This window comes from Ruminococcus albus AD2013, from assembly GCF_000526775.1.
Lineage (GTDB): Bacteria > Bacillota > Clostridia > Oscillospirales > Ruminococcaceae > Hominimerdicola > Hominimerdicola alba_A.
The window spans coordinates 2,016,776-2,074,446 of sequence record NZ_JAGS01000001.1 but is presented as its reverse complement, the minus strand read 5'-3'; the positions used below and the strand labels follow the sequence as shown (position 1 = coordinate 2,074,446).

The window sequence follows — 57,671 nt, the reverse complement described above, 5'->3', positions numbered from 1 at the left end:
TGCGGAGGTGAGTGATATGCTCAGAAAAACAGAGCTTGACCGTCCACCCGTGATAAGGCTGGGCGATGCGCCCCGCGGTGATTTCTTCACAGGCGGACTTGAATACAATCCACCTGCAAGGGGTGTATGGAACATAGTCCATACAGGTATGCTGATACCCGAAGCACATGAGATATTCGCCTGTGCTCAGGGCTGTCTCCGCGGTGTTATCCTCACGGCGGCTGAAATGAATGCCCTTGACCGCATGAGCTGGATATCCGTTTCCGAGCAGGATATGTTCGATGGTACGCTGGAAAGCGATGTGGTTGACGGCGTGTGTGAAATAATCGAAGGTCTGCCTTACAGACCCCGCGCTGTGCTTTTGTATCTCAGCTGTATACACCTTTTTGCAGGTTGCGATTTCGATATCATAATACGGGACCTTTCAGAAAAATTTCCCGATATAGATTTTTCGGACTGCTATATGACACCCACCATGCGCAAGACCATCTCTCCCGATGCAAAGATGAGGGCGCAGCTTTACAATGCGCTGAAGCCCCTGCCCGTAGATGAACGCTCGGTGAATATCATCGGCAACGACCGTGCTACCGATGAAAACAGCGAGCTTGTCCGCATAATAAGGGATAATGGCTTTACTCTTAGGGATATAACCTCATGCAAGACCTACGATGAATATCTTGATATGGCAAAGGCGGCGGTGAATATCGCTTATCTGCCTACGGCGGCTATGGGCTGCGATGAACTTTCCGAGCGGCTTGGGACTAAGTCGCTTTATCTGCCCAACAGTTTTGATGCGGCAGAGATAAGGGCGAATATCGCGAAACTGTGCGAAACTCTCGGAGTTGAATGTCCCGACCTTACGCGTGAAGAAAAGCAGGCAGAGGACGCACTTTTCTCCGCAAAAAAAGCTTTGGGCGATATTCCCGTAGCTATCGACTTCACAGCGGTAACACAGCCTTTCTCTCTGGCGAAACTCCTTTGCGAAAAAGGCTTCAATGTGAAGTATATCATAAATGATGTTCTGGGTGAGGACGGCGCCGCATTCGATGGGCTGAAAACTCTCGCACCAGATATTGAGATATACTCGGCGGTTAATGTGAATATGCTGCATTTCCCCGAGGAAGACCATGAAAAGGTCATAGCCGTGGGTCAGAAAGCCGCACATTATTTCAACACCGACTATTTCGTAAATATAGTCCAGAACGGCGGATATTACGGCTTTACAGGCATAGCTGAGATAGCACGCCTGATAGAAGAAGCGGCAAACGCACCAAAGGACAGGCGGACTCTTATATCACACAAGGGTATCGGCTGTGAGAGCTGTTTATAATTCATAATTCATAATTATTGGCATTGGCGATACAGTGTCAATGATCATGAAAAAGAGGTTTACTATGAAAAATGTCAGTAAGATAATACCATGCTATGCGGCGGATACTTCGGGCGTATGTTCGGCGCTGTATGAGTTTGGCGGCATGATAGTCGTGCATGATGCATCGGGCTGCAATTCCACTTATTCAACCCACGATGAACCCCGCTGGTACGATATGCGCTCGGATATCTATATATCCGCGCTTACCGAGACCGATGCTATCCTCGGCAACGATGAAAAGCTTATCGAAGATATAGTCTCAGCCGCTAAAGACCGTCAGCCCGCATTTATAGCGCTGTGCGGTTCACCCATGCCCATGATGACAGGTTTTGACTACGAAGCAGTGGCGAGGGATATTCAGGGACGGACTGGTATACCGACTTTCGGTCTGGCAACCAATGGTACACGTTCGTATATCAGCGGTGCCGGTATGGCGCTTGAAGCTATTGTCCGTGAGTTCGTACATGATATGCCCAAGGAAGATTTCGATGGCATCGCCATAAATATCATAGGTGCGACCCCCCTTGATTTCGGTCTTACGGGGGCGGTTGAAAGCATGAAGAAGCTTTACAGCAGACCTAAGATGAAAGTCATATCCTCCATAGGCATGGGCGGCACTCTCGATGAGATACGCAAAGCAGCCTCTGCAAATGTGAATCTCGTGGTATCCTACTGCGGGCTTCCTGCAGCGCGGTATATGGAAAAGGAATTCGGTATACCCTATATCTGCGGCGTGCCCCTGGGCGATGTCGATATGATACAGGCAGGTGCTCTCAGCAGTTTTATGTATGAAACTGCCCATGACGGTATAAGCAGAATGATGGCAGCAATGTGCCGCGGCAGATGTACCGACGAAAAAGCCGAGCGCCTTGTCATAGGCGAGGCTGTGCTTGCAGGGTCGATAGCCTTTGAATGGTCTGTAATGACCCGCCATGCGGTAGATGTTATATGTCCCCCGGATATAGATGCAGACCTATCTCCCGATAAAAAGGATATGCCCCTATATGCCGAGGAAGACATCAAGGCATATATCAAAGACCGCGGCATTAAGGAAGTCGTGGCAGACCCCCTGTACAAATACATCATACCCGAGGGATGCAGGCTTATCGAACTGCCCCACTTCGCTTTCTCGGGCAGATGCTTTGCAAAGGATATGAAAGATCCTACGTGTAATGACTTTCTGGATGATCTTGTACTCGCAATAAATAAGAAAAATAAATGAGGAGTTTTTTGAATGATAAAACTGGCGATATACGGCAAGGGCGGCATAGGAAAATCCACCTGTACCGCGAACCTCGCGGCGGCTTTCGCATCTCTCGGAAAAAGGGTGATACAGATAGGCTGTGACCCCAAGGCGGATTCTACCATAAATCTGCTGGGCGGAACACCTGTAACCCCTGTTATGGACTATATGCGCGACCGTGACGAAGAACCGACTTCCATCGAGGAGATATCTCAGATAGGTTTCGGCGGTATACTCTGTATCGAAACAGGCGGACCCACCCCGGGTCTCGGCTGTGCGGGCAGAGGTATCATCACCACATTCTCCCTGTTGGAAGAACTTGAACTTTTTGAGAAGTTCAAGCCCGATGTGGTTCTCTACGATGTCCTCGGCGACGTGGTATGCGGAGGATTTGCCGCCCCTATAAGAGAGGGCTACGCCGACAAGGTGCTGATAGTTACCTCGGGCGAAAAGATGGCGCTGTATGCCGCTAATAATATCAACAAAGCGGTGAAGAATTTCGAGGACAGAAGCTATGCCAAAGTACGCGGTATAATCATGAACCGCCGCGCCGTTGAAAACGAGGAAGAAAAAGTCCGCGCTTTTGCAGAGTCAGCAGGTCTTGACGTTGCGGCTGATATCCCGCGTTCGGCTGATATAATAAAGTACGAGGATATGGGCAAGACCGTCATCGAGGGCGACCCCGAATGTGAAACTTCAAAGCGCTTCTTCGACCTCGCCAAAAAACTCATAGCGGAGGAAGAACAGGATGACTGACGCATACTACATCACCGCCGCCGATCTCGCCGCAAAGGGCTTTGAAAATACCCCCGACGAACTCATGAGCCACAAGCATATGATATATTCGTCCCCCGCAACACTGGATTTCAATTCTCCCGGTGCAAAGGGATTCGGCGTAAAAAGAGCGGGTCTTGCCATACCCGGTTCTGTGATGCTTCTGGTAGCCCCCGGCTGCTGCGGAAGAAATACCGCACTTCTCAACGAACTGGGATATAACGAAAGATTTTTCTATCTGCTTCTCGATGATACCGATATCGTCACAGGCAGACATCTCACAAAGATACCAAAGGCGTGCAGAGAAGTCTGCGAAAGCCTTGACTATACACCCACAGCAGTGATGATATGCATTACCTGTGTTGACGCACTTCTTGGTACGGATATGGAACGTGTATGCCGCAAGTGCGAGGACGAAACAGGCGTACCGACTGTCCCCGCATATATGTATGCGCTTACAAGAGAGAAGCGTCTGCCCCCCATGGCAGGAGTGAGAAAGTCGGTATACTCGCTGTTGAAGCCGCAGAAGAGGATATCCAACGAATGTAACATACTCGGATATTTCAGCCATGTTCACGATGACAGCGAGCTGTATGACCTTCTTCACAGTGCGGGCATAAAGAAAGTTCGTGAGCTTTCAAGGTGCAGTACAATAGATGAATACCACGATCTTTCAAGGGCGAATTTCAACCTTGTGATAAATGCCGAAGCGAGATATGCCGCACAGGATATGGAAAAGCGTTTGGGTATACCCTTTATCGAGCTGACGAGAATGTACAGGCTTGATAAGATACGCAATCAGTACCGTCTGCTTGGTCAGGCGCTGGGTGCAGAATTTGATGATGATAAATATTACGATAAAGCCAAAACCGCAGTAGATAACTTCATATCAAAACACGGAAAGATATCTGCGGCGGTGGGCGAGTGCGTAAATGCTGACAGCTTTGAACTTGCCCTTGCACTGACAGAGTACGGCATAAAGGTCAGCGAGATATACGGCACGGTGGGGGAGAGAAACTTCGTATTCATAAAGAAACTTGCTCAGGTATCCCCCGATACCCGCATATTCTCGAACCTTTCGCCTACGATGCTGAATTATGAGAGAAAGACTGATATAGATGTTGCGATAGGTGTTGACGCTGGATATTATCACCCCGACCTGCCATGCGCACAGTTCAATACCGAGGAACAGCCTTTCGGATATGAGGGCGTTGAACGCCTGCTTGCAGAACTAGACGAAGCACTTGCAAAGGAGGAGAAGAAATGAAAAAGTTTTTGAGATATATCTCTCCCCTTGCCCCCGATGATTCAGGTGCCTGTTCGGTGCTTTACGAACTTGGTGGTATCACCGTTATATGCGATGCGGGCGGATGTGCGGGCAATGTCTGCGGTTTTGATGAACCCCGCTGGTTCACTAAAAAGTCCGCGCTGTTCAGTGCGGGACTCCGTGATATGGACGCTATCCTCGGCAGAGATGACCGCCTTGTTGCAAAGCTTGCCCTTGCACAGCAGCAGCTTGAAAGGGACTTCACCGCCATCGTCGGCACACCTGTCCCCGCAGTCATAGCCACCGACTATAAAGCCCTTGAACGCATGGCTGAAAAGAAAACAGGCGTACCCTGTATCACAGTTCAGACCGACGGCACAAAGCTTTACGATAAAGGCGAGGAAGAAGCCTACCTGCGTTTGTTCAAAACATTTGCAAAGGAAAAACTCCCCACCCGGAAAGGCACTGCCGCCGTCATAGGCGCTACACCTCTTGATACGGGCTTCATCACCGCCGATACCATAGTATCGCAGATAAAGGCTGAGGGCTTTGAGGAAGTCAAATGCATAGGCTTCGACAGCGGACTTGACGAAGTAAAAAACATCTCCCGATTTGAGAAGATATTCGTCATATCTCCCGCAGGCATCAGGGCAGGAAATTACCTTAAAGATAATTTCTCACTCGATGTTGAGGTGCACGGCTGTCCGCTTCCTGGTGAGTATACCGATAAGCTGAAAGACCTGAGAACAGGCGGCAGAACTCTTATCATACACCAGCAGATGACAGCAAATGCTGTCCGCGATATCATAGGCGATTCGACCTGCGGAACGTTCTTCATGCTTGATAAGACCGCCGCACAGGAGGGCGACTTCCACATAAAGGACGAGGAAGACCTCGCAGAAAAGGCAAAGGGCTTCGACCTTATAATAGCTGATATCAGCCTTAAACGCGCCCTCCCCGAGTACAAGGGCGAATGGTTCGACCTGCCTCACTTCGCAGTTTCGGGCAGAACTTTCCAATAACAGATATAAGAAGGTGAACAACATAAAAACTGTCAATATACGTGTTTTCGGCATAGTGCAGGGCGTAGGCTTCCGACCTTTCACCGCTGTGACCGCCGAAGAACTCGGCATCAGCGGAACAGTGGCGAATAAGGGTTCCTATGTGGATATCTATGCCACAGGTGAAGAAGCTTCTCTTGCAGCCTTTGCCGACAGGATAAGACATGATCCTCCCGAACGCGCCATGGTTCTTGAGGTAGAAGTCACCGATATTGAATATACCGAATTTTCGGGCTTTGAGATAATCGAGAGCGAAAAGGAGATGGGAGATATATTCGTTTCCCCCGATATCGCCACCTGCCCGAAATGCCGTGCAGAACTGTTCGATAAAACGGACAGAAGATATCTGCACCCCTTTATAAACTGTACCCAGTGCGGTCCGCGTCTGACTATACTGGAGTCTATGCCCTATGACCGCGAACGCACCACCATGAAAGAACACCCCATGTGCGAAAAGTGTTCTTCCGAGTACCACGACCCTGCTACACGCCGCTATGATGCACAGCCCGTGTGCTGTAACGACTGCGGCCCCGAGGTCTACATCGTGGGCACCGATATAAAGGGCGGTGACGCCATCACACTTATCAGGCGCGCCATAATGGAAGGTAAGATAGCGGCAGTAAAGGGCATAGGCGGTTTCCACCTCTGCTGTGATGCCCACAACGAGGAAGCCGTTTCACGCCTGCGTGAACTGAAAAGCCGCCCCGCAAAGCCCTTTGCGGTAATGATGCGGGATATGGACACCGTGCGCAAACAGTGCCATATCAGGGACGGTCAGGAAGAATACCTCACAGGCTGGCAGAAGCCAATAATGCTTCTTAAAAAGCGCAGCTGCTGCACTCTCAGCGAGAAGATAGCCCCCGATAATACCACCGTGGGCGTTATGCTTCCCTATGCCCCTGTGCAGATGCTATTATTCGACTATCCCGATGATGTTGATATGACCGACTGCCTTGTAATGACCAGCGGCAACGTCCGCGGCGCACCAATATGCCGCAGTGACGAAGATGCCCTCAAAGAGATAGGCGGTTTCTGCGACCTCATGCTTTCCCACAACAGGAAGATACTTCTCCGTGCAGATGACAGCGTGTGCGACTGGCTTTTCGATAAGCCCTATATGATACGCCGCTCCCGCGGTTTCGCACCCCTGCCCGTCATGCTGAAAAACAAGGCTGACAAACAGGTGCTTGCCGTCGGCGGCGAGCTGAAAAACAGCTTCTGCATAGCAAGAGGCGACCTGCTTTATCCCTCGCCCTACGTGGGAGATATGGCGGATATCCGCACCGTAAAAGCCCTGGAAGAAAGCACCGAGAGAATGTGCGGACTTCTCGAAACGAACCCCGAGGTCATTGTCTGCGATACCCACCCCAAGTACAACACCGTCCGCGTGGCTGAGGATATCGCTAAAAAGCTGGGCGTACCCCTGATAAAGGTACAGCATCACTACGCCCACATACTTTCCTGCATGGCTGAAAACGGCTTTGACGGAAAGGTGATCGGTGTCAGCTTCGACGGCACAGGCTACGGCGATGACGGCACTATATGGGGCGGCGAATTTCTCCTCTGCGATTACCGCGGCTATAAAAGGGTCGGAAGTATACGTCCATTTATGCAGACAGGCGGCGACCTCTCCTCAAAAGAGGGCTGGCGCATAGCCTCGGCACTTATACGCGATGCTTTCGGCGACGGCGGAGAAGTCCTCTGTCAGCGTCTTGGCATATGCGACGGCATGGAGTATAAACTGCAAAAGGCTATGGCTGAAAAGGGTCTCAACTCTGTTAAGTCCACAAGCTGCGGCAGACTTTTCGATGCCGTGTCCGCTATACTCGGTATAAAGAGGACATCCACCTTTGAGGGCGAAGCTTCCGTAGCCCTTATGTGCGAAGCCGAGCGCTGTTTAGCAAAGCGCCACGAGATATCGGAGAATTACCGTACTCCCGAAAAGCTGATAAAGTATCAGGACGGTTTTGTAACTCTCTGTACAATGGCACTTGCGGCTGATATAGCCGAGCGTAAACTCGCCTGCTGTCAGCCCGATGTACTTGCCTATACCTTTCATGCGGTGCTTGCTGATATGGTAACAGCCGCCTGCGAAAAGATAAGCGAGGATACAGGCATAAATACCGTTGCCCTCAGCGGCGGAGTTTTCCAGAACCGTCTGCTGACAAAGCTGTGCCACGAAAGACTTACAGCCAAAGGCTTCACCGTACTTCTGCACAGCCTGATACCGCCCAATGACGGCGGCATAGCTCTGGGACAGGCAGCGTATGGCATTTATAATTCATAATTCATAATTCACAATTAATAATTGCGCGGCGGGGTTTTGTGAATGGCAAAGCTTTCATGCCGCGGACGATAGAATGTCAAAAAATAGCTTAATTTGAAGCCCAAAATAAAGTAATATAAACCAACAGCAAGGCAAGAGCCTGAGCGCCCCTTGAGCATAGTGAGCTGCGGGAGCGAAGCGACCAAAGCGAACGCCGCTCAAGTTTCTCGGGCGCGAAGGTCTTGCCGCGCACAACATCAGCAAAGCTGATGTTTGGAGTATGAGGGGCACAGCCCCTCATTTAGAATAGGAGGATAAATATGTGTGTTGGATTATCTGCAAAAGTAGTAAACGTTAAGGACGGTACAGCCCTTATAGATGCAAACGGCGCAAAGCGCGAGGTCAGCGCCGATCTGCTGGAAGACCTCGAACCCGGTGATTATGTGATGGTGCACGCAGGTGTGGCTATCGCAAAGATCACCTCGAACGACGAGGACGAAGCATTTGATGTAATGGAGGGTCTGCTGTGAACGAACAGGCTAAAAAGGCAAGGGATATAATCGTTAACTATAAGGGAAGACCCCTGCGTATAATGGAGGTCTGCGGCACCCATACCCATGAGATATTCAAACTGGGTCTGCGCAAGCTTCTGCCCGAAAATGTTGAACTTATCTCGGGACCCGGATGTCCCGTGTGCGTAACTCCCGTGGGATTTATAGATGAAGCTATATGGCTGGCACTGGAGAAAGGCTGTGTTATAACCACATTCGGCGACCTTATCCGTGTACCGGGTACGGAGATGTCTCTTGCAGGTGCAAGGGCTAAGGGCGCACAGGTACGCCCCGTTTATTCCCCGCTGGATGCAGTTGAAATGGCAAGGCAGAACCCCGATGAGCAGATAGTTTTTCTTGCCGTGGGTTTTGAGACCACTACCCCCTCAGCCTGTCTTGCGGCTGAAACAGCTAAAAACTGCGGGCTTACCAATTTCTCTCTGCTGACCGCAAACAAGACCATGCCCAATGCCTATGCGGCATTGGAGGGCAGTGCTGACGCTTTCCTTTATCCGGGTCATGTAAACGCGATAACAGGTACAGCTATATGCGAGGAACTTAAAGCCAAAGGCGTATCGGGCGTTATCGCGGGCTTTACCGCAAGCGAACTTCTCACCGCCCTTGCAGTGATACTGAAGAACGCTGAAAAGGACGAGCCTTTCTTCGTCAACTGCTACCCCCGCGTAGTTAAGCCCGAGGGCAATCCCCCCGCACGGAAGCTGATAGAAAAGGTAATGGAGCCCTGCGATACCGAATGGCGCGGTCTTGGCGTTATCCCCATGTCGGGCATGAAACTCCGCGATGAGTACGCCGATTTCGATGCAAGAAAGAAGTACGCTATGCCCGAGATAAAGGGCAAGCCCAATCCTGCCTGCCGCTGTGGAGAAGTCCTGCAAGGCAAATGCAAACCCTGCGACTGCAAGGTATTCGGCAAGGTATGTACCCCCGAACACCCCGTAGGTGCCTGCATGGTATCCGATGAGGGTGCCTGTGCGGCTTACTATCAGTACGGCGGAGTATAAGGCTGTATCTTAATAAACGAAATAACATTTAAGCGCCTGCTGGCGCACAAAGGAGTAAATACAATATGTCAGAAAAAACAGTTACCCTCGCCCACGGTGCGGGCGGAAAGCAGACCTCGGAACTTATCGACAGAGTTTTCAAGGCACATTTTTCAAATCCTCAGTTCACAGCAGATGATGCCGCTGTTCTGAATATCGGCGACGGCAGACTTGCCATGTCCACCGACGGCTTCATCGTTTCCCCCTTTGAATTCAACGGCGGAAACATCGGCAAACTCTCCATCTGCGGAACAGTCAACGACCTTTCCTGCATGGGTGCGAAGCCTCTGTACCTCACCTGCGCTTTCGTCATCGAAGAGGGCTTCCCCCTTGACAAGCTTGAAGAGATTGCGGCTTCTATGGAAAAGACCGCGGCAGAAGCAGGCGTTAAGATAGTCGCAGGCGATACCAAGGTAGCAGGCAAGGGTCAGGTGGATAAGATATTCATCACCACCACAGGCATAGGCAGGATAATGGATAACGCTGATACCTCGGGCACATACGCTAAGCCCGGCGATGCTGTAATCGTTACGGGCGATGTGGGCAGACACGGCTGTACCATACTTCTCGCCCGCGATGAATACGGCATAGATGCCAATGTTGACAGCGACTGCGCACCTCTCTGGGGCACAGTTGAAAGCCTGTATACCGTCACCAATGATATCCACACTATCCGTGACGCTACCCGCGGCGGCGTTGGTACAGTCCTCTATGAGATTGCAGAGCAGAGCAATGTAGGTGTTCGCCTGAATGCAGAAGATATCCCCGTTGACCCCGCTGTCAAGGGCGTTTGCGGTATGCTGGGCCTTGAACCCCTCTACCTCGCCTGTGAGGGCAGACTTGTGATAATCGCCCCCAAGGACAAAGCACCTGCACTGGTTGAAAAGCTCCGCGAGGGCAAGTATTCCAAGAATGCCGCTATCATCGGCGAGATAACCGCCGAAAACGCAGGCAGAGTAGTCATGGAGACCGAGATAGGCGCCCAGACCATGCTCCCTCAGCCCGGCGGCGAACTTCTCCCGCGCATATGCTGATAATTCATAATTCATAATTGTTGGCATGAGCACGACTGCCATGTGCTTATCATCAGTTTGTGTTATTCCCTAAATAACCAAATGTGCGTTCACCGCTGTATTGCGATGAGCGCACATTGTTTTCTGTATAGATTTTTTCAGCGTAGCAAACTCATATCCCAATGTTGTTGGCAAGCACACAAAACTCGCGACCCTGTCAATAATTGTGAATTATGAATTATGAATTATGAATTAAATTCCGGTTGAGCCGAATCCGCCTGCACCTCTTGCAGTGTCGGAAAGTTCATCGCTTTCGCATACCTCGGGACGGTATATAGGCGTTACTACCAGCTGTGCTATCCTGTCGCCGTTCTGTATCACCCTGTCCTCGGCTGATGCATTGTGCAGTGCGACTATCAGTTCACCGCGGTAATCCCAGTCAACTACGCCTACGCAGTTTGCAGGGGCAAGACCAAGCTTTGTCGCCAGAGAACTTCTCGCATAAATCAGCAGTACAGCATTCTTTTCGCCTTCAAGTTCCGCCGCAAGCCCTGTGGGAACTTTCACGGTCTCACCTGCGGGTATACTTATCTCGCCATCAACACAGGCGCAAAGATCGAGCCCTGCGCTGTACTCTGTCTGATATTTCGGTATGACTGCGTTTTCACGCAGTTTCTTGAACAATAACCTCATAACTGTCTCCTTTATTGTACACCGCGGTAATACAGACCCCGTGTTATCTTATCGGGTCTGCCGTTAAGTCCGCCGTTTTCGTATTCTTCGATGATGTGTCTCACCTGTGCGGGAGTTTCATCGGTAAAATCAAGCATAAGTATATCAGCACTTCGGAGGTCGCCAAGCTTATCTGCCATGTAAAGCACCTCGCTGTTGAGTATCTCCACATAGCCCTCCCGCTTTGAACACCTGACAGGGAAGTCCCTGCCCGTACGGTCGGTGATATGATGTATGCAGTTTTTACAGCCTGCCGCCGCCGATATCGGACAGTTCACCGTCAGCATAAGCGGCAGTCTGCCGTAGGCGTATACACCTATGGGCAGGGGCTTTTTAAGCCGTGATATCTGCGCCGCTTTAAGTTCAAAGCTGACAATTGCATCAGCCGCACCAAGTTCTTTAGCCATATTCAGCGCACATGAATTCGTAAGATTGAAGCCGAATCCCGCATGAAGCACCATGCCAAGTTCTTTTGCTATCTCGGTATGGGCAAGGTTTGTGGCATACAGATGGTTTATACCCACGCGCTTTGCTTCTGCAAGTCGGTTAAGCTGTTTATCCTCGTCAAAGGTGAATCGCGGCATCATAACCGCGAGTTTATCAGCGGGGAAGACTTCTGCCGCACGCACGGCAAGGTCAAGGGGGATACAGCACATCTCTGCCTTTTCGGGAGATACCGCACCAAGCTGTTCAAGGTTAGTCACGCTTACACGGATAGTCTGTCCGCCGCCCTTGTATTCCTCAAAGTCGGTGATATCGGACTTTGTAAAGGGGACAACTGCGCTGTTTTTCAGCGCACGCTCGTTGTCCATCTCCGTACAGACTTTACGCCTTAACTCGTTAAGTTCACCGGGGCTGACAAACAGTCCATCGTCTATATCACATTCAGCACCGCCGAAGGTGTATATGGTGTCGCCCAGTTTTGAAAGCTGTTTTATAACTGCGGCTTCATCGATGGCTCTGCTTTTCGCCTGCTGAGGATATCCGCCCTCCGCAGAAACCTCCGTGCCGAGACTGTCCCGTGCTGTCAGCCTGACAGCTTCATCTGCCTTTATCCTTATCTCAAAACTGATGGTATCGCGCTTGTCCTCATAGCGGTAAAGCTCGTGTATCTTAGGCATAGCCTTAGCACCTGCCGCTGCGTCCTCACCTGTGCGCATACCGAACATATCCCCACCCAGTTTGTGGTGCAGATATCCGTCGGTAAATCCGTTGCGGGAGAATACTGCTTCAAGTGTCTGCCTGTCGTAGTCTTCGCCTGCAAGGGCTTTTTTACAGCTGTCAACTGCCATAGCCACGTATTCGGGGCGTTTCATGCGCCCCTCGATCTTCAGCGAACTTACGCCTGCGCTGACTATCTCGCCCAGTTCATCACAGTAGGAAAGGTCTTTCAGGGAAAGGTCATACCTGTCCTTTCCTCTGCCCCCTGCATTGCAGGGAAGTCTGCAAGCCTGTGCGCAAAGACCTCTGTTAGCGCTTCTCGAACCCACCACAGCACTCATGAAACACTGACCCGATACCGACATACAGAGCGCCCCGTGTACGAACACTTCTGTCTCGATGCCCAGAGCGGAAAGCTCTCTTATTATATCAAGAGGGAGTTCCCTTGAAAGCACAGTACGCCTGAATCCCAGTTTTTTAGTGACCTCCATTCCGCGGCGGGTATGTATGGTCATCTGGGTCGATGCGTGAATGTGCAGGTCGGGACAGCATTTGCGAACTATTTCAATAAGGGCTAAGTCCTGGGTGATTATGCCGTCAACACCCGCAGCCGCACAGTGTTTAACAGCCTTTATGCACTCGTCAAGCTGTTCATCGAATATCACCGTGTTTATAGTGCGGTAGACTTTCACACCGCGCTTGTGGCATTGGTATACCGCTTCTTCTATGTCGGCGTTGCAGAAATTTGCGGCGTTCTGTCTGGCGGAAAATTCCTCGCCCCCCAGATAGACTGCATCACAGCCCGCTCTCAGTGCGGCTTTCAATACTTCGGGTGAACCGCAGGGTGCTAGTATCTCTGCCATTTACTTGTTGTTTCCCTGATCGTTTCCGCTGAACCTTGCACCGCCTGCCGCGCCGTCAGCGGGTCTTTTGTTCATAGCCTGTTCGTAGCTGCGCATATAGGGGCTGTCCTGGATAGACCTTCTCTGTGCGTTATTTTCCGCATGGACTGCTTCAGGTTCGGATGTCTCGCCTATTGCCGCCTTGATATCGCCTTTGAGGATATCCTCAGCGCTGACAGCTTCACCCACATTGTTCATAGCACTGAAATTAGTGCGTTCAGCCAGTTCCTTTTCGAGCTGTTCCACTCTTTCTTTCAGTATCTTTATCTCACGCTGTGCACCTGTTGCCTGATTTCTCGCTCTGCCCGCATCGTCAACGTAGTCCTTTATCTGTGTGCGTATATTATCGATGTTCCTGTTAGCCTGTCCCAGTTCGTCCATGCAGTCAAGGGCGGTGAGTACAGCGCAGTCAGTGATGGAAAGGCTTGAAAAACGCGCTCTCATGTCCTTTATGCGCTTATCCAGAGCTGCCGCCAGTCTTTCGGTGTAGTCCTTGTTTTCCTCGCTTGTCAGGACATACTCCTTGCCCATTATTACTACCTTGTAGGTTGCCATATTGTTTTCCTCCTTGTGAAAAAGAATAAAAATAGTTCACTTTACATTATACAACATTTTTCACAAAAAATAAAGACCTTTTACAGAAAAAGTTTTGATTTTTTATTCTGCATAGTGTTCCTTATCCGCGGGATATCTTTTGTACGAAAAAGGACGGATATTACTCGTAAGACAGGTGATACATGGATCGGACTTCAGTCCATTAAAGTGAGTGCTGATGCGATAAATGCGCAAAAAAACGACCCGGCGTTCTGCTGCGCCGGGTTGTTCTTTACTTTAACGATAGGGGATGTTAGCGGAATCTTCTTTTGTTCTTCCAAGCTTTTTTGCTTTTTTGCAAATCTTCCACTATACTGATTATACCATTTTCGTTATGATGCTGCATCACCTGAAATGATGAGTCTTTATGTAGAATATACCGTTAAAAATTTATATGGATTATACAAATAATATAACGGATCAGGCTACTTTTTCATTTGGAAGGAGTTTTTTGCCCTTTACCTGAGCTGCTATACGAGTGATATCGGTTATGTTTATCTTGCCGTCACGATTGATATCAGCGGCCTTGATGCGGCTTGCGGACATAATGCTCTTGCCCTTTACATGGGCAGATGTCAGGGTGATATCGGTTATGTTTATCGAATTGTCAAAGTTTACGTCGCCCAGCTTGTAGCCCGAGAGGTCAGCGGGATCGACAGAGTACTTAACGGTCGCAGAACCTTTGAAATTACCTGTGCCTGTAACGGTAACGGAAGCATCGCCGACATTCCTGCCGCCCTTGTAGGTGAGGGAGTAATCCTTGCCCTCAGTGAGTTTTTTGCCGTCAAAAGTAACGGTCACGGAAGGCTTGTGCTCATTGCCGTCATAGGTATAGGATCTCTGTGAAAGAGTGATCCTGCAGTTGCTGATGGTCTTTTCCTTTGTAGCTTTAACGTGGCCGTAGGTCTTTATCAGCGCATCGACCACAGGCTCGGAGGCATCGTACCACTGGAGAGTTTTTCTGTTGATATAGCCGTGACCCTCGCCGTTATTATAGGTATCATTGATGGAATTATTATCCCAGAGAACTATCGGTATACCCTTGCTCTTAGCAAGATTGGCATAGCTCTTTGCCCACTTTACACGCTCGGCGGTGTTATTCTTGTTAGAAGCACTGAACTCGCCGATAACGACAGAATGACCCTTTGAAAGGTAGATATTGCTGATATTGTTGAAGAGCTGTTTCAGCTCATTTTCCATATTGCTGTCAAATACGTTAGTTGCACCGTATCCTGTATTCATGGTGAAGTTATAGGGGGTATAAGCGTGGATGGATACCAGGATATTAGGGTCGTTGGGGATACTCAGCGCCTTCATGGCAGCAGTAGTGGAACTTGCCGCATAGGTGGGTATCATAAGACATCTGGTCTTGTTTTTGCCGCCTGTTGCTCTTACGGTATCAACAAAATCCTTGTCAAGCTTGTTGACAACTTCTCTCATTTCTGACGTACCGCCGTCCCATTCGTGATTACCGCCGTAATTTCTGGGTTCGTTCATGCCCTCGAAAATAAGGTGACGGTCATAGTTCTGGAATTCGTTAGCTATCTGTTTCCAGAAAGCTTTCAGTTCCTTTGAAGCCGCGGAGTAGTTGGCATTGGTGGGTCTGTTCCATTCATCGTGATGGACATTGAGTATAACATAGGTATCATCAGCTATCGCCCAATCGACAACCTGCTTAACTCTGCTCATCCACGCGCTGTTTATCTTGTAGTTAGCGTCAGCATGGGGATACCAGGTCACGGGGATACGGATAGTATTGAAGCCCTTGGCTTTTACCGCATCGATGAGTGCCTTTGTCGCCTTGGGGTTGCCCCAGTAGGTCTCTGACTCCAGTCCCATTTTTTTGTGACTGCCGCTGTCATGAGCGTCAAGGGTATTGCCGAGGTTCCAGCCCACACCCATATCTGCCGCTATCTGTTTTGGGGTCATAGAAGATACGTCCTGAGCCTGAGCGCTGATGAAAGGCAGGGCAGAAAGCGACATAGCACCTGCGGTAAAAAGGCTCAGAAATTTTTTGATATGTTTTCTCATCAAAAAAACTCCTTTCATTTCATTACATTTTTAGATTACTCTATTGTCACATATTGACATTATAACATATAGTGCAGACTATTTCAAGAAGCAGTCTGACTATTTTTTTAACGTTGGTCGGGTCATTTTTACAAAAATATTTTCAATAAATTATATAAAAATATGGGAAAACGGTCTTTCTTTCACTTTTTCGGCTTATATTTTTATGAGCCGCGGGTCATATTTTCGCGGGTATTGTCAAGATGCTGAGAACTTTCTCACGTATGCAGTATGACACGCACCTCATATCCCGTAGTCATAATCGGCGCTGCCTGCCATCGTGCGCATAAGCAGGAGAAATATCATGTGACAAAGCTTTATCCGGGATCCGCACCCACGTACCCCCGATGGCGATAGTGTCGGCTGCGTTTACATCGTTTCACGCTTCGCAAACTCGGTCAGTATCACGGTCGGGCATCGTAGTGTCGGCAGTGGACTCGTGCTGTTTGTCGGGCATAAAAATTTATGCCTTTCTACTATCAGTGATCTTGGTCGAAAAGTTGTACGTTTTTGTACAACTCTTGCAGAAATATGTCCGAGTTAAAATACAAAACATATGTTTGCATAGTATCATATGTGTAAGTTCGGGCAGTTCAGCTAAAAAAAGACAGGACAAAATCAAGCAAAATCACTTGACACCTGAACTTGTTTTTAACGGCATATTTTATCACTTTTTAGTGGTGAGGTGTTGAAAAAAATCGGCGGGTATGGTATGATGATATCAGATCAAAAGGGGGCATATATATGGGCAGGATAGTTCGGATAAATGATCTTGATACCGAGGGGCTGGCACCTTACAGGGATACGGCTGAACTCTCGCTGAAAGCGCAGGGGCTGTTCGTGGCAGAAAGCCCGAAAGTGATACGTACCGCCCTTGATGCGGGGTATGAGGCTGTATCTCTGCTTTCGGACGAAAAGTACATCATGGGGCAGGCGGCGGATATCGTTGAAAGGGTCGGTGACGTTCCTGTATATTCGGCGGGAAAGAAGCTTCTTGAAGAGATAACGGGTTTCAAGCTGACACAGGGCGTGCTGTGTGCAATGAAGCGGAAAAGCGAAGATACGGCACTTCCCGCGGAGGTACACAGGGTCGCGGTGCTGGAGGATATCATGAATCAGACGAATATGGGGGCGATATTCCGTTCGGCGGCGGCACTTGGCGTTGATGCTGTACTGCTGACTGACGGCTGCAGCGACCCGCTTTTCAGGCGGACTATTCGCGTCAGCATGGGTACGGTATTTCAGGTGCCGTGGAGATTTATCGGTAAATCGGACAGCGGATATATCGGCAGGCTGAAAGAAGAGGGCTTTCTGACGGCGGCTATGGCGCTGAGGGCGGATACTGTCAGCATTGAGGACGAACGTCTGAAAAGGGCGGAAAAGCTTGCGATAGTCCTTGGCACCGAGGGCGACGGGCTGAAAACGACCACCATCGAAGAATGTGATATGACGATAAAAATACCCATGGCACACGGGGTGGATTCCCTTAACGTTGCCGCGGCGGGGGCTGTGGCTTTCTGGGAGATGAGGTACAGGGGTGTGTAAGTCATTGGAAGATGATGCGCTGCGGAATGTATGGATACATATGTAAAATATCGATAGTATATGTGTGAATTACAGCTTTCCGCAGTTGACAAAAAGGGCGGAATGTGGTATAATTACAAAATATCCAAGGAAAGTGAGTGGAAGGAATGGTAAATGATACAGCAAGGAAACTGCTCTGTCAGCAGTTTGTGAAAAACAACACTATCGACCCCGGTTATTATGACAGGTACAGTGTCAAGAGAGGTCTGAGAAATGCCGACGGCACTGGTGTTACTGCGGGTCTTACCAATATTTGCAATGTTCACGGATATGTGGTGAATGAAGGAGAAAAAATGCCGATCGAGGGTCAGCTGATCTATCGCGGCTACAATATAAACGATCTGGTGGGAAATGCCGTTAAGGAGAACCGTTTCGGATTTGAGGAGATAGTATATCTGCTTCTGCTGGGCGAACTGCCCAAAAAGGACGAACTGGCTGCTTTCAGACATATGATAGCTGAGAACCGTCCTCTGCCTGCGGATTTCTTCTCGGATATGATACTCAAAGCACCCTCGAAGGACATAATGAACAAGATGTCACGTTCGATACTGGCACTTTATTCCTATGATGACAATCCCGAGAACCGTGCCCCCGAATATGAGATGGCAACGGCTATATCCATAATCTCGAAACTGCCTTACATAATGACACTGGCTTATCAGGTGAAGAAGAGGACATTCGACAATCAGACGATGTTCCTGCACCCGCTGGATCCCGATCACAGCACTGCTGAGATGATACTGGCGGCTATACGTCCCGACAGAAAGTTCACTGACGATGAGGCTAAGCTTCTCGACCTGCTGATGATGCTGCACGCTGAACACGGCGGCGGAAACAACTCCACCTTTGCCTGCCGCGTACTGACATCTTCGGGCACCGATCCTTATTCTGCATACTCCGCAGCTATCGGTTCGCTGAAAGGACCAAAGCACGGCGGCGCGAACATCAAGGTATCGGCTATGCAGGAATGTGTAAAGCAGCACGTTTCAAACTGGGACGACGAGGGCGAGGTTGCTGACTTCCTGACCAAGATACTGAAGAAAGAAGCTTTCGACAAGTCGGGACTTATCTACGGTATGGGTCATGCGGTATATACACTTTCCGACCCGAGAGCGGTGATACTGAAAGCCAACGCAAAGCGCATGGCTGAGGGTACCGAGTTCGAGAAGGAGTACAGACTGCTGGAAACCATCGAGCGACTGACACCCGAGCTTTTCCTGAAGATAAAGGGCAGCGACAAGGCTATGTGCGCAAATGTTGATATGTATTCGGGCTTTGTTTACAGAATGCTGGGTGTACCTCAGGATCTGTTCACACCTATGTTTGCAGTATCAAGAATGCCCGGCTGGTGCGCTCACCGTTTCGAGGAACTGGTTACAGGCAAGAGGATAATACGTCCCGCTTACAAGGCTGTGGCTAAGGAAAGGGCTTATGTTCCCATAAACGACAGATAATTATAAATGCGTCCGAGGGTATGCGGGCGCATTTTTTGTGTGCATAAAAATGTCGCTTCAAAAGCGACCATATGTCCTCTTATGTGTGGTATCATATAGTCACAGTAAGAAAACCGTGAGTGAGACACATCTAAGGAGGAACAACTATGAAAAAGAATGCTAACAACAATATCACCGAACTGGTATTCGTGCTTGACAGAAGCGGTTCAATGGCTGGGCTGGAATCCGATACCGTTGGCGGATTCAACTCGCTTATCAAGGATCAGAAAAATTCAGATGGCAAGGCTTTTGTGACGACTGTGCTTTTCGATACGGAGTTCATCTACGTGCATGACCGCGCTGATATCTCGACAGTAAAACCCCTTACCGAAAAGGACTACGTGCCCCGTGGCTGTACTGCTTTGCTTGACGCGGTGGGAATGACGATACAGCATATCGCAGGGATACATAAGTACGCGCGTCCAGAGGACGTACCCTCGAAGACGATATTCGTTATAACCACCGACGGCATGGAGAATGCAAGCCGTGAATTCAGGTATGACACCGTTAAGAAGCTCATCGAAAAAGAGCAGAAAAAATACGGCTGGGAGTTCATATTCCTCGGTGCGAATATCGATGCGGCGGCAACGGCGGGTTCAATGGGTATAGCACACGCTTCAAACTATAAAGCCGACGGCAAGGGCACTAAACTGATGTATGGCGCTGTGGGCAGAGCTGTGAGATGTATGAGAGAATCCGCACCCCTTGCAGAGGACTGGAATGCGGAGATGGAAGAGGACGCGGCGAGATAAAAAACAAACCGGCGGAGAATGCCAAGGAAACAAAGCGCGCGGTCAAGCCTCGCGCTAGCAGGCTTGCGGGAGTTTGAGGGCAGAGCCCTCAATCATCAAGGCATAAAACCAAAATGCAAAGCGAACTATAAGAGCGAAACAATCTTCCACCCTCAAAAACAGGCGCGGCAATAACCAAATAATCGAGCGTGGACAAAACGAACGTCCACGCTCAACCTATATGCGTAAAATTATTGCTCGCGCATCGACCCGACGTCGCAGCCGACGCAGTCGCAGCTGAGGGACGAACCTCCGACCACAGCAGATATCAGATAAGTCCAAGAAACAAAGATCCCCGAGGTGCTCGTAAACACCTCGGGGAAAATCATCTGTATAAGTGCGTGGTTCATTCTTCACCGTCGTCCGAGCGCATACTTCCGCGGAGTTTTTTCCAGTCGGGGCAGTAGCGTTCAACCAACGCCCAGAAATCTGCGCTGTGATCCATGTGAACAAGATGTGCCAGTTCGTGGATGCATACATAATCAATGTGGGCTTTTGAATAAGCCGCTACCTTGTAATTAATGGAAATACTTCCGTTTGAACTGCATCTGCCCCAGCTGGCGCTGAGGTCCTTTACAGTTATCTTTTTCGGGAAAAGACCCATGCGTGCGGTGAGACGCCGCATACTCTCGGTTATCTCGCGGTTGGCAAGTTCGACTATAAAAGTCTGTACCTGCCTGACCATGTATTCGCGGTCAACACTGCCGCAGACAGCTATAAGCAGTTTTCCGTCTTCAAGGCGGGGCTTGAAATATCTGTCGGACTTTACCGTGGTTATAACGGTCTTCTGCCCCAGCAGACGTATCTCCTCTCCGTCTTCGAAAGTTCTGGGCAGACCCGAGTGCTTTGCGCTTTTTTCAAGATTAAGGTCTATCCATTCAATGTGCTGTTCAATGAAATTCCGTATTTTGGCAACCTCAAACCTTTCGGGCACGCGGACGGTAAGTCTGCCCTCGTTTATGGCGAGAACTGCGTTTTTGCGTTTGCCCCTGTCGAGTATGAAATCTATCCGCCTGCCATCGGAGAGAGTGGTATAGGTGAGTACCTTCGCCATTACTGTTCCCAGGGCGGGAGGACTGTCTGGTAATCCGAGAGATAGTCCTGATAGATATAGCCTGTAAGTTCACCGTCGTTGCCTGTAAAGGTTATCTTGACATAGCCGTTATCTTCATAGCCCAGCACTGTTACTGCGACACCGGGGGTCATGCAGACGATATTCTCGGCTTCATTCGAGGGCTGAGTGTGGAGATAAGCATACTCGGTGATATACTTGGTTTCCTTCTCGGCAGGAGCTGATGAGCTTTCTTCGGCTGCCGATGAAGCGGTGTCGGCAGAACTCTCATCCGATACAGCGGGAGCGCCGCTTTCGGTATTATCGGCGGGGGCTGCGGTAACGGGTTTATTGTTTTGGGTCACCTTTGGCTCGGTGACATTTGTGTTTATTGTAGCTGTATCAATACCTGCGGGGGCGACTGCCGAATTGGTAGCGAAGACAACCTTGCCGATGATGAAGACCATGCATACGACAAATATCCCCGCAACAACGACGGAAGCCACTCCGACAGAACGTACCTTCTTTTCGTTATCCATCAAAATTCTCCTTTGCTTGTATAAAGCTTTCCACACTATTATAATCCATTTGGCGGAGATTGTCAACACGGCGGCTGATTTTTGCCGTAAAAAGGGCATTATCGGGTCATTGTAAAAAAATTGCGAAACCCCCTTGATTTTTTCGGAAAAGTATGTTATAATGACATAAATAATGTTATCAGTAACGGAGGAGAGTATTATGAGCCCTATCGAGATAGGTGCAGGTGTTGTGCTTGCGCTGTGCAGCATTGTTATCGTATTGGTAGTTCTTATCCAGGAATCCAAGGACGATGGTCTGACTTCCGCTATCGGCGGCGGCTACAACGATTCGTTCTATGGCAAGAATACAGGCAATACACGCGATGCCAAGCTTAACAGACTGACCAGAAATGCAGCGATCGTTATGTTCATACTGACTATCGCAGTAAGCGTTATCCACAAATACCTCAGCAAATAAGCTGTGTAAAACGGCGGCAGTATGCTGCTTGTGGAAAATCAGTTGAGAAATATCAGCCCTGCCGCAGCGGGGCTTTTTTTCATATGGAGGAAAGTAAGAATATGGTAAAAACGGAGAACCGAAAGGCTCTGATGCCGCTGTTTAAGGGCTTTGAGGATTCGGTGCTGATAAGCTGTGCAGAGGGCAGGACGGGTATATGTTGGTGTGATGATCCCGAGAGACCCACCGCGGGGGTCATCGAAGCGGGTGATTTTTATTTTACTGCGGGAGACCCTGCATTTGCCCGAGAGGCTTTTGAGATAGCGAAAGGAAACTCCGAGGCAGTGTTCATGCCTGCGTCCGAGGGCTGGATAAAGGCGCTGACAGGGCTTGGTGAGGGTATTATAACTACGACGAGATACCGCACTGCCATGCCTGAAAAGTTTGATAGGGATAAACTGTCGAAGTTTGCTGATGTGTCCAAATTTGCGGACTATAAGCTTGAAATGATAAATGAAGAATATTATGAGCAGGCTTTGAAAGAAGAATGGTCATGGGCATTTGTGGGAAATTTTTCGGACTATAAGGATTTCGCCGAAAATGCCTTCGGGTGCTGTATAACACATGAGGGACGCCTTATCTGCGCGGCTTCATGCTATTCGGTGTACAGCAGGGGAGTTGAGGTAGAGATAGCTACTCACCCCGACTACCGCAGAAAAGGTCTGGCGACGACAGCAGGTGCGGCATTCATCGGGGAGTGCGCAAAGAGAGGTCTGAAAGCACACTGGGATGCGGCAAATACGATGTCGCTGAAGATAGCTTCAAAATTCGGGTATACTCTGAAAGAGGAGTATACTGCGCTGTGCTTTGATAAGGAAGAATAAACGATTTTAATGGTACAACAAAATGGACTATAAGAAAATATCTGCCGAGATGCTCGAAGAATTCGGGACGGAGATCGGCAAATACAGATCGGGCGAAAAAGCTCAATATTTCTATAAATGCAAGCATACCGAGAACTATGGCGATGTTGATGAGAACTACGGCAGGAGAGGTCGGGTGCTGTACGGGCTGAGACTCGGTGCGGCACAGGTAGACGAGCCTGAGCGGGAGCAGATGGTGAGAGAGCTTTTTGAGCAGGAGATAATCGCTCGCGAAAAATCGAGCTTTCAGGGCATTGGCGCGAACCTGGAACTGCTGTCCGTACTGATGGAGCAGTACCGTAAGCCCGAGGACAAGCCGATGTATGAGAGGGCGAAAAACGCAAATTTCGATTGTTACTGCGGTTTTGGTATCGATGAAAGCTATGCGGCACAGTACCCTGCGGATATATTTGAGTACAGTTTAGTGGACAGCATTTATCTTGCGAGCGAACTTGATATGAAAGAAAAACTCCTGAGGCTGGTGGATATCTACAAAGCAGAGGGGCTTGAGGGTGACCGCGTTTTGATGTTCAGGAGATTTGCACGTTTGACTGGCAGAGATGATGACAGGGAGATCGCTGTCAAAGGTTGTTACGAGCGAGCTTTCAGCTATGAACCTGCTGATATGAAAGGGCGGATGGAACAGCTTTCTGCGGCAGAAGCCATGATAGAGTGGCTTTGCAATAAGGGAGAAATATCAGATGCTTTCGCGCTTTTTAAGAAGCATACAGATGTTTTGCGGAGTGCGAACGGTCGGACGTTCTTTGAGATGGCTCACCTTATCATGGAAGCTGATAATGCGCTGATACGCGATGTATGGAAAATATGCAGAAAATCTATCAAGCAGGATTTGACAAACAAAAGGCTTTATCCGATATGTTACAGTATAATCAAAAGTTGCGCAGAGCTGGCAGGTGATCAGCTGACATACACATTGTTCGACAGGCTGGACAGAAAAAACAAATAACAGTACGTTAATATGTACAGCAGGAGGTGCGGCATGAGCAGGAGTTATAAGAAATTTGCAGCATTTATGATAACCGACTCCAAATGTCGTCGGAGATACAGGGGCAAGACACTTGCGAACAGAGCAGTCCGCCGAAGTGAGATAAGCGGCGGAAAGAGCGCATATAAGCGCTTGTATGACAGCTGGGATATCTGCGATGTGCGCATACCGATGGAAGATCTGACTAGGCTGAGAGTTGCATGGATAAGGGGCGACAGATGGCTGCACAGGACATTCGATACCCTGCATGAAGCCGAGGTATACTACAAGAGGAAATATTACAGGAAGTAAAAGGAGAATATATGAAACAGGATTACAGAAAAATGATATACAACAAGCTGAAAGCATCGGGCAAGCGCCCTGTGACTTTCAAGGAGCTTGTGAAAAGTTTCCGAAAGGGGAACTTTGATTTTGATAAATTTGCCAAGACCGTTGACAAGATGAAGAAAAAAGGCGAGATAGTCGAGGGCAAGATGGGATTCACTCTCGGCAAGGGCGGCAAGCTGAAAAAGTGTCGGGTGGTGCGCCTGCACAAGAGTTTCGGCTTTGTGAAGAACGTTGACACGGGTGAGGAAGTATTCATTCCCGGAAAGCACCTGCTGGGAGCTATGCCAGGAGATATCGTAATGGTACAGCTCAGGGAGAGCCGCGGCGACAGCCCCGAGGGCGAAGTCGTATCCATCGAAGAGGAGAATTTCAACAGGTTCAGCGGCGAGATAGTTGACGAATTCGGTAAGCTGAAAATAATGCCCGATGTGATATCGAAGTACGCCCTGGATTTCGTCAATCCTTTCGGGCTGGAACTCCATGAGGGCGACAAGGCTATCGCGGTGATAACAAGGCGCGGCGAGAAGCACAGCGAGCACAGATGCGAGATAGTTTCATGTCTGGGAAGTTCGCTGAAAGCGGCGGTATGCGCTCTGGGCATAGTTGAAGCTGCGGGGCTGACACCTGTATTCCCTGCGGAAGTCATCGATGAAGCAAGGAGAGTATCCTCGGCGGGAATATCCGATGAGGAAAAGGAGGGCAGGCTCGATCTGAGAGATCTGCCTATATTTACCATCGACGGTGCCGATACCAAGGATATCGACGATGCTATATCGGTGCAGAGGACTGATAACGGCTATATACTGGGCGTTCACATCGCTGACGTATCTCACTACGTAACACCAAGGTCGGCGCTGGATAACGAAGCTTTTCAGCGCGGCACCAGCGTATACTACGCAAACAGGGTGATACCAATGCTGCCCGCGGAGCTTTCAAACGGTATATGTTCGCTTAATCCTCAGGAGGACAGGCTGGCTTTCACCTGCCTGACAGAGCTTGATAATGCGGGAAATATAGTCAGCTACAAGTTTGCGAAATCAGTGATAAGGTCTAGGGTAAAGGGCGTATACTCCGAGATAAATGATATCTTTGACGGCTTTGTGAGCCGTGAGCTTTCGGAGAAATATGCCGAGGTAATGGATCAGCTGCCGCTGATGAAAGAACTGGCGGAGATACTCTGCAAGAAGCGTATCGCCCGCGGTGCGCCACAGATAGAGACCAGTGAAAGTGCCCTGATGATAAACGAGGACAACGTCTGTGTTGGTGTGGGCGAGTACACCCGCGGCTTTGCACAGGAAATGATAGAGGATTTCATGCTGACTGCCAACGAATGTGCGGCCAGATTCGGCAAGGACAACGAACTGCCCTTTGTTTACCGTGTTCACGAGCCGCCTTCTGCGGAGAAGATAGAGGGTCTGAAAGAACTGCTGGCGGGACTGGATATAATGTATGTTATGGGTGATGACCCCAAACCGAAACAGCTGGCGGAGATACTTGAAATGTCCAAAAATACGGACGCTGAAAAGATCATCAACAATGCGGTGCTGAGGAGTATGTCAAAGGCGAAATACGATACCGAGCCTATCGGTCACTACGGTCTGGTGCTGGAGGACTATGCTCATTTCACCTCACCGATACGCCGTTATCCCGACCTTTCGATACACAGGATAATGTCGGCTTTTCTCGGCGGAATGACTGCGGAGGAATGCCGCAGCAGGTTCAATAAGTTCGTGTATGCTTCTGCCGATCGTTCCACCGAAACGGAACTCACAGCTATGCAGACCGAGCGTGCCTGCGATGACTGCTACAAGGCTGAGTATATGATGGGTCATATCGGTGAGGAATACGAGGGCGTTATCGTATCGGTTACGGATTTCGGTATGTTCATCGAGCTTGACAACACCTGCGAGGGTCTGCTTCACCTTGATAATATGCCCGAGGGCTACTACGAGTGCGACGGCATGATGAAGCTGAAAAATTTCTCGACAGGTGAGGAATACCGCGTGGGCGAGAGGTTCAGGGTCAAGGTGCTGGGTGCGAACGTCAACTCGGGCAAGGTTGATTTTGTGCCCGCTGATATGTGAGGAAACAATGACTGACGATAAAAAACAGAAGCTGAAAAAGGTGATCACAGGCAAAGGTTCCCATGGGCTTTTTATAGGAAGGATCATGCACTGTGACGGTGATGATAAAACTGTGATAGGGCATACAGCACTTTGCCATATCATATTCAGGACGTTCAGCTGGATAATTTTCGATATCAGCTTTTTACGGATGCTGTTTGTATATCATAAGTTCCCGAAAGAAACCGGTGTGCATTTCAAGTCGATAAGCGAAATGACGGCTGGTATGTCCGCGGCGGAAAGGCTGCATGAGATACTTCACACCTATCAGCCTTATGATGTTACAGGCAACAGAATTCTGGTATTCTATCCGTTTTTTGTATCTGCGGCGGCACTTCTGCTTGGGGGCTGGACGATAATCCTTCTGCGAAGGATAGTGAGCCGCAGGACTGCGGAGAACAGCGGTTTGAAACTCAGGGTGATATCCGGGCTGCAGATAGCTTTTGATATCTCGGCTTTTATAGTTACGCTGTATTTTTGCGGAATATGGGCTGACCGTGTGATAAGGCAGTTTCCCATGAGGATGCTGTTTACTTATATCTACGGTTTCGGAGTACTTGTGATATTTTTTGATCTTATCATATTCGCGGTGGATATGAAATTGACGTACAGGAAAAAAGAGGAGGAAAAATAAATGAAGCAGCAGAGGAGCTTTCCTGCTTTCAAAGTCAGCAAGAGGTGCGAAAACAGGCTGAAAGGCGGACACCCCTGGGTGTATGACAACGAGATAGAGGTATCTGACGAGGGTGTGGAGAACGGCTGTATCGCCGATGTTCTGTCACCTAAGGGGAGCTATCTGGGTTCGGGGCTTGTGAGCCTGAACAGCAAGATAAGGGTGAGGATACTCTCGGATAATGCCAATGAAACTTTTGGTGAAAGCTTCTTCCGCCGCAGGATAAGGTATGCGCTCGACCACAGAAAGACCGTCATGGGCGATGATATCTCTGCTTGCCGACTGGTACACGGTGAATCCGACGGTCTGCCCGGACTGACCGTTGACCGCTATAATGACATACTCTCGGTGCAGGTGCTGAGCTATGGCATGGAGCAGAGAAAGGATATGCTGTACCGTCTGCTGACGGAGGAGCTTGCCGCTGACGGCGTTGCACTCCGCGGCATAATGGAGCGCAACGATGTGGCTATACGTGAGCTTGAAGGTCTGGAGCAGGGCAAGGGCTGGTATAAGGCTGATTTTCTGCCCACAGCACCCGAATCGCCTGTTACCGAGATAATTGAAAACGGAATAATCTATAAAGTCGACGTTGAGAACGGTCAGAAGACAGGATTTTTCCTTGACCAGAAGTACAACCGTCTGGCGGCGGCAAAACTGGCTAAGGGCAAGAAGGTGCTGGACTGCTTCACACATACGGGCTCGTTCGCACTGAATGCGGCTTTCGGCGGCGCGGCTCATGTTACGGCTGTTGATGTTTCACAGTTCGCGGTGGATACAGCTAAAGCCAATGCTGAAAGAAATGGACTGTCCGATAAAATGGACTTCATCTGCGCCGATGTGTTCGACCTCCTGCCAAAGCTGACAGAGGAAAAGGCTGGCTACGACTTTGTTATCCTTGACCCGCCCGCATTCACGAAGAGCCGCAAGACCGTGAATTCTGCTGAAAGAGGCTACAAGGAGATAAACTACCGCGCAATGAAGATGCTTCCCCGCGGCGGATACCTGGCTACCTGCTCATGCTCCCATTTTATGACCAATGAGCTTTTTGTTAAAATGCTGATGAGTGCCGCACATGACGCGGGAGTTCAGCTGAAGCTTGTGGAAGCGCGTCAGCAGGCACCCGACCACCCTATACTTATGAACGTCCCCGAAACGGATTACCTTAAATTCTATCTGTTCCAGGTAGTGTGATGCATACCACCCGTGAAAACAGATATATACATTTTTTGCTATTGACAAATATGGTAGAAATGTGATAAAATAATTAATGAATTTATAGTTCGTGGAGAGGGGAGTGAACGCTGTGAAGAAATATGCTGTGTATCGGTCGGCAACGGGAATGTACTGCAATGAGTACCATGATACACTGGATTCGCTTAAAGGCACACTCTTTGAGACTGTTGTGAAAGAAGAACAGCTTCCTGTGGTGCTTGACGGCTGCGGCGGTTACCATACCTTCAAAGAAGACGACTATAATTTTGTCAAGATAATAGAATCAAATAAAAAGAACCCTCTCCCTCTGGAGAAAATGTTTTTCAAGAACGATGATAATTTCAAGCTGGGGTGGATATCGCCTCAGGGGGATACATATTCCTGCGATTACACCAATCATAACAGGTGCGCGATAATGCTTGCAGAGAAGTTCATACCCGGCGCGAAATTTCCCGAAAGAGCACTGGGAAGAGCAGGGTGGATAAAGGTCATAGATTCCTGGGACGGCACTCAGCGTCAGCACGGGCAGTTTGTGTATTCTCTGACAGGTAAGATAACCAAAAAGCAGGCAGACAAACTTTTCGATGTAGGGCTGTATTTCAATGAAGAAGTGCAGCGGCTGATAAAGGACTGTGAAAATGATTGGTAAATACCATAAATATCCAAAGCGCTCACTGTGGAACGGTGAGTGCTTTTGTTTCGCGGGTCCTGACGATCATACTATATATTTATATATATTAATAAACTTATACATTGTGAAAGTTGCACAAATATCAATTAATAATTTCTGCATTCAAAAAATCTGAACTATTTTGTACAGTTTAAATAAATTGTTAACTCTAAAACTGGCTGATTGTCGCAAATTTTGGGCTGTTTCACAAGACCAAACTTAACTAACTGAACTGTTTTGAATAAAACGTAGAAAAACTTTCTTTCTTTGTGAAAAAATCTATTGACAATTATGAAAAAAAGTTTTATACTATTATTGTAATTAATAATGGACTGAGCAAAGAGCACAGCTTTCGTTTAATTGATTAGCTTGCCTCCGTCATTTCGGACGGTTTGGCATCAGGAGGATGATATAATGGCGGATACAAGATTTATCAGAACGGTCGAATTCGGCGGCTATGACAGAAACGATGTCATAAAAAGATTTGAATTTCTGAACACTCAGCTTTTTGACCTTAAAAATGAGCTTAGGGAGACCAAAATGCTCATTGAGGAATACAAGAAGGGATCGTCCGAGGAAAAAGCGCATGAAGCGGTGCTTACCCAGGAAAAAGTCAAGCTGACGAGTCTTCAGGTGCAGAATGAGACTGCATCCACAAAGCTGAAGGCGGCAGAAGAGGATAAAGCCAAGCTTGCCGAGGAGCTGACAGCTCTGAAAGCAACTCATGCAGATACATTGAAAGAGCTGGAAGATATCAAAGCCAAGCTTAATGCATATGAATCTGATAACGAAGCCAATGCGCTCAGCCAGGTGTTCATAGCAGCACAGGCTTCCGCAACGGCTGTTGTTGCCAATGCAAATAAAGAGGCTGAGGAAAAGAAGGCACAGACAGAGGAGCTCATCAAGGAAATGATCGATGATGCTAACCATACTGCTGCCGAGATAGTATATGAGGCTGAAAAGAGAGCGGCCGAGACCGATGCGGAATCCAAGAATTCTGCCGAGAAGATGAAGGTGGCTTCCAATAACCTGAGAGCTGCTATGCTCCAGGACGTAGAAGCACTGGGCAAACATCTTACCGAGCTGAATGATGCTTTCGCACTTATCAAGGATAAGAGTGCGGAAGCTGAGAAGCTGCTGAAAACGACCGAGAATAAACTCACCGAGGGCGGAGTTCCCGAATTCAAGCTGCCCGAGACTTTCGAGGCTGAGCTGCCCGATGCTCCCGAGCCCAGAAAAGTTCCCGAGCAGTCCAAAAAGTCCAATGCAAGACTTGATGAACTGGCAAAGATGGCTGCGGCTATCGGCGGTGAAAAGAACAAGGACGATGACGGTGAGACCAAAGGCGAGGAGAAGGCTGACGATAAGTCCGGAGATGCTCCTGCCGAGAAACCTGCCGGTGATAAAAAATCAGGCGGCGTAGATCTGGCAGATCTTATGAAGAAAGCTAATTCGCTGAAAAAATAAGATCCTGTTAACTGGAATATATTGGTAAGGAGTGCATAATCTTATGAGTGAATTAATTATAGTAAAGCCCGAAAAATGTGTGGGCTGTAATGCCTGTGTGAGGGCTTGTCCCGCACCCGAGGCTAACATAACCAGGATGATCGAAGGCGGTAAATTCATAACATCGATAAATCCTGACCGCTGCATAGGCTGCGGCGCGTGCGTAGTAAGCTGTAATCACGGCGCGAGAGATTATATTGACGATACCGATGAGTGCATGAACAGAATGAAGCGCGATAAGATGATAGTTCTCGTTTCATCGTCGATCAAGTCTGTATTCCCCACAAAGTGGAAGGGCATACTCGACTGGTTCCGCAAGCAGGGATGTATCATATACGATGAGGCATTCGGCGCAGATATCTGCACATGGGCTCATCTGAGAGCGATAGAGCAGAAGAAGGTCGGAAATATCATCACTCAGCCATGTTCTGCTATTGTAAAGTATGTTGAAACTTACCAGCCTAAGCTGCTGGCTAACCTTTCACCTATACACAGCCCTGTTTCCTGCAGCGCTATATATATCAGGAAGTATCTGAACAGAAACAATCCCATAGCATTGCTGTCGCCCTGTGTTGCGAAGAAGTATGAATTCGAGGAGACAGGTCTTGTGGACTTCAATGTTACTTTCAGAAAGCTGAATGAATATTTCGAGAAGAACGGAATATCCATACCTGTTTCAAGTGCTGAGGATTATGAGTATAAATTCGATGACCAGCAGGGTCAGGTGGGTGCTATATATCCCCGTCCGGGCGGACTGAGAGACAATCTCTGGCTCCATAATCCCGATATCAACGTAACTACATCGGAAGGTGTCAATAAGGTTTATCCCGAACTGGATATGTATGCCGAGATGCCTGATTTCAAGCACCCTGAGGTGTTTGATGTAATGTCATGCGAATTCGGATGTAATGTTGGCCCTGGTACAGATACCAGCCAGACTATGTTCGATGTCATGCTGACCATGAAAGAGGTCGAGAAAGAAGCCAAGGGCCGCCGTAAGGGAGGCTTTATGGGCAGAGGCGAAGACAGGATGTTCAAAAAGTTCGATGATGAACTCAAACTCAGCGACTTCCTGAGAAACTACAAGCCTGTTACTCCTACTCCTGTTCCTACCGAGAGACAGCTTGATCCTATCTATGAAAGCATGGGTCAGCATACCGAGGATGAGAAGCACTACGACTGTCGTGCCTGCGGCTACAGATCCTGCCGTGAAATGGCTATCGCTATTTACAGAGGTCTTAATACACCTGATAACTGCGTTATCCACGCTAAATCCGTTATGGTGGCAAGACACAGCGAACTGGCTGAACAGCATGAGAAGCTGGCTGAGATCACCTACGAATGTCTTGAACTTTCGGATAAGCTGAAAGAAGGCGTTGACAGCATACTCAAAAATATGGATACTATCGGCGAATCCACTACCAAGACGAGTGAGAGAGCGGCTGTAGTAAAGGATCTGCTCACAAATGTCGTTGCATTCTGCCATGACAACTCTACTATGGACGCAGACAGTGTAAGTCAGCTGATAAACATACTTGAAACCACTATCGAAGCTTTCAGCGCTCTTGATGACAACGTTAACGTGACTAACGAGAGCTCGAGCCTGATCGATTCTTCTATCGGCGAGATCAACAAACTCGTTGAAGAGATAAACGATACTTTGCACAAAGCGAGCGAGAAGAAATAATCAAATTCGTGATTTGATACTGACGGAAAGGTTGGGTGTCCTATGGCTTCAAAGGTTGCGATAGTTGCGATAATAGTTGAAAAAGGCGCTTCCGTTGAGGGAGTGAACGCTCTTCTTCATGAGTACAGCGAATACGTTGTGGGAAGAATGGGTGTGCCTTACAGGGAGAGAGGCATCAACATAATCAGTGTTGCTGTCGATGCTCCCGAGGAGACAATTGAAGATCTTGCAGAACAGGTCAATGCTCTGGAAGGCGTTTCCTCAAATACAGTTTACTCTGTAGAATGATACCGATTATGGGCGGCCGGGACCTGCAAAACTGCGGGACTTGCCGCCCTTTTTGCCGAATTCATTGTCAATCGGTGTATAGAAATCGTTCGATTTGTGTATCTTCGGTAAATTTCTACTTAAGGATATCATTTTTACTTGACAATTTTATCAAAAAGTGGTATACTGAAATAAATGTATCAGAGTAATTTTTGGATGTAAAATTACCTTTTCGGACCGTCTTTAATAAGTGATCGATACATCAATGCCGAAGATAGCGGCGCCGTATTTAAAACGTGAGTTTATACAGTTCTTACGGGCTTTAAAGGGATAATGCCCGTGCTGTGAAAAACTATAAGCGAAAATTGCGGTAATTTACCTGAAATATCAAAGCCGGTCTATAAAATTTTTAATGTCAGGAGAGAAGAAAAATGCAATGTGAAAGATGTAATGCCGAACTGCCTCCGAACGCCATAGAGTGTCCTGAATGCGGAGCTCCTGCACCTCAGAATATCGAGGGTTTTGACAATACCATTGAGATACAGCATATACTCAAAACTATAATGGAAAAGCACGGCAGTATCCTTATCAATGATCCTACTCAGTTCGTATCTACCCTGAATGATTACCTTAACGGTTTTGAAAAGGAACGCAGACTTCTGGTAAATGCCATGAGAGCGGGCGTCCTGAAAAATATGGTAAAAGAAGAAAAGACCAACAGGGAATACGCTCTGCTGAGTGCGAAGAGCTATATGATAAACGAACTGTTCGTTTCCGAAAATGCAGCTGAATTCGTTCTTGCCTGCTTCACTTATACCCTCGGCTGGCCTTATCAGTCCTCAATGACCAAGAAAGAGGAAGAAAAGAAGGAAGAAGCCGAAAAAGAGGAAAAGGTCGATGAAGGACCCAAGCTGAAGATCGATACCAAGATCTTCAAGACATCTGACGCAGGCAGACACAGACTTGCAAGAAATATCGTGATACCTGAGGGATTCACCAAGATAGACAGCTTCTGTTTCGACAGATTCACTTTTATGAGATCTATCAGCCTTCCCTCCACGATGATGGCGATAGGCGATTACGCTTTCTCCGAATGCAAGAACCTGAAAGGTATCGAACTCCCTGCAGGACTGAAAGTCATCGAACAGGGCGCGTTCAGCCAGTGCGGAAAGCTTGCGATGATAAAGATACCAAAGGGTATCCTTGAAATACCCGATAATACATTTGAGTTCTGCTCAAATCTGACCGTCGTTGATGTGCCGAATACCGTAAGCAGTATCGGCGTTGAGGCGTTCTCGGGCTGCGAAAAGCTTGAAAAACTGTTCCTCCCCGACAGCGTAAAATTTATTGACAAGAATGCTTTCTCTTATTGTCCGTCGCTTACGATCCGCTGCTATGTCAATTCTTATGTTCATAAGTATTGTCTGACTTATAATATCGATTATGAGACCGTGGCAGTCGGCGTGGGACTGAAGCAGAAGCCAATATAAGGATGAAATCGGAGGAAATATCAGATGGTTGAATTGAAGATCGGCCAGGAGGTCGAGATGGAATTCGGAGGAAGAGCGAAAGTCCTCAAGGTCATCGGCAGCGGTGGTCAGGGTATCGTTTACCTCGTAGAATTCAACTCCCAGAAATGGGCGCTTAAATGGTATGATGTTGATAAGATCAAGCGTCCCAAGGAGTTCAGACAGAATATCAAGAACAATATCCAGGACGGTGCTCCCAGCAATAAGTTCCTGTGGCCAAAGTATCTGACCAAGGAAAACGACCAGGGAACCTTCGGCTATATCATGGAGCTGAAGCCCGAAAGCTTCGATTCCTTCGTGGATATACTCAATACCTACAAGCTGGTCATCGATCCGCTGACAGGCAGAGCTACCAAGCAGCCTGTAAGATTCACCAGCCTTTACGCCATGGTGACAGCTGTTATCAATATCGCTAATGCTTTCAGACAGCTCCACCGCGTGGGCAAGAGCTATCAGGACCTTAACGACGGCGGTTTCTTCATCAATGTGAATACAGGCGCCGTTCTCGTCTGCGACTGCGATAATATCGCACCTGACGGAAGCAACTTCGGTATCGGCGGTAAGCCCGGATATATGGCTCCCGAAGTCGTAAGGGGTATCGCTAAGCCTGATGTACAGACCGATAAGTATTCGCTGGCAGTCGTTCTCTTCAAGCTGCTGTTCAGGGGCGACCCTATGGAAGGCGAAAAGGTTGTCAAGGACGTATGCCTGACCGAGTCTTCCGAACTCAGACACTACGGACAGGACGCTGTGTTCGTATACGATCCCGATAACGCTACAAACAGACCTGTAAGAGGTATACACGATAACGTTATAAAGTTCTGGAGGATATATCCCAAGTACATAAGAGAAGCTTTCATACTCTCTTTCACACAGGGCATCTCCGATCCCAATAAGCGTATAATCGAGAATGAATGGCAGAAGCTGTTTATCCGCCTGAGAAGTGAGATCATCATGTGCGTATGCGGCAGAACGAACTTTACTTCGATGTTCGCAAAGATAGATGAAAAGACCTTCCGCTGCCCCAAATGCGGTACTGAGTTCACTACTCTCGGTTTTGATAACAGGGATAACAGAATGCCGCTTTATGTGGGATGCAGATTCTACAAGTGTGAGATTGATCCTGACTGTGATGATTTCCTGACCGTTGCGGGCGAACTTGTTGAGAACAAGCTGAAGCCCGGCGTGCTCGGTATCAAGAACTGCACAGAGGATACTTGGCAGGCAAAACTCCCCGACGGAAAATATTATCCTATACAGCCGGGTAAGGGCTTCCCGATCTGGAAAGATCTTGAAGTTGACTTCGGCAAGGTCAAGGCTAGTATGTAAATTTTAAGGAAAGGGCGTAATAGATCTATGAATAATATGAATTCTGATGTAAAAGAAAATACCACAGTCGATGATCTGCTGGATTTCGATGACGATGATCCCCTGGGTGCGACTGCGGTATCCAAAAAGAGCCTCGTAATATTCTTCCTGATCGATACTTCGGGAAGCATGAAGGGCAAGAAGATGGGTCAGCTCAATACCGTTATGGAAGAGCTCATTCCCGAGATAAGAAAAGTTGGTGAGGCTGATACCGATGTTAAGGTAGCTGTACTGACCTTCGATACAGATGTAAGGTGGATGTACTCCGCTCCTATCTCCATCGAGGAGTTTGAGTGGGCAAGACTGGGCGCACAGGGCGTTACCAGCATGGGCGCTGCATTTACAGAGCTGGCTGCAAGAATGTCCAGAAACAGCTTCCTGAATTCGCCTTCACTGTCATTCGCACCTGTAATGTTCCTGATGACCGACGGTTATCCTTCCGATGACTATAAGGCAGGTCTGAGGGCACTTTCGACAAACAGCTGGTATAAGTTCGGTCTGAAGGCTGCACTGGGTATCGGTGATGAGGCTAACGATGAGATGCTCGCTGAATTCACAGGTTCCAAGGATACCGTTGTTCATGCATATACAGGCGGACAGCTGGCTTCGATGATAAAGATCATCGCAGTAACAGCTTCCCAGATAGGAAGTAAGTCTATGACACTCTCCGACGAGACCAACGAGGAGCTTAACGAAGAGGATGTATACGCTGCTAAGCAGAGAATGCTCGGCCAGCAGATCCAGGAGCTGGTAGGCGATCAGACGGATGGCGGCGATGTTCCTTACGATACGGGCTGGTAAAGCACAGGTTGTCGGAAGGAGTGGAGTTTAGAAATGTCATTTAGTGGCTTTAGCCAATCAGTTATGGGTGCCAGCCATGTGGCAAAGGGTATAGTTTGCCAGGACAGCTCGGCACACAAGATAACTGACCGTTACGCTATTGCTGTGGTGGCGGACGGTCACGGAAGCAAGAAACACTTTCGCAGCAATATAGGCTCTAGGTGCGCCGTTGAGGCGACCATCGAGACTATCGACAGGTTCTATGAGGATGCTGATGCATTTGAAGCCAACCTGCCGAAAAATCATAAAATGATAATAAGAAATATCGAGAGACAGATCATTGCAGCGTGGAATACCAAGGTACTTAAACATCTTGAAGAAAACCCCGTTACAGCTGTTGAGAAAAAGCCTTTTACTCCTGATGAGTTTGAGAATATAAACCCTGAGCAGTACTACGGTACTACTCTGATAGCTGCAGTCGCAGGCAGAGGTTTCACCTTTGGTGTACAGATAGGTGACGGCAGCTTCGTGGCTATATTTGAAGACGGCGAGGCTATCATGCCCATGGAGTATGAGGAAGCTAATCCCGCGAATATCACATCGTCGATGTGCAATGCAAATGCGGCTTCAATGTTTGAAAGCTTCTACATCGATGATAAACGCCTTATAGCGCTGTTCTCATCTACCGACGGACTTTATACCTCCTTCGGAAGTGAGTATGATTTCAGGGATTATCATGTAATACTCGCATCACAGGTCAATTCACCTGCGATCGAGGCATCGGTCGTTAAAAACATAACCAAGAGATCGCATTTCGGAACTGAGGACGATATATCCCTCGCTTGTGTTTATGATGCAGAATTTGCAGCAGAAAAAGAAGATCTGCTCAAAGAGATGATCGACCGAAACAAGAAGCTCGCAGCTGAAAGAAAAGCAAAGCTTCACACCGCAAACTTCTAGGGTGGAAGTTGGACGGAATCAAATCTATAATGGATAGGGGAATTATTTAAGATGGAAAAGAAAAAAGAAAACCAAACATGGCTCATCATCATCGCAGGTATACTCGTATATGTTGCATGCGCTCTGATACAGTCAAAGCTTGCGCGTCCTGCAAGCGTAGGTGGTTCAGCTCCTAAACAAGGTAACAATCCTATGGCGGGTGTTATCTCTCAGATACAGGTAGTTGTGACCGTTATGCTGGTACTGTTTGCTCAGAAAAAGGGTTATATCACCGCTATGATACTCAATGGTGTAAATACATTCTTTACGCTGATATTCCAGATGATAATGGTACACAGCGCAAAGGCGATCCCCGGTCTGATCGTTACTCTGATCTCTATGGGTATCGCAACTGTTATCTATTTCTACACCAGCAAGACCGAGAAGATGAATGAAGAACTTGAAAAGAGCTACCATGAAGCTATCGAGAAGAACCGTATCATCGAACAGCAGGGCGAAGCGATGAAATATCTGGCTTATAACGATAAGCTGACAGGTATGCCCAACAGAGAAAGCTTCATGACCAATCTTGAAAAGCAGATCAAAGAGAGCGGCGACTGCGTAATGATCTATATCGATCTCGATGATTTCAGACGTATAAACGATAGCTTCGGCCACGTAATAGGTGATGAACTGCTGAAGCAGTATGCCGATAAGATCCAGAATTACTGTGGTGATAAGGCTTACGCAGCTAAGATAGGCGGCGACGAGTTCGGTATAATCCTCGGCAGCGGTATGACAAATGAGGCTATATTCAAGTACGCAGCAGGCATAAGCGGTATTTTCAGTGAGCCTATAAATATAGGCGGCAATATCTACACAGTAGCAGCAAGCTACGGCGCAGCAAGCTTCCCCGAGAACGCAATGACCGCAGATGACCTGTTCAGAAATGCGGAAACTGCAATGTTCAATGCTAAGGAAAGCGGTAAGAACCAGCTTTGCTTCTTCACACAGCAGGGCTGATCTATAAGCAAGTTCACAGGAAAGGCAGTTGATAAGGATTATGGAAATCAAGGAGCTTTACGATCTGGCAAAACAGTATGCAGAGATTATCACAAATAATAAACCTGAATATGTTTCCGAAAATGAATCAGCAATATGCGTAATAGTAGACAGCAATGACCAGCCTTATACCGGTATAACAAGTGTTACAGTCAGGGGCGGCATGGTAGAGATACTTCCCGCAGAAACAGTTGCTGTAAAGAGGTTCATCGATTACTGTGACGGAACATCTGCAAAGGGCATCATCACTATGCAGTTCAAGGATTCCAAGGTAGTTGAGACAGGCAAGGTAAGTCTGGCAATGCTAGGTCAGACCAACGCAGCAAACGGTGACTGCGCTGTTGTTACCTCTGAAGAGGAAAGCAAAGCACTCAGGGACATAGTACCCGTTGCAGAAGCAGCACCCGTAGCCGAAGCAGCTCTTGCAGATGCAGATATACCTGCAGCAGCAGAGACTCCTGCAGCTGAACCCAGCATGGAGGATCTGATGAACGGCTTTGATGTTGACGTTGCTCCCGAAGCTGGTACCGCAGCTGCATCTACCGAGAGCGTTGGCGCTCCCGCAGAGTTTGCAGACGGATTCAGCGTTGATTCCAACAATCCCTTCTTTGAAGAAGCTGCAGCAGCACCTGATTCAGAAGTCAAGACTATCGACAGCGGCGTTAAGTCCATGTTCGATCAGCCCGATGACGCTACAAGACAGGGTGCGGCAGGATTCAATATACCTCAGGGCGGCTACCCTCAGCAGGGTGGTTATCCCCAGCAGGGTATGGGCTTCCCTCAGGGCGGCTATCCTCAGCAGGGCAGACAGAGCGGCTATCCCCAGCAGGGTATGAGTTATCCTCAGCAGGGAATGCAGCAGGGCTATCCTCAGCAGGGTATGGGTTACCCACAGCAGGGAATGCAGGGAGGTTATCTCCAGCAGGGTATGGGCTATCCTCAGCAGGGAATGCAGCAGGGTTACCCCCAGCAGGGCAGACAGGCAGGATATCCTCAGCAGGGTATGGGTTATCCCCAGCAGGGAATGCAGGGAACCTATCCTCAGCAGGGTATGCAGCAGCCGATGCAGGGCGGTGTATATCCCCAGGCAGGTGCATTTACCCAGGCTCAGACCGTTGGCGGCATGACATCTATGGCAATGCCCGGCGTTGGTCAGACATCTGTACAGGTCAATGAGGTACCTTCATCGACTGTAAACAGTGTGACCATCGGCCAGAACGCAAGATCAAAAAGCATAGATGATCTCATCAAAGCCGCAGAAGCAGTGACCAAGAATTCTGTTTCTGTTGACGATGACGATGATGATGAGGCTGAAATGAGCAGAGAAGATATGCTCAAGGCAGCTAAGCAGAAAAAGAAGAATGCAAAGATGAATGCAAACTTCAAGAAGAAGATGAGAGATTCAGGCTTCTGATACAAAAAAATATTACCGCCGCACACGATGAGGTGCGGCGGTTTTTTATGTCCGATCTTATCGGGATATTACAACTGTAAGCATATATAAAAAAGCCATGCAGATCTCTCTGCATGGCTTAAACTTTACTTGAATTGTACGCCCCAGTCGGAACTGATCTTACTGTAAAGATTCAGCTTAACGCGGCTCTTCTGCCAGCGTAAGAACCAGGATACACCTGCAAATACTATAACTGTACCCACTGCTGCAATGATGATACCTGCAATGCCCTTGATAACGAGCAGACCAAGTGCAAACAGAGCAAGTGCAAGAACTACTACTATCGGCAGACCGGAAGTAATAAAGCTTCTGTCAGTTACCTTGATGTAATTCTGTATCTCCTTGAGATCAAAAGCTTCATAATGTCTTGCAATAAAGTTGTCGGGTCTGGCCCAGTTGCAGAAATCCTTAACACTGTTGAACTTTGCAGCATAGTCTCTGAAAGAATAGCCCTTGCCAACGTCGGTCACACGGTATTCGACCAGATAACCGTCTTTCTTGCGGTCCTTAACATCAAGAACGTGTATGATACTACCAGGCTCAGCCTGAGCTTTCATTGGCTTAGTTACCAGAAACTTTCTGTCAACAGCTTCATCCAGATTGTTGAGCATATATGTCATAACTATCTTCCTTCCCTGATCATATACTTACTATAATTCACATGGTCTGAGCCACGAAAAAAAACTATATAATTATCCATAAATATATTATAGCACATAATTTTCAAAATTGCAAGTAATTTTGAAAATTTTTCACAATAATTAATAAACAAAGACAATATCGAAATGACCTGTGCATCATACAGCATCAAGTGCGGGATATGCCCGAAACAGCTGTGCTTATGCGACATTTCTCTATGGATAGATCACTTATTTTTTTCGTTTCGAGATGATCACAGCGCCGCCCATCAGAGCGATCATTGCCATGCCACCTGCCAGACCGGTAGTAGGATTTTGATTTGAATTGTTGGGATTTATGGTGGAGCCCGCCTTATTTGAAGAATTACTGCTTTCGGAGGAAGCACTTTCGCTTCCCGAAGAAGTTTGCGAACTGTCAGAAGAAGACTCCTTGCTGGATTCCTCGGCAGAATTATTATCATCTTCAGGCTGTTCATGATACTCGCCTACAACAAGATCATCTGGAGTATGAGTCAGCGTGCCGTCATCGGGCATTGGACCAAGCTTCCAGTCCATGACCTCGGCTATGAACGGTCCAAGCTCCTCTGCCGCAACCCTTGTATTTGTAGCCGCCATCGGGTGATAATCAACGCCGTAACCCTCTGAATCCCTGTCTATCGGATTCAGCTCCAGCGTGTATACTTCTTCGTCGCCTGTCTCGGTCTTATAGGAATCAACAGCGTTCCCGATATTGCCGTAGAGATCTGCTCCCATCATGCCCAGTGTGCAGATGATCTTAGCATCGGGATTATTCTCCCTGACCATATTCAGGAAATCTATGTAGCTTTCCTCGAATTTATCGGTCTCTTCGATATGACTGCCGAAATACGACCAGTCATTCGTACCCAGATTTATCACTATACAATCGGGCTGATACTGTGAAAAATCCCAGTCAAAGGACTGTATCAGTGTATATCCCGAAGATGATATGCTGTTCCAGGTATTAAGGCTGGACTTTGTGTAATACTTCTCCATAGTGTGGTCTCTGTTGCCGCCGTAGTTGCACCAGATACCGCATCCGCTCATTGAGAAGAAATTTGCATCAGCATCAAACATCTCAGCGATCTGATAAGCGTAGGTCTTAGAAGCGTCCTCGCTTACGGTGGAGAATGTGTTGTTCTTGCCTGTCTCGGGATCCTTCAGCGGAAGGTCGATGCCGTAGCCGCAGGTTATGGAATCGCCGATGAACTCCAGCTTTCTTTCCTTAGTCTCAGTAGGCTTTATAGAAGCGCCTTTGTCGGTCTCTATGCTGTCGATACCAAGCTCCGACTGCATCGATTCCGAAAGCTTTAAAAGCTTTACGGTGTTCTCGCCATCAGCCAGCGGAACAGTCACACTGCCTTTCTTAGAGGAAATAAGCCCTCTCTGATAAAGCTGACCGTTGAGGTATATACCGATACGTGTCGGATCACCCGATACGCTCAGATCGAAAGTGACCTGTGAACCTGTCACGGTAAATTCAACGCCCGAAACGGAGTTTGCAAGCCACAGTGAATCATCGTTATAAACTGTTCTTCCAAGTATCCTGACATTTGAGGGTACTGCTTCAAAGAATAATGTCTCACTTCCCTCAGCAGATACAGGAATCATACTCGCCGCCAAAGCCGCGGAGCACAGCCCTGCAAAAATGCTTTTTTTCATTTTCATATTCTTTTTTTCCTTTCCTTAAACGCACCATAATATCGGTGCGATCACCATATCTCCTTCCTGAAAGTACCCCTTTAAAAGGGGATACTTCTCTATTTCATATTATACCATATTCAGCAGATATTTCAAGTGCTTTTCAACGTTTTTGGTTAATATCACATTATTCTTGTGCATATCACACAAAATTTTCGGGATGCTTTTATCAGGTAAATAGATTTTTATCAAATGTCCAGAATTTGCTTACTTGTTAATATCTTTAAACTTCTGCCACCTTTTTCCAATACAGGATAAGTCTGTAAAGTTAGTTTAGAATATTAACGATCCGCACTTTCATCAGTATAGCTGCATACTTTCATACACAAAAAATGATCCTCTGCACAGGTGTACAGAGGACCATATTCAATAAATTATTATTTCAGTCTTTCTGATATCTTCAGACCCAGCGTCTTAGTTTCATCTGCGAGGATATCAGCTATCAGCTCACAGCCCTTTACGCTAAGATGTGTGTTGTCGATCGTTGTCCTTGTTTCATCGAGGTAGCAGTGCAATTCAGCAGTAGCTTCGGGACCTTTCTCTTCGTAAAGCTTGTTATAGAGCTCTGCGGTCTTGGTGGTCATGTCGATAACAGGGATATTGTATTTCTTGCCAAGTGCCAAAACAGCATCGGAATACTGTTTGTGTTCCTCGATCATAGCCGAGCCGTCCTTGGCGCGTCTGGCAACAGGTGTTACGAGCACAGCAGTTGCACCCTTATCCTGTGCGACCTTGACGTACTTGTTCAGCAGCATCCACTCATAGGAATACTGACCGTTGGGATTTTTACCTTCGCCGTCCAGTGTGGAGAATTCAAGATAAGGATAAGCAGCGTGCTGAGGCTCTGCTGTTCTTTCATCATTGTGACCGAACTGAATGAACAGGTAATCGCCCTTGCCGATGGAATCGCAAAGTATCTTGTACTCGGGATCATTCATGAAGCTGCGTGAGCTTCTGCCTGCCCTTGCAAGGTTTGTGACATGAACGCCCTCAAACTGCTCTGAAAGCTTCATACCCCAGCCGCAGCTGCCCTTTTTCTCGGTCGTATCGGGCTTATAATTGCATACTGTGGAATCGCCGACTACAAATACATTTCCCGAGAATACAAAGTCATCGCTTTCATAACTGCCGTAATTTACTGATGCTTCGGGCTGTACAGTAACACTGAATGACCTTGCATTGATATTGCTTGTATCCCAATTGCCGTTCACCTTTGCACAGATGACCATTCTGTAGGTCTGACCTGCTGCGAGCTTGGGTGAAGTGAAACTGGTGGTTCCTGCGGGGATATCCTGCTTGACTACTTTCCATTTGCCGGAAAGATATACAGCTATGCCGTACTGCTGAGCACCCTTGACTTCAGACCATTTGAGCTTGAACTGATGGGTCTTTTCGTTGTGTTCAACAGATGATAAAACAGGATATTTTCCTTCGGTGCTCTGAGAAGATACAACTATGGCGTTGGAGAAGTCGGTTATCCATTTGCCGTTACACTTTGGTATAACAGCGACCCAATAATCTCTGCCTTCGGTAAGTCCGTTAAGTATAAAGGAAGTATCCTGGCAATCGTACAGCAGCTGCCACTTGCCGTTAACATAGCCTGCGATACCGTACCTTTCGGCATCTTCAACTTCAGCCCAGCTGAGCTTTACAGCGTTTATGCCCTTGGTATATGTCAGAGAAGGAGCTTTGTATTTGAGCTTGCTGAGGGCGATGTGCTCTCTGGAGAGCTCTTTGCCGCAGTCGATGCAGTAAACTACTTCGTCATAACCGCCATCGCTTATATAAGTGGGCTTTACATAATTCTCTATGACCTTATTGCCGGGAGTGTGACCTTTTGCTTCGAGCACAGTGTCGGCTTTGGTGATCTCGTTTTCACCATTTGCATCGGTGAAATATTTGTCGTTTGCCTTATCGTACCAGTAGCCGATATTTCCGCCCTCGGTGCAGGTAGCTGCTACGGCTTCAACGTAAGACAATCCAAGCTTAGGTATAATTACTATCTTGGAACAGGTGTGGTGACTGCCTTCAAAATCGATCTTTGCAGAGTAGGTTATCGAACCTGCCTTTGTATAGGTGGGTTCTTCAACGCTCTTCTTGATAACGGTGGCATTTATCACTGTGACCTCGCCGCATTTCTCGCAAATGAACTCAGCCTTGGCAGTGAGATCTTCATTCCATATCCACTGTGCCAGTCCATAGCTGTGGCCCGCAGCCTTGATAACGGTATCAGCCTTTGTTATCTCGTTTTTGCCCTTATCATCGGTAAAATACCTGTCGTTAGCCGCATCGTGCCAGTAGCTGATATTTCCGTCCTCGGTGCAGGTAACAGCTTTTTCTTCAACGTGAGTAAGTTCCAGCTTAGGTACAGATACTGACCTGGAACAGGTGCTGTGAACGCCCTCAAACACAACTTTTGCGGTATAGGTGATCATTCCGCCGTTTGTATAGGTAGGTTCGGTGGTGATCTTCGCTGTCACATCAGCATCAATGACTACTACATCACCGCATTCTTCACATTTGAATTCAGCTGTTGCAGTGAGATCATCATTCCATGTCCACTTCGGTGAGCTATAGCTGTGACCCTTAGGTGCTATGACCCAGGAATCTTTATCTATCTCGGTGTAAACACCGTTTTCAAGCTTATAGAACCTGTTGTCGGAACCTGTGTAATATTCGGTATTGCCTGCTTCTGTGCAGGTGGCTCCCTTGGCTTCGGTCTTTGTGTAGGTCAAAGCGGGCTGAACTTCAGCATTGCTCCAGACGAGTATATGGTCATTATTTCCGAGGCACTGGTGCATGATGGACCTATACGATCTTTCGCTGATAAAATCCCATTTGAAATTGTCAGCTGTGAGATGGTCGGCGTTAAAATGATCATATTTCAGGGTTTTACAATAGTAATCATCATTGTTTTTGAAAAACACATCGTAGGTGCCATGATCATTATTGTTAGCCGCCTTGATGCTATCAGCGTTTTCGGCAAGCCATGCTACTGCATCTTCGGGAGATACATCCGACATTTGTTCAACAGCCTCTTTTATTGAAGTGACTGTAACAAATCCGCCTGTGATCTTCTTTTTCGCCTTTGTTTCATATAAAGCTTCAAATCTGTAGGGATCGCTCAGCGTGCCGCTGCCGCTTACGCACCTTATTCCGAGAGGAGTCAGCGAACCGTCTTCATTGGGAATGCCAATGGTGAAGCAGTCTGCGCTGTCAGGTGCTTTAAACATGAACTTGTATCCGAAACGGAGGTCATAACTGTCATAAGTCAGTTTTGTGCTCTTAGCGGATATAAAGTTTCCTATTCTTAATGTAGTTTTGCCGTCAAAGAAATGATCATCGGAGTTTATTGTCACATAAGAACCGATAGGTATAGCTGTATTGGGCGAAATGAGGATAAATACTTCCTCATCGTCGGTTTCTTCGGCAGTCGTCTCCTCATCGGCAGTTTCTCTGGCTGCAGTTTCCTCTGCTGTTGTTTCATCGTCAGCGGTTTCTTCGTCTGAAGTTTCTTCATCATTGCCCTCGCTGCCGATATTTTTGGTATCGTTTACATCTTCGGACGCGGTATTCTCCTCATCTGCTGTAACAGTTCCGGTTTCATCGTCACTGCTGATAATGTCCTCTGAATTTCCATTTTCCTTATCCTCAGCGGAAGGACCTGTAAATGAGTTCTCATCGTGTGGTCCGATACCCTCTGCAATGGCAGCACCTGCTGCAACTGCACTGCCGAAGTTTACAGGTGCTGTGCCCGATGCCAGCATCAGAGCGAGCATTCCCGCAAGGATCCTTTTTGATTTCATATTCTTGTAATCCATATTCTTTTCCAACTGTCCTTTCATGTCATAAGACCATACTTTTGTGCCGTAAATAAACAACCCGACCTGAACAGATCAATTATAATGAGCGCAGGGACAGATGCCGATAAAGCCGTTTTTTCATAGCAAAACGTGTATGAACAGCTTTATGATTTGTTAAGTTGCTGCGTTCGTCATGCAAGCCAAAAATCGTTGCTCAGGCTAATGTATAATGCTGTGGTCTTGCCACAAATTGCGCTATTTCCGATGATAATAGCGAATTGAGTATATTATATCACAAAAACATATTTTCGTCAATGGTTGAATTGAAAATGATATGCAGAATATCACATAATTTTACAATGGCTTCATATTGCATTTACCTGAACATAATAGCTTTTGCCGAGCAGATGCGCGGTTTTTCTTTTGTGCGCCCTTTAAAATATATAAAAAAATGCGCCCGCAAAAAATTTGTGAGCGCATATTAATATTTTTTTAAATTTTTGAAGATCAGCCCTTGTGAGCGTCCTCGAATTTCTTGGTGCGGACAGCAAGTTTTTTCTTGGCGTAGTCTTCCTTGATAACAGCCTGACCGCGTTCGATAGCAAGTGCATCAGCCGGGACATCGCCTGTGATAGTTGAGCCTGCCGCAGTGTACGCACCTTTGCCGATGCATACGGGTGCGACCAGATTTGTATTGCAGCCGATGAAGGCATTGTCCTCTATAACAGTGCGGAACTTCTTCTCGCCGTCGTAATTAGCGGTAGCCACGCCGCAGCCGAAGTTTACATTGCTGCCGACATCCGAATCGCCTACATAGGTAAGATGGGATACGGAAGTGCCCTCGCCGATGGTGGAATTCTTTATCTCAACGAAATCGCCTATCTTAACGCCCTTGCATACGTGAGAATCGGGTCTCAGCTGAACGAAAGGACCTATCTTCGCATTGTCGTCAACAACAGCATTATAAGCCTGAACATTATTCAGCGACACGCCGTTGCCGATAACGGTGTTTTCAAGTATGCAGTTCCTGCCGATAACGCAGTCCTCGCCGATGACAGTGTTTCCTCTCAGCTCGGTACCTGCTTCGATGCGTGTGCCCCTGCCGATGGTAACATTTCTGCCAACGGATACACCGTCCAGGCAGGTGAACTCGATACCTTCATCCAGCCATCTGTTGATTATCTCCATTCTGGCGATATCGTTCAGTTTCAGCAGACCGTGTCTGTCATTGGCACCAAGAGCCACATTCGGGTTAAGGGATATGAAAGCGTCAGCCGCCTTGCCCTTGTTTATCATAAGCTCAACGCAGTCGGTGAGATAGTACTCGCCCTGCGAATTATTGGGCTTTATCTCGAAAAGAACTTCCAGAAGGTCGGAGGTCTTGAACCAGTAACAGCCGGAGTTTATCTCCTTTACGGAAAGCTGGTCTGCGTTGCAGTCCTTGTGCTCAACTATACCCGAGATACCGTGCTTTGTGCGGATAACTCTGCCGTAGCCCGTAGCGTCCTCAACAACGGAAGTTACCACGGTAACACCGCAGTTCTTCTGCATATGGAGTTTCAGCGCACCCTCGATGGTAGCGGCATCGATAAAGGGAGCGTCGCCGCAAAGCACCAGAGTATTTCCGTCAGCATTGGTCCTGAGGAATTTCTCAGCCATCATCACAGCGTGACCTGTGCCAAGTCTTTCAGCCTGTAATACAGTGCTTACCTTAGCCTTTGAAGTTCTCTTTTCAACATAAGCATCTATCTGTTCACCTGCAAAGCCCTTGACGATGCATATCTCGTCAAGACCTGCGTTCTCACAGGCACTCATTACCCATTCAAGCATAGGTTCGCCCACAACATTGCAAAGTGCCTTGGGTGAATTTATCTTCATACGCTTGCCCTGACCGCCTGCCAGTATTATAACATTATTAGACATTGTTCTTCCCCCTAATAATTATAATCCCGCCGCACCTCTGTGCTGACGGCACATCACCTGCTTATTATAATACTTTTGAGCATTTAAGTCAAGGTGTAAAATTATCGAATTTTGTCGCGTAATACAGCCTGTTTCCGTTATATAGTGTCATTTAGGTGTAGTACACCCGAGTGGGTGTGTACTGCAGAGATAGTACAGTAGTACACCTGATGATACACTTGTTATCCGAAAATGCGCAGGCAATTGTGTGTAATTGCTATTCGTGTTGCAATTATAAATCGCTCTGTTGTGCTATATGCTGAAAATCCATAACTCCTATTGACAAATCGGGGCGTGAGTGGTAAACTCTAAGTGTACTACGACAGATAATACACCTAGTACACACAGGACAAATGAAACGAAACAACAAGACAGCCCATAAAGAAAATATAAAAAAACGGGCAGAGAGAAAGGAAGACCGATATGAGAGAACTTATGATTTTTGCAGTGAGCGTACTTGTAGTATGTATACTTCTTGCGGGACAGGAATTCAGAAAGGTACGTGAGTGGGACATCAACGAGGACGAAGAAAGCGGCATCTGAGAGAAAAGGAGACAACAAAATGAGAAAGATAATAGTATTTACCGCCGCTGCGGCGATCACAGTGGGACTGATAGTTCGCAGAGAGAAAAAGAAAGCAGTGATCGGTAAAGGATAGACAGCGCAGGACGAAAGAACGGAGAAAACAAATGAGAAAGATGACAGCATTTGCAGCCGCGGGAGTTATGGCATTCACGCTGGCTTCCTGTGGAGGATACAAGTTGGATTATACAGATTTATCATCAGAAAAATATACAGCTGATGAACTTCCGCAAACTTCGTATCTTATGGAAAAAGAACTCAATTCACAGGGCAGGATTCCCGATAAGATAAAGTACTTCGGTGATGATGTATGCAATGAGGATATGATCGAAAAACTCAAAGAGGAAGGCGTGCTTGAAGAAGACAGCAAAGCCGTGGAATGTATCGGATATGAGGTGGATTATCATTATTCTAAAAATATCATCACTATGCTGAAAAGCAATTTTGACAGCGGTGAATTCGATACCAAGAAGCATGAAGGTGCGCAGTACTGGTTCGCGAGAGAAAAAGACGGCGAATGGGAGTGTGTAAGTTCGGAAGAACCCATACTCTGACAGTACACCTGCTTTAACGCATAAGGAGAAAACAATATGAAAAAAATAGCAGCGATAGCGGCGGTCGTAACAGCTATGACATTGGCAGCTATTACATTGACAGTCAGCGACAAAAAAACAATTACTATTGATGTTCTCGGAACTTCAGAAACTTTCAGCGATGAAGAGATCGAAAGAGCTGTGGCTTATTTAATAAACGATGTATATAAGCCGAAAGAAACAGATATCCACGTTGCAGCAATTTACAATGGTGGCATTAATTACAATGACAGCTCTAAATATGTGCAGATAAACAAGTACAAAGAGGGAGAAGATCCCAAGGATCTCAGTGGAGATTATATGTCACTTACTATTTGCGCGTTTCGTGATAAAACGCCTTCCAATGTGATAAAAGCAATAGGAAGAAATCTGTTCGATATGAATGGTTTCAATTCTTATTTTATGGCGTCTGTTGAGCGACACGACTGTGTGGTGGAAAGGGACAAAAACGGCGAATGGAACTTCCTGGGAGATAGCGATACTAAATTCGACTTTGATTACGCGGACGTTATGGATGCATCAAGATCGGATATATATTCCACAGAAGAAAGAGAGGAAGCACTGGAGGCTATGACCGATTCCGATGTCTGGAATGACTTTGACGGGATACCGCTGTATGCGGGATATGCGGGAGATGAAAGCGCTTCAAAGGAAGAACTTGAAAAGCTCAACAAACGCAACGGTACAGCTTATGATGAATGCATGGTAATTTCCGCTGATATCTATTCTTATGAAAAACAGGCTGTTCTGAGGGACACAAAGTGGCAGCTTGCCAAGGAAAACGGCGTTTGGAGAGTTGTGGAATACAGCGCGTCAAAGGGAGAAAACAAATAAAACTGTCATCAGAGAAAGATATATATGATAAATAACGAGAGACAACAAAAACATTTTCGAGAGGAGGAAAGCTCTTGATAAATATAGACCTTACAGGCAGAGTGCCCATATACGAGCAGATATGCAATGGCTTTGCAGAGCTTATAGGCAGCGGCGTATTGCAGGAGAATGACAAGCTGCCCGGGGCAAGGAGCCTTGCAAAGGAACTGGGACTTAATCCCAATACCGTGGCAAAGGCTTACAGCAGGCTTGAACATGATGGTATAATATATTCCGTGGCGGGAAAGGGATGCTTTGTCGCCAAGCAGAAAGGACATATAGAGAGAAAGCTGTTTGAAGATTTTGATGCGGCAGCATCTGCGGCGATAAGGGCGGGAGTCACCGTCACAGAGCTGAAAGACAGACTGGACGCTTTGCAGAAGGAGGATAACAAATGATAGATATCAAAGACGTCACGATGGTGTTTGAGAAGAGCAAGGACGATACGGAAAGTTTTGTAGCTCTCGATCATATATCCATCGAGATACCAGAGGGCTGTATATACGGCTTTCTCGGATCAAACGGCGCTGGCAAATCCACACTTATGAGAATGATGTGCGGGGTATACCCATGCAGCAGCGGCAGTATAAAGATAGACGGCATCGAGGTATACGATTCACCCGAAGCCAAGGGCAAGATATTCTTTGTAAACGATGAAACGATACAGTATGCAAACTTCACCCTGAAAGACCTTAAAAACTACTACGCAAGCTACTATCCCGAATTTTCAGGGGAAGTTTTCGACAGGCTGATAAGCAAGCTGGATCTGCCTTTGAACAAGAGAATGTCACAGTTTTCAAAGGGTATGAAAAGACAGGCTGTGGTGGTTGCGGCACTCAGCTGCAAGACCAAGTACATAATGCTGGACGAAGCTTTTGACGGTCTTGACCCTGCAATGAGAAAGATAATCAAGACCATGATAGTCGATGAACTTATGGACAGGGGAGCTACGATGATAGTATCTTCCCATAACGTAGCCGAGATAAACGAGCTTTGCGACAGAGCGATGCTGATACATCAGGGTCATCTGATATTTGCCGATGAGATAGACGAGATCAAGAGCGGCTTCTGCAAGATACAGCTTGCGCTTAAAGATACTCAGATGACCAAGGAAATGGCAGAACAGTCGGGTCTGGAGGTAATGCAGTTCTCACGGCTGGGAAGCGTTGCACAGATGATAGTCAGGGGCAGCGCAGAAAATTCACTGCCCAGACTGAGGGTACTTTCCCCTGTGCTGCTTGAAGCAGTGCCCCTTACCCTTGAGGAGATATTCATTTACGAACTGGAGGTGCGCGGTTATGGCGCAGAAATACTTAGAGAAGATAAATAAGGCATCTACCGCCGAGTACCGCAACAGGCGCAAGATAAGGCTGATGATACTGATAATCACTGTGGCGGCGGCTTTGTTTGAGGTCACCGATTTCTCTGTGAGATCATACAAAGAGTACAACAGCAGCAATAACTTGATATTTCCGCATTATGAAGGCTTTTTCGGACTTTTCCTGATGTTCGTTGCAGCGTCCTTCGGTGCATTTGCGGTCTATGGAGTTTTCAGCGACCTCACCAACAAGCAGACTGCGGACGTTCAGCTCTCACTTCCCATGAGTGCTAAGGACAGATACTATTCCAAACTTCTGGCAGTAGCAAAGCTGCATATACTGCCTTTGCTTGGTGCGGGTATATTCGTTACCATAGCAGGTGCGATAAAGGGCCACGTGATAATGGGTCAATGTATATCGTATCTGTTACAGCTGCACTGTGTGATACTGGCTGAGGCACTGTTCGTTGATGCGATATGCATATTCTGCATGAGCTGCTGCGGCGCTAAGGCAGAGGGTGTATACACCTCGATCATAACAGGACTTTGTGCGAGCATGACCCCGTTTTTGGTATTCAATTTCACGATAGAAAGATTTTCGGGCGTAAATCTGGGCGGCGATGAAAGCGGAAAATATTTTGCATCCTTCGGCGCACTGGTAGGAATGTGCATATCTGATACGGGGGTATTTGATACAACGGCTGAGCGTATAACCGTTCTGATTATCAATATTTTACTCAGCTGTCTGCTGATATTTGTCACATTCTTTATTTACCGCAAGCGTGACGGAAGACATGTCGGCAAGCCTATGGTATATGACCTGTTCATGGAGCTTTTCATGTTCACGGGTCTGTTCACACTGTTTACCATGTTCTCGTATATCAGCTCATGGGGCATAGGTCTTACAATTGCCCTGATAATTTACCTTGTTATAAGGATAGTTGCGGCAAGGGCAAAGATCACTCCGAAACTCTTTGCTGTATGGCTGTTGAAGTTCGGTGCGAGCTTCGCAGTATTCGTTGCGATAATGGCGGCGGGCTATTTCACAGGCGGCTTTGGTCATTATAAGCTCCGCAATGATAAGATAAAGTACGATACATCAAGGATGCAGATACACACTACGCTGGATGACGGATATTCTGTAGAAAACCGCTTGTTTGAGAAAAGCTATTATATCGATGAAAACACTGATCCTGACGGCAGATCTGCAGGAAATATAAGCAGAGCTGAAGCTGATGAAAAGCTTCATCAGATAAACGCCTTTTTGGATAAATATTATACTCTCGAAAACAGAAATTTTGATGATTTCATGGATATGATGTTCAGGCAAAACATATTCTACTACGATGATGATGATGATTCAACAAGTGAAGGTTCAGTAAATGTCTATATTTCTGTTTCAGATGTGAATGATCTGAAGTATTCCTATTCAGACGTCAGGTCGAATAATTTTGAGGTATCATTCGATATCCCTGCAGAAAAGTATGAAGACTTCCTGAAAGAAGCACAGGAGATCCTGCCCGAAACAGATGATGGCTACGATCGTTATTATTACTAAGGACTTCCTGTCGATAAAAAGCCCATAGGGCAATAAACAAGCAGTACAGTTTCTTCTTTACCTTAAAAGGCTGCACGGGACATTATGATCCTGCGCAGCCTCTCTTATTATGTGAAAAATACACCCGCACAAAAAAGCCACAGCAGCGGTGCAGCTGCCGTGGCTTTTAATCGTTTTATTTTGTGTAGCACTCAAATGCTGCTTCAGCAACCTTCTTGTCCTCGTCGTTGGACTTAGTGATAAGGCTAACAACAGGAACAACTATCAGACCGAACAGCATCGCAAATGCACCTGCGTTAACAGGTGAAGTCAGTGCAAGACCGCCAAGTGTCTTGGGTGCATCGGGGATAACACCGAAGGTATAGATCATCATGTGAACAACAGTTATGCCCACGCCGCAGATGAAGCTTGCCATAACAGCCGCCTTGGTAACGCCTTTCCAGAACAGACCGTACATGAAAGGTGCAAGGAATGCGCCTGCCAGTGCGCCCCAGCTTATGCCCATCAGCGAAGAGATGACCATAGCATCCTGCTTTGCGCCGCGCAGAGAGTATACTGCGATAGCAACGGATATCAGCAGGAACACTGCGATGAATATACGCATGATGCGAACTTCTTCCTTTTCGTTCATGTTCTTTTTAAGGGGCTTGATAAGGTCGATGGTCAGTGTCGAGCTGGAAGTCAGAACCAGTGAAGACAGTGTAGACATGGAAGCCGAAAGCACCAGCACGATTATCAGTGCGAAAAGTGCACTGGGCAGAGAATCCATCATAGTAGGAACGATAGCGTCAAAGCCATCAATGGGCTCACCTTTCTCGTTCTTCTCCATGAACAGTCTGCCGAAACCGCCCAGGAAGTAACAGCCGCCTGCAACTACAACAGCGAATATGGTGGAAACTACAGTACCTGTAACAACGGACTTGTCGTCCTTGATTGCATAAAACTTCTGTACCATCTGAGGAAGTCCCCATGTACCGAGAGAAGTCAGTATAACAACGCCTATCAGGTTTATGGGGTCGGGGCCTATTATCGAGTTGAACACACCTGTGTTGCCATTTGCATCGGGGATAGCGCCCATAGCCTCCATGGAGCCCGAGAATCCTCCGTTTACTTTAAGCACAGCCACAACAACAGCCGCAATACCTATCAGCATGATTATGCCCTGAATGAAATCGTTGAGGGCAGTAGCCTTGTAGCCGCCCATGATAACGTATATCGCGGTGAACACAGCCATAGCCACTATGCACCATTCATAATCAATGTGGAAACTCTTCTCGAACAGTCTTGAAAGACCGTTGTAAACAGATGCGGTGTAGGGGATAAGGAATATGAAGATTATCAGTGCTGACACCGTTTTCAGAGTCTTTGAGTTGTATCTGAATTCAAAGAACTCGGGCATGGTCTTAGCGTCCAGATGCTTTGTCATTGTACGTGTGCGCTTGCCGAGTATCAGCCAAGCCATCAGCGAACCGATTATCGCATTGCCTATGCCGACCCATGTTGAAGCCACGCCGTAAGCCCAGCCGAATTTTCCTGCGTATCCCACGAATATAACCGCCGAGAAATACGAAGTACCGTAAGCGAAAGCCGTGAACCAGGGGCCCAGACCTCTGCCGCCGAGGACGAAGTCATTAACATTCGCTGTCTTTTTGCGGTAGTACGCGCCGATACCTATCATCAGCATAAGGTACACCACAAGAATGATCCATCTTAATACCAATATGAACACTTCCTTAAAATATTTGACGGCTCATGGTCATTGCATTAAAGTTTTAACGCTTTTATGCTTTTATCCAATAAACCGACTGTTATATTATATAACATTTTCCTGCCGCTGTCAACCGCGGCGGAGTTTTTTGCCAAAAGAATACCAAACAAATTTGTCCATCGGCTTTTATGCAAATTTACCAGAGCAAACTCGGAATTTCCACAATATGTAAAAAAGCTGTCCGCAAAGCAGACAGCCAAAATAACTATTCATAATAAATGGTCCCGCCCGCAGATGTATCCGTAAGGAAAGCACCTGCGGGCGGTTAACCGAGAAATTTAGGAGGTGAAGAATTGCGAAGTTAATTATGTTACGGCATAAGCTTTTTCACAGGCAGTTCGGGGATATCCCTCATATCGTAGCTGCGAAGTTCTTTTTTGCCGTCACGGAGTATCTGTAATACAAGTTCCTTTCCGTTGAGTTCTGCGGAAAGTATCCTGCACCCGAAGAGTGCGGAAGCGTCCTCATACATCTTTTTCTGCTCGTCGCCGTAGTCTTCGGCATTGTCAGAGGTGAACCATACACTGCCTGTCAGAGCGTTTATTTCCGCCAGACATTTCCGCTGAGAAGCGGTCATAGTGGTCTCTGTATCACGCAGAAGATATACATCGGGGTCACAGCCGAAAGCCCTGCCGTCCAGCTGTCTTCTGAAAACCGAATTCATTATGCAGTTCCTTGTGCTTGGTCTTTCGCGGTGCATCAGCTTCATATAGGGCTTGTCGTCCCAGTCAAGGCTGACATCACATCCCACACGACAGTATTCAACTCTGCCGAATACCGAAGCAAGGGGCACGCCACAGCCCAGTATAGCTGTATCTCCCGCCAGTTCACGCAGAAGCTTAATAGCGTCCGACATTACCATGCCGCGGGTCTTGTCTTTGCGGGGGACTAGGCAGGCGGCGTAGAGAAAATCCAGTTTCAGCAGCCTGTTGAAACCCCATTCGTTTATAATAGTATCAAAAACTTCTTTCAGATAAGCGCGGAAGTCCTCGTTGTAGATATCCAGCGCATAGAACCCCGACCAGTTGCTTCCGCCCTTTACGACTCTGCCGTTCTTGTCTTTCAGTAGCCAGTCCTTGTGACTTTTGAAAAGTTCTGACTTTTCTTCGCACACGAAAGGTGCGAGCCATATCCCGGCTTTGCCTTTTCCGAGTTCTGCCATCCTGTCGGTCACAGCTTTCAGACCGTTCGGGAATTTCTTCTCGTCGATACTCAGCCAGTCACCCACAGCGGTCTGCCAGCCGTCGTCTATCTGGAAGATATCATCTTTCCCAAGATCGCTCTGTTCAAGGTCTTTTGTGAGTATCTCCTCGCTGATATTCTGATAATGTCTGTACCAGCTGGTATAGCCGTGTATCCGCGGGAGATCCCGCTTAGCAATGCCCATCAGCCCGAACCACTTGTCGAAGACTTCGTCCTCACTGCCCCTGCCGATGTACAGCTTCAAGCCTTCAAAGCTGTTTTCGATATGAAGTTCACTGCATTCCTTGAAAGCCAGTACTCTGCCTGCGGCGCAGTCTGTGCGGATAGTTGTGAAACCGCTGTCCTCGTTCAGCGAACCTATAAAGTCGTATACATCGTAATTGCGGATATATCCGTAGCTGAAACCGTGCATAACGCCTTTTTTCAGGCTGTATCTCGTGAATGTGTAATCTCCGTACTGTGAGAATGCATACTTGTCAGCGATAGGCTTCGGGATATGGTCAACGCCACGAAGCCTGCCGTTTATCGGATGTTCGGCGCTGTCCGTCCATGACTGATAACCATTCAGGAATACGCGGCTGATGCTTTTGAATTCGTATTCAAATTCCGCCGAGAGCCTTAACAGTTCTATGGGTGTGACCGAAGTCACCGAAGCCGATATTACGCCGTCCTCATTTGTGATTGTCAGCTTGACGCGCTGATTTTCCACACTTTTGTCAGTGGTGACGGAATACACCTTTCCGCCTGCGATGTAGGCGAATTTTATGTGTTTGAACCTCAGCATCGTCAGCCCTCCTTGTTTGTGCTTTCAAGTTTTGAGATAACGTCCTTTTCGTTGTATCGGAAGAATATAAGTCCGCCGATAAGACAAAGCACGGTAGCCAGTATAGCAGTTATCCTGAGTCCGAGACCGTAACCGCTCTCGCCCGAGGGTACGTCCGAGTTGATGGTCTTTATACTGGTGAACAGCAGCATAGCCAGCGACTGTCCCATCTTGAAAGCGAAAGTTCGTGCCGCGTAGAACATACCCTGACGGCTTTCGCCTGTTTCTATCTTGTCAGCTTCTGAGATATCAGCCACCACAGCCTGGGGAAGTATGCCAAGTATCGCCATAGGAATAGCCGCCAGCGCCGCGATGATGAATCCGTATGCCACACCCGGTATTGGCAGTATGCCTGCCAGTGAAGTTACAAGGAAAGTCACGGAGAAGAACATGAAAGCAAAAGCGATAAGTTTCTTCTTGCCCATTTTCTTTGCGAAGATGTTCACAGGCGCATAGCACAGCAGCGAGAAGAAAGTCATAGCCGCAAACATGGGGAATGCCCAGGTTTCTTTAAGTCCCAGCAGAGTAGTGATGTAGAAGGGAAGTCCTGTCTGGAACATTGTAAGTCCTATCCAGTAGAATATGTCCGAAGCCACAAATGTACGGAAATCACCGTTCTTGAAAGTAGCCATCAGCGAACCGAAAGCTGTGCCCTCGGTAGGTGTGGTATCGGCATAAGCGTTCTCGTCTATCAGGAAAGCGGGCACCAGCATACATACAACAGCTATCGCTGAAAGTATGCCCACCGTCAGCCTGAAGCTGTTTGTGTAGCCCATAGCCCCCGAGAATATCCCCGCGATGTTCGGCACAAGGTAAGATATGCCCGAACCGAAGAAGTAAGTCACGGAAATATAGGTGGAAAGATTTATCCTCGTTTCCTGTGTTCTGCCAAGTTCGGGGATAAGTGCGTTGTAAGGTGTGCAGTAAGCTGTCATGCAAAGGTAGAACAGCATACAGAACAAAAACAGAAGTCCGAAATTTCCGTAGCTCTCACCCTTGAAAGGAAGTGTGAATATCAGAACTGTCATAACACCGAAGGGTATAGCCGCCACCCTCATGAAAGGTATGCGCCTGCCCAGACGATGCTTGAATCCGTCGGACTTGCCTGCGATGTAAGGGTCGGTCACGGCATCGAAAATACGTCCCGCCGCGGCGATAACGCCCATTGCCGTCAGAAGTCCAAGCACTATCCTTCCCTGGGGTATAAAGTAGCTGTGCCCCTCGGGAAGTTTATCGGGTTCATAGAATTTTACCAGCCAGTTAGTGATTATGCCCGCCAGAGTTGACCAGCCCAGCTGACCTATTGCGAATATCCAGAGTATTTTGTTTGAAGCTATTTTCTTGT

48 protein-coding genes (2 of these 48 running past the window's edge) are annotated in these 57,671 nt (G+C 47.6%); 35 read left to right on the top strand and 13 right to left on the bottom strand.

The genetic code is table 11. The features are described from left to right. The 10 genes from N773_RS0109255 to hypE all read left to right on the top strand — a co-directional run. Nucleotides 1-15: the 3' portion of an AAA family ATPase gene (locus N773_RS0109255; RefSeq protein WP_013497286.1), read on the top strand. The gene continues 744 nt to the left of window position 1, outside the view; only the last 15 of its 759 coding nucleotides appear in the window; its start codon lies beyond the left edge, outside the window; it ends in the stop codon at nucleotides 13-15. A 1-nt stretch (nucleotide 16) separates the two neighbouring features. Then, nucleotides 17-1,330 (top strand): nitrogenase component 1, encoded by a 1,314-nt coding sequence (locus tag N773_RS0109250; RefSeq protein WP_024857535.1) that lies wholly within the window; start codon nucleotides 17-19, stop codon nucleotides 1,328-1,330. Between the two features lie 64 nt (nucleotides 1,331-1,394). Next, nucleotides 1,395-2,594 carry a nitrogenase component 1 gene (locus N773_RS0109245; RefSeq protein ID WP_024857534.1) on the top strand — a complete coding sequence of 400 codons (1,200 nt, stop codon included), beginning with the start codon at nucleotides 1,395-1,397 and terminating at the stop codon, nucleotides 2,592-2,594. Nucleotides 2,595-2,606: 12 nt separating this feature from the next. Then, the gene (locus N773_RS0109240; RefSeq protein ID WP_013497289.1) at nucleotides 2,607-3,371 is read left to right on the top strand and encodes an AAA family ATPase; all 765 of its coding nucleotides are present in this window, start codon (nucleotides 2,607-2,609) and stop codon (nucleotides 3,369-3,371) included. Then, complete coding sequence (locus N773_RS0109235) at nucleotides 3,364-4,656, top strand: nitrogenase component 1 (protein WP_024857533.1); 1,293 nt, start codon at nucleotides 3,364-3,366, stop codon at nucleotides 4,654-4,656. The genes N773_RS0109240 and N773_RS0109235 overlap by 8 nt, the downstream gene beginning before the upstream one ends. Continuing rightward, nucleotides 4,653-5,678: a nitrogenase component 1 gene (locus tag N773_RS0109230; protein WP_024857532.1), complete on the top strand. Its 1,026-nt coding sequence runs from the start codon at nucleotides 4,653-4,655 to the stop codon at nucleotides 5,676-5,678. Before N773_RS0109235 ends, N773_RS0109230 begins: the two co-directional genes overlap by 4 nt. A 13-nt stretch (nucleotides 5,679-5,691) precedes the next feature. Next, nucleotides 5,692-8,004 (top strand): carbamoyltransferase HypF, encoded by a 2,313-nt coding sequence (gene hypF, locus N773_RS0109225; RefSeq protein ID WP_024857531.1) that lies wholly within the window; start codon nucleotides 5,692-5,694, stop codon nucleotides 8,002-8,004. 299 nt (nucleotides 8,005-8,303) lie between these two features. Continuing rightward, nucleotides 8,304-8,513 (top strand): HypC/HybG/HupF family hydrogenase formation chaperone, encoded by a 210-nt coding sequence (locus N773_RS0109220; protein ID WP_024857530.1) that lies wholly within the window; start codon nucleotides 8,304-8,306, stop codon nucleotides 8,511-8,513. Next, complete coding sequence (gene hypD, locus N773_RS0109215; protein WP_024857529.1) at nucleotides 8,510-9,556, top strand: hydrogenase formation protein HypD; 1,047 nt, start codon at nucleotides 8,510-8,512, stop codon at nucleotides 9,554-9,556. Before N773_RS0109220 ends, hypD begins: the two co-directional genes overlap by 4 nt. Nucleotides 9,557-9,621: 65 nt before the next feature. Continuing rightward, nucleotides 9,622-10,629: a hydrogenase expression/formation protein HypE gene (gene hypE, locus N773_RS0109210; RefSeq protein ID WP_013497296.1), complete on the top strand. Its 1,008-nt coding sequence runs from the start codon at nucleotides 9,622-9,624 to the stop codon at nucleotides 10,627-10,629. Nucleotides 10,630-10,860: 231 nt separating this feature from the next. Here hypE and dut read toward each other — a convergent pair whose 3' ends face one another. The 4 genes from dut to N773_RS0109190 all read right to left on the bottom strand — a co-directional run bounded on the left by dut (nucleotide 10,861) and on the right by N773_RS0109190 (nucleotide 16,028). Beyond that, on the bottom strand, nucleotides 10,861-11,301 hold the full coding sequence (gene dut, locus N773_RS0109205; protein WP_024857528.1) for a dUTP diphosphatase: 441 nt from the start codon (nucleotides 11,299-11,301) through the stop codon (nucleotides 10,861-10,863). Between the two features lie 11 nt (nucleotides 11,302-11,312). Further along, a complete protein-coding gene (locus tag N773_RS0109200) occupies nucleotides 11,313-13,364 on the bottom strand; it encodes a U32 family peptidase (protein ID WP_024857527.1) in 2,052 nt (683 codons plus the stop codon). Beyond that, entirely contained in the window at nucleotides 13,365-13,958 is a 594-nt protein-coding gene (locus N773_RS20055) for a cell division protein ZapA (protein WP_024857526.1), read from the bottom strand. Between the two features lie 459 nt (nucleotides 13,959-14,417). Then, nucleotides 14,418-16,028, bottom strand: coding sequence for a cellulase family glycosylhydrolase (locus N773_RS0109190; RefSeq protein WP_043537854.1), 1,611 nt, complete (start codon nucleotides 16,026-16,028; stop codon nucleotides 14,418-14,420). Nucleotides 16,029-16,811: 783 nt separating this feature from the next. Between N773_RS0109190 and N773_RS0109185 the strand changes: the two genes are divergently transcribed. From N773_RS0109185 to N773_RS0109175, 3 genes are all read left to right on the top strand, one after another. Continuing rightward, a complete protein-coding gene (locus tag N773_RS0109185; RefSeq protein ID WP_024857524.1) occupies nucleotides 16,812-17,612 on the top strand; it encodes a TrmH family RNA methyltransferase in 801 nt (266 codons plus the stop codon). Between the two features lie 146 nt (nucleotides 17,613-17,758). Further along, on the top strand, nucleotides 17,759-19,105 hold the full coding sequence (locus tag N773_RS0109180; RefSeq protein WP_024857523.1) for a citrate/2-methylcitrate synthase: 1,347 nt from the start codon (nucleotides 17,759-17,761) through the stop codon (nucleotides 19,103-19,105). A 146-nt stretch (nucleotides 19,106-19,251) separates the two neighbouring features. Continuing rightward, nucleotides 19,252-19,896: a vWA domain-containing protein gene (locus N773_RS0109175; protein ID WP_024857522.1), complete on the top strand. Its 645-nt coding sequence runs from the start codon at nucleotides 19,252-19,254 to the stop codon at nucleotides 19,894-19,896. Between the two features lie 385 nt (nucleotides 19,897-20,281). Here the strand turns inward: N773_RS0109175 and N773_RS0109170 are convergent, their stop codons facing one another. Together N773_RS0109170 and N773_RS0109165 are read right to left on the bottom strand one after the other, a co-directional pair. Beyond that, the gene (locus N773_RS0109170; RefSeq protein ID WP_024857521.1) at nucleotides 20,282-20,989 is read right to left on the bottom strand and encodes a M48 family metallopeptidase; all 708 of its coding nucleotides are present in this window, start codon (nucleotides 20,987-20,989) and stop codon (nucleotides 20,282-20,284) included. Further along, complete coding sequence (locus tag N773_RS0109165) at nucleotides 20,989-21,525, bottom strand: SH3 domain-containing protein (RefSeq protein ID WP_024857520.1); 537 nt, start codon at nucleotides 21,523-21,525, stop codon at nucleotides 20,989-20,991. Before N773_RS0109165 ends, N773_RS0109170 begins: the two co-directional genes overlap by 1 nt. A 199-nt stretch (nucleotides 21,526-21,724) precedes the next feature. Here N773_RS0109165 and secG point away from each other — a divergent pair, with 199 nt between their 5' ends. From secG to N773_RS0109075, 17 genes are all read left to right on the top strand, one after another. Next, a complete protein-coding gene (gene secG / locus N773_RS0109160) occupies nucleotides 21,725-21,982 on the top strand; it encodes a preprotein translocase subunit SecG (RefSeq protein ID WP_024857519.1) in 258 nt (85 codons plus the stop codon). A 101-nt stretch (nucleotides 21,983-22,083) separates the two neighbouring features. Then, nucleotides 22,084-22,845 (top strand): GNAT family N-acetyltransferase, encoded by a 762-nt coding sequence (locus N773_RS0109155; RefSeq protein ID WP_024857518.1) that lies wholly within the window; start codon nucleotides 22,084-22,086, stop codon nucleotides 22,843-22,845. Between the two features lie 22 nt (nucleotides 22,846-22,867). Next, complete coding sequence (locus N773_RS21225) at nucleotides 22,868-23,851, top strand: hypothetical protein (RefSeq protein ID WP_024857517.1); 984 nt, start codon at nucleotides 22,868-22,870, stop codon at nucleotides 23,849-23,851. Between the two features lie 33 nt (nucleotides 23,852-23,884). Then, entirely contained in the window at nucleotides 23,885-24,181 is a 297-nt protein-coding gene (locus N773_RS0109145) for a hypothetical protein (RefSeq protein WP_024857516.1), read from the top strand. Nucleotides 24,182-24,192: 11 nt separating this feature from the next. Next, on the top strand, nucleotides 24,193-26,301 hold the full coding sequence (rnr, locus tag N773_RS0109140) for a ribonuclease R (RefSeq protein WP_024857515.1): 2,109 nt from the start codon (nucleotides 24,193-24,195) through the stop codon (nucleotides 26,299-26,301). Nucleotides 26,302-26,308: 7 nt separating this feature from the next. Beyond that, nucleotides 26,309-26,974, top strand: a complete 666-nt coding sequence (locus N773_RS0109135) for a hypothetical protein (RefSeq protein ID WP_024857514.1) — start codon at nucleotides 26,309-26,311, stop codon at nucleotides 26,972-26,974. Beyond that, nucleotides 26,975-28,204, top strand: a complete 1,230-nt coding sequence (locus N773_RS0109130) for a class I SAM-dependent rRNA methyltransferase (RefSeq protein ID WP_024857513.1) — start codon at nucleotides 26,975-26,977, stop codon at nucleotides 28,202-28,204. 112 nt (nucleotides 28,205-28,316) lie between these two features. Then, nucleotides 28,317-28,874 (top strand): hypothetical protein, encoded by a 558-nt coding sequence (locus tag N773_RS0109125; RefSeq protein ID WP_024857512.1) that lies wholly within the window; start codon nucleotides 28,317-28,319, stop codon nucleotides 28,872-28,874. A gap of 435 nt (nucleotides 28,875-29,309) precedes the next feature. Then, entirely contained in the window at nucleotides 29,310-30,362 is a 1,053-nt protein-coding gene (locus N773_RS0109115; RefSeq protein ID WP_024857510.1) for a plectin, read from the top strand. A 43-nt stretch (nucleotides 30,363-30,405) separates the two neighbouring features. Then, nucleotides 30,406-32,088 (top strand): [Fe-Fe] hydrogenase large subunit C-terminal domain-containing protein, encoded by a 1,683-nt coding sequence (locus tag N773_RS0109110; protein ID WP_024857509.1) that lies wholly within the window; start codon nucleotides 30,406-30,408, stop codon nucleotides 32,086-32,088. Nucleotides 32,089-32,130: 42 nt separating this feature from the next. Continuing rightward, nucleotides 32,131-32,376: a TM1266 family iron-only hydrogenase system putative regulator gene (locus N773_RS0109105; RefSeq protein ID WP_024857508.1), complete on the top strand. Its 246-nt coding sequence runs from the start codon at nucleotides 32,131-32,133 to the stop codon at nucleotides 32,374-32,376. Nucleotides 32,377-32,786: 410 nt separating this feature from the next. After that, the gene (locus N773_RS0109100; RefSeq protein WP_024857507.1) at nucleotides 32,787-33,845 is read left to right on the top strand and encodes a leucine-rich repeat domain-containing protein; all 1,059 of its coding nucleotides are present in this window, start codon (nucleotides 32,787-32,789) and stop codon (nucleotides 33,843-33,845) included. Nucleotides 33,846-33,869: 24 nt separating this feature from the next. Next, nucleotides 33,870-35,213 (top strand): serine/threonine protein kinase, encoded by a 1,344-nt coding sequence (locus tag N773_RS0109095; protein WP_024857506.1) that lies wholly within the window; start codon nucleotides 33,870-33,872, stop codon nucleotides 35,211-35,213. A 27-nt stretch (nucleotides 35,214-35,240) separates the two neighbouring features. Further along, a complete protein-coding gene (locus tag N773_RS0109090; protein ID WP_024857505.1) occupies nucleotides 35,241-36,053 on the top strand; it encodes a vWA domain-containing protein in 813 nt (270 codons plus the stop codon). A gap of 33 nt (nucleotides 36,054-36,086) precedes the next feature. Further along, on the top strand, nucleotides 36,087-36,992 hold the full coding sequence (locus N773_RS0109085; protein ID WP_024857504.1) for a PP2C family serine/threonine-protein phosphatase: 906 nt from the start codon (nucleotides 36,087-36,089) through the stop codon (nucleotides 36,990-36,992). 51 nt (nucleotides 36,993-37,043) lie between these two features. After that, entirely contained in the window at nucleotides 37,044-37,994 is a 951-nt protein-coding gene (locus tag N773_RS0109080; protein ID WP_024857503.1) for a GGDEF domain-containing protein, read from the top strand. Nucleotides 37,995-38,034: 40 nt separating this feature from the next. Next, nucleotides 38,035-39,447: a hypothetical protein gene (locus tag N773_RS0109075; RefSeq protein WP_024857502.1), complete on the top strand. Its 1,413-nt coding sequence runs from the start codon at nucleotides 38,035-38,037 to the stop codon at nucleotides 39,445-39,447. A gap of 125 nt (nucleotides 39,448-39,572) precedes the next feature. Here the strand turns inward: N773_RS0109075 and N773_RS0109070 are convergent, their stop codons facing one another. The 4 genes from N773_RS0109070 to glmU form a co-directional block, all read right to left on the bottom strand. Further along, nucleotides 39,573-40,106, bottom strand: coding sequence for a hypothetical protein (locus tag N773_RS0109070; RefSeq protein ID WP_024857501.1), 534 nt, complete (start codon nucleotides 40,104-40,106; stop codon nucleotides 39,573-39,575). Nucleotides 40,107-40,355: 249 nt separating this feature from the next. Continuing rightward, complete coding sequence (locus N773_RS0109065) at nucleotides 40,356-41,810, bottom strand: GDSL-type esterase/lipase family protein (RefSeq protein WP_024857500.1); 1,455 nt, start codon at nucleotides 41,808-41,810, stop codon at nucleotides 40,356-40,358. Nucleotides 41,811-42,220: 410 nt separating this feature from the next. Next, nucleotides 42,221-45,664 (bottom strand): GDSL-type esterase/lipase family protein, encoded by a 3,444-nt coding sequence (locus N773_RS21220; protein WP_024857499.1) that lies wholly within the window; start codon nucleotides 45,662-45,664, stop codon nucleotides 42,221-42,223. Between the two features lie 489 nt (nucleotides 45,665-46,153). After that, a complete protein-coding gene (glmU, locus tag N773_RS0109055) occupies nucleotides 46,154-47,569 on the bottom strand; it encodes a bifunctional UDP-N-acetylglucosamine diphosphorylase/glucosamine-1-phosphate N-acetyltransferase GlmU (RefSeq protein WP_024857498.1) in 1,416 nt (471 codons plus the stop codon). 728 nt (nucleotides 47,570-48,297) lie between these two features. Between glmU and N773_RS0109040 the strand changes: the two genes are divergently transcribed. From N773_RS0109040 to N773_RS0109020, 5 genes are all read left to right on the top strand, one after another. Next, the gene (locus N773_RS0109040; protein ID WP_024857497.1) at nucleotides 48,298-48,744 is read left to right on the top strand and encodes a hypothetical protein; all 447 of its coding nucleotides are present in this window, start codon (nucleotides 48,298-48,300) and stop codon (nucleotides 48,742-48,744) included. A gap of 36 nt (nucleotides 48,745-48,780) precedes the next feature. Further along, nucleotides 48,781-49,617, top strand: coding sequence for a hypothetical protein (locus tag N773_RS0109035; protein ID WP_024857496.1), 837 nt, complete (start codon nucleotides 48,781-48,783; stop codon nucleotides 49,615-49,617). 74 nt (nucleotides 49,618-49,691) lie between these two features. Next, nucleotides 49,692-50,054: a GntR family transcriptional regulator gene (locus tag N773_RS0109030; RefSeq protein ID WP_024857495.1), complete on the top strand. Its 363-nt coding sequence runs from the start codon at nucleotides 49,692-49,694 to the stop codon at nucleotides 50,052-50,054. Further along, on the top strand, nucleotides 50,051-50,986 hold the full coding sequence (locus tag N773_RS0109025; RefSeq protein ID WP_024857494.1) for an ABC transporter ATP-binding protein: 936 nt from the start codon (nucleotides 50,051-50,053) through the stop codon (nucleotides 50,984-50,986). The genes N773_RS0109030 and N773_RS0109025 overlap by 4 nt, the downstream gene beginning before the upstream one ends. Further along, entirely contained in the window at nucleotides 50,955-52,532 is a 1,578-nt protein-coding gene (locus tag N773_RS0109020; RefSeq protein ID WP_024857493.1) for an ABC transporter permease, read from the top strand. Before N773_RS0109025 ends, N773_RS0109020 begins: the two co-directional genes overlap by 32 nt. 175 nt (nucleotides 52,533-52,707) lie before the next feature. Here N773_RS0109020 and N773_RS0109015 read toward each other — a convergent pair whose 3' ends face one another. The 3 genes from N773_RS0109015 to N773_RS0109005 all read right to left on the bottom strand — a co-directional run. Continuing rightward, complete coding sequence (locus N773_RS0109015; RefSeq protein ID WP_431602480.1) at nucleotides 52,708-54,210, bottom strand: sodium:solute symporter family protein; 1,503 nt, start codon at nucleotides 54,208-54,210, stop codon at nucleotides 52,708-52,710. Between the two features lie 400 nt (nucleotides 54,211-54,610). After that, nucleotides 54,611-56,287 carry a glycoside hydrolase family 36 protein gene (locus N773_RS0109010; RefSeq protein WP_024857491.1) on the bottom strand — a complete coding sequence of 559 codons (1,677 nt, stop codon included), beginning with the start codon at nucleotides 56,285-56,287 and terminating at the stop codon, nucleotides 54,611-54,613. A 2-nt stretch (nucleotides 56,288-56,289) separates the two neighbouring features. Beyond that, a protein-coding gene (locus N773_RS0109005) for an MFS transporter (RefSeq protein ID WP_024857490.1) crosses the window boundary here: on the bottom strand, nucleotides 56,290-57,671 show its 3' portion. 7 nt of this gene lie beyond the right edge of the window; only the last 1,382 of its 1,389 coding nucleotides appear in the window; the start codon falls outside the window, past its right edge; its stop codon occupies nucleotides 56,290-56,292.

Coding starts and splice junctions, on each gene's coding strand:
- N773_RS0109250 (WP_024857535.1), top strand. CDS start 17: ATGCTCAGAAAAACAGAGCTTGACCGTCCACCCGTGATAAGGCTGGGC.
- N773_RS0109245 (WP_024857534.1), top strand. CDS start 1,395: ATGAAAAATGTCAGTAAGATAATACCATGCTATGCGGCGGATACTTCG.
- N773_RS0109240 (WP_013497289.1), top strand. CDS start 2,607: ATGATAAAACTGGCGATATACGGCAAGGGCGGCATAGGAAAATCCACC.
- N773_RS0109235 (WP_024857533.1), top strand. CDS start 3,364: ATGACTGACGCATACTACATCACCGCCGCCGATCTCGCCGCAAAGGGC.
- N773_RS0109230 (WP_024857532.1), top strand. CDS start 4,653: ATGAAAAAGTTTTTGAGATATATCTCTCCCCTTGCCCCCGATGATTCA.
- N773_RS0109220 (WP_024857530.1), top strand. CDS start 8,304: ATGTGTGTTGGATTATCTGCAAAAGTAGTAAACGTTAAGGACGGTACA.
- hypE (WP_013497296.1), top strand. CDS start 9,622: ATGTCAGAAAAAACAGTTACCCTCGCCCACGGTGCGGGCGGAAAGCAG.
- dut (WP_024857528.1), bottom strand. CDS start 11,301: ATGAGGTTATTGTTCAAGAAACTGCGTGAAAACGCAGTCATACCGAAA.
- N773_RS0109200 (WP_024857527.1), bottom strand. CDS start 13,364: ATGGCAGAGATACTAGCACCCTGCGGTTCACCCGAAGTATTGAAAGCC.
- N773_RS20055 (WP_024857526.1), bottom strand. CDS start 13,958: ATGGCAACCTACAAGGTAGTAATAATGGGCAAGGAGTATGTCCTGACA.
- N773_RS0109190 (WP_043537854.1), bottom strand. CDS start 16,028: ATGAGAAAACATATCAAAAAATTTCTGAGCCTTTTTACCGCAGGTGCT.
- N773_RS0109185 (WP_024857524.1), top strand. CDS start 16,812: ATGGGCAGGATAGTTCGGATAAATGATCTTGATACCGAGGGGCTGGCA.
- N773_RS0109180 (WP_024857523.1), top strand. CDS start 17,759: ATGGTAAATGATACAGCAAGGAAACTGCTCTGTCAGCAGTTTGTGAAA.
- N773_RS0109175 (WP_024857522.1), top strand. CDS start 19,252: ATGAAAAAGAATGCTAACAACAATATCACCGAACTGGTATTCGTGCTT.
- N773_RS0109170 (WP_024857521.1), bottom strand. CDS start 20,989: ATGGCGAAGGTACTCACCTATACCACTCTCTCCGATGGCAGGCGGATA.
- N773_RS0109165 (WP_024857520.1), bottom strand. CDS start 21,525: ATGGATAACGAAAAGAAGGTACGTTCTGTCGGAGTGGCTTCCGTCGTT.
- secG (WP_024857519.1), top strand. CDS start 21,725: ATGAGCCCTATCGAGATAGGTGCAGGTGTTGTGCTTGCGCTGTGCAGC.
- N773_RS0109155 (WP_024857518.1), top strand. CDS start 22,084: ATGGTAAAAACGGAGAACCGAAAGGCTCTGATGCCGCTGTTTAAGGGC.
- N773_RS21225 (WP_024857517.1), top strand. CDS start 22,868: ATGGACTATAAGAAAATATCTGCCGAGATGCTCGAAGAATTCGGGACG.
- N773_RS0109145 (WP_024857516.1), top strand. CDS start 23,885: ATGAGCAGGAGTTATAAGAAATTTGCAGCATTTATGATAACCGACTCC.
- rnr (WP_024857515.1), top strand. CDS start 24,193: ATGAAACAGGATTACAGAAAAATGATATACAACAAGCTGAAAGCATCG.
- N773_RS0109135 (WP_024857514.1), top strand. CDS start 26,309: ATGACTGACGATAAAAAACAGAAGCTGAAAAAGGTGATCACAGGCAAA.
- N773_RS0109130 (WP_024857513.1), top strand. CDS start 26,975: ATGAAGCAGCAGAGGAGCTTTCCTGCTTTCAAAGTCAGCAAGAGGTGC.
- N773_RS0109115 (WP_024857510.1), top strand. CDS start 29,310: ATGGCGGATACAAGATTTATCAGAACGGTCGAATTCGGCGGCTATGAC.
- N773_RS0109110 (WP_024857509.1), top strand. CDS start 30,406: ATGAGTGAATTAATTATAGTAAAGCCCGAAAAATGTGTGGGCTGTAAT.
- N773_RS0109105 (WP_024857508.1), top strand. CDS start 32,131: ATGGCTTCAAAGGTTGCGATAGTTGCGATAATAGTTGAAAAAGGCGCT.
- N773_RS0109100 (WP_024857507.1), top strand. CDS start 32,787: ATGCAATGTGAAAGATGTAATGCCGAACTGCCTCCGAACGCCATAGAG.
- N773_RS0109095 (WP_024857506.1), top strand. CDS start 33,870: ATGGTTGAATTGAAGATCGGCCAGGAGGTCGAGATGGAATTCGGAGGA.
- N773_RS0109090 (WP_024857505.1), top strand. CDS start 35,241: ATGAATAATATGAATTCTGATGTAAAAGAAAATACCACAGTCGATGAT.
- N773_RS0109085 (WP_024857504.1), top strand. CDS start 36,087: ATGTCATTTAGTGGCTTTAGCCAATCAGTTATGGGTGCCAGCCATGTG.
- N773_RS0109080 (WP_024857503.1), top strand. CDS start 37,044: ATGGAAAAGAAAAAAGAAAACCAAACATGGCTCATCATCATCGCAGGT.
- N773_RS0109075 (WP_024857502.1), top strand. CDS start 38,035: ATGGAAATCAAGGAGCTTTACGATCTGGCAAAACAGTATGCAGAGATT.
- N773_RS0109070 (WP_024857501.1), bottom strand. CDS start 40,106: ATGACATATATGCTCAACAATCTGGATGAAGCTGTTGACAGAAAGTTT.
- N773_RS0109065 (WP_024857500.1), bottom strand. CDS start 41,810: ATGAAAATGAAAAAAAGCATTTTTGCAGGGCTGTGCTCCGCGGCTTTG.
- N773_RS21220 (WP_024857499.1), bottom strand. CDS start 45,664: ATGGATTACAAGAATATGAAATCAAAAAGGATCCTTGCGGGAATGCTC.
- glmU (WP_024857498.1), bottom strand. CDS start 47,569: ATGTCTAATAATGTTATAATACTGGCAGGCGGTCAGGGCAAGCGTATG.
- N773_RS0109040 (WP_024857497.1), top strand. CDS start 48,298: ATGAGAAAGATGACAGCATTTGCAGCCGCGGGAGTTATGGCATTCACG.
- N773_RS0109035 (WP_024857496.1), top strand. CDS start 48,781: ATGAAAAAAATAGCAGCGATAGCGGCGGTCGTAACAGCTATGACATTG.
- N773_RS0109025 (WP_024857494.1), top strand. CDS start 50,051: ATGATAGATATCAAAGACGTCACGATGGTGTTTGAGAAGAGCAAGGAC.
- N773_RS0109020 (WP_024857493.1), top strand. CDS start 50,955: ATGGCGCAGAAATACTTAGAGAAGATAAATAAGGCATCTACCGCCGAG.
- N773_RS0109015 (WP_431602480.1), bottom strand. CDS start 54,210: ATGATAGGTATCGGCGCGTACTACCGCAAAAAGACAGCGAATGTTAAT.
- N773_RS0109010 (WP_024857491.1), bottom strand. CDS start 56,287: ATGCTGAGGTTCAAACACATAAAATTCGCCTACATCGCAGGCGGAAAG.